The sequence below is a fragment of the Ornithinibacillus sp. 4-3 genome (assembly GCF_040958695.1).
Taxonomy (GTDB): Bacteria; Bacillota; Bacilli; order Bacillales; family Amphibacillaceae; genus CALAMD01.
Map to the genome: position 1 here is coordinate 3,575,626 of NZ_CP162599.1, position 57,671 is coordinate 3,633,296.

Annotated in this window: 43 protein-coding genes and 1 riboswitch (2 of these 44 only partly in view); of the genes, 17 read left to right on the top strand and 26 right to left on the bottom strand. The window is 36.5% G+C overall.

Translation table 11 applies throughout. From position 1 onward, the window contains the following. A protein-coding gene (locus AB4Y30_RS17170) for a YpmS family protein (protein WP_368653405.1) crosses the window boundary here: on the top strand, positions 1–143 show its 3' portion. 478 nt of this gene lie to the left of the window's left edge; only the last 143 of its 621 coding nucleotides appear in the window; its start codon lies beyond the left edge, outside the window; the stop codon is at positions 141–143. A gap of 120 nt (positions 144–263) precedes the next feature. On the opposite strand, the gene AB4Y30_RS17175 is transcribed toward AB4Y30_RS17170, so the two are convergent. Further along, a complete protein-coding gene (locus tag AB4Y30_RS17175) occupies positions 264–848 on the bottom strand; it encodes a hypothetical protein (protein WP_368653406.1) in 585 nt (194 codons plus the stop codon). A 294-nt stretch (positions 849–1,142) separates the two neighbouring features. Here AB4Y30_RS17175 and AB4Y30_RS17180 point away from each other — a divergent pair, with 294 nt between their 5' ends. Further along, complete coding sequence (locus tag AB4Y30_RS17180; RefSeq protein WP_368653407.1) at positions 1,143–2,765, top strand: ABC-F family ATP-binding cassette domain-containing protein; 1,623 nt, start codon at positions 1,143–1,145, stop codon at positions 2,763–2,765. A gap of 160 nt (positions 2,766–2,925) precedes the next feature. Here AB4Y30_RS17180 and AB4Y30_RS17185 read toward each other — a convergent pair whose 3' ends face one another. The 6 genes from AB4Y30_RS17185 to AB4Y30_RS17210 form a co-directional block, all read right to left on the bottom strand. Further along, positions 2,926–3,864, bottom strand: coding sequence for an NAD-dependent epimerase/dehydratase family protein (locus AB4Y30_RS17185; RefSeq protein WP_368653408.1), 939 nt, complete (start codon positions 3,862–3,864; stop codon positions 2,926–2,928). Between the two features lie 99 nt (positions 3,865–3,963). Further along, the gene (locus AB4Y30_RS17190; RefSeq protein ID WP_368653409.1) at positions 3,964–5,157 is read right to left on the bottom strand and encodes a glycine C-acetyltransferase; all 1,194 of its coding nucleotides are present in this window, start codon (positions 5,155–5,157) and stop codon (positions 3,964–3,966) included. Positions 5,158–5,382: 225 nt separating this feature from the next. Continuing rightward, the gene (locus AB4Y30_RS17195; protein WP_368653410.1) at positions 5,383–6,192 is read right to left on the bottom strand and encodes a LysM peptidoglycan-binding domain-containing protein; all 810 of its coding nucleotides are present in this window, start codon (positions 6,190–6,192) and stop codon (positions 5,383–5,385) included. Positions 6,193–6,306: 114 nt separating this feature from the next. Then, positions 6,307–7,845 carry an MFS transporter gene (locus AB4Y30_RS17200; RefSeq protein ID WP_368653411.1) on the bottom strand — a complete coding sequence of 513 codons (1,539 nt, stop codon included), beginning with the start codon at positions 7,843–7,845 and terminating at the stop codon, positions 6,307–6,309. 182 nt (positions 7,846–8,027) lie between these two features. Further along, the gene (locus AB4Y30_RS17205; protein WP_368653412.1) at positions 8,028–8,198 is read right to left on the bottom strand and encodes a hypothetical protein; all 171 of its coding nucleotides are present in this window, start codon (positions 8,196–8,198) and stop codon (positions 8,028–8,030) included. A gap of 140 nt (positions 8,199–8,338) precedes the next feature. After that, a complete protein-coding gene (locus AB4Y30_RS17210) occupies positions 8,339–9,250 on the bottom strand; it encodes a DUF1002 domain-containing protein (RefSeq protein WP_368653413.1) in 912 nt (303 codons plus the stop codon). A gap of 391 nt (positions 9,251–9,641) precedes the next feature. Here AB4Y30_RS17210 and AB4Y30_RS17215 point away from each other — a divergent pair, with 391 nt between their 5' ends. Beyond that, positions 9,642–10,844, top strand: coding sequence for an MFS transporter (locus AB4Y30_RS17215; protein WP_368655249.1), 1,203 nt, complete (start codon positions 9,642–9,644; stop codon positions 10,842–10,844). A gap of 46 nt (positions 10,845–10,890) precedes the next feature. Here AB4Y30_RS17215 and AB4Y30_RS17220 read toward each other — a convergent pair whose 3' ends face one another. Continuing rightward, a complete protein-coding gene (locus tag AB4Y30_RS17220; protein ID WP_368653414.1) occupies positions 10,891–11,772 on the bottom strand; it encodes a fumarylacetoacetate hydrolase family protein in 882 nt (293 codons plus the stop codon). Between the two features lie 184 nt (positions 11,773–11,956). On the opposite strand from AB4Y30_RS17220, the gene AB4Y30_RS17225 reads away from it, so the two are divergent. Further along, on the top strand, positions 11,957–12,199 hold the full coding sequence (locus tag AB4Y30_RS17225) for a DUF1450 domain-containing protein (protein ID WP_368653415.1): 243 nt from the start codon (positions 11,957–11,959) through the stop codon (positions 12,197–12,199). Positions 12,200–12,295: 96 nt separating this feature from the next. On the opposite strand, the gene AB4Y30_RS17230 is transcribed toward AB4Y30_RS17225, so the two are convergent. The 12 genes from AB4Y30_RS17230 to AB4Y30_RS17285 form a co-directional block, all read right to left on the bottom strand. Continuing rightward, positions 12,296–12,673, bottom strand: a complete 378-nt coding sequence (locus AB4Y30_RS17230; RefSeq protein ID WP_368653416.1) for a RidA family protein — start codon at positions 12,671–12,673, stop codon at positions 12,296–12,298. Then, positions 12,666–13,796, bottom strand: coding sequence for a glycerate kinase (locus AB4Y30_RS17235; RefSeq protein WP_368653417.1), 1,131 nt, complete (start codon positions 13,794–13,796; stop codon positions 12,666–12,668). Before AB4Y30_RS17235 ends, AB4Y30_RS17230 begins: the two co-directional genes overlap by 8 nt. After that, positions 13,793–14,233, bottom strand: a complete 441-nt coding sequence (locus tag AB4Y30_RS17240) for a hypothetical protein (RefSeq protein ID WP_368653418.1) — start codon at positions 14,231–14,233, stop codon at positions 13,793–13,795. Before AB4Y30_RS17240 ends, AB4Y30_RS17235 begins: the two co-directional genes overlap by 4 nt. Before the next feature lie 2 nt (positions 14,234–14,235). Continuing rightward, positions 14,236–15,585: an MATE family efflux transporter gene (locus AB4Y30_RS17245; protein ID WP_368653419.1), complete on the bottom strand. Its 1,350-nt coding sequence runs from the start codon at positions 15,583–15,585 to the stop codon at positions 14,236–14,238. A gap of 47 nt (positions 15,586–15,632) precedes the next feature. Further along, complete coding sequence (locus AB4Y30_RS17250) at positions 15,633–17,081, bottom strand: DASS family sodium-coupled anion symporter (protein WP_368653420.1); 1,449 nt, start codon at positions 17,079–17,081, stop codon at positions 15,633–15,635. Positions 17,082–17,144: 63 nt separating this feature from the next. Then, complete coding sequence (locus AB4Y30_RS17255) at positions 17,145–18,080, bottom strand: hydroxymethylglutaryl-CoA lyase (protein ID WP_368653421.1); 936 nt, start codon at positions 18,078–18,080, stop codon at positions 17,145–17,147. Between the two features lie 167 nt (positions 18,081–18,247). Beyond that, positions 18,248–19,312, bottom strand: a complete 1,065-nt coding sequence (locus AB4Y30_RS17260) for a tartrate dehydrogenase (protein WP_368653422.1) — start codon at positions 19,310–19,312, stop codon at positions 18,248–18,250. 193 nt (positions 19,313–19,505) lie between these two features. Continuing rightward, entirely contained in the window at positions 19,506–20,015 is a 510-nt protein-coding gene (locus tag AB4Y30_RS17265; RefSeq protein WP_368653423.1) for a hypothetical protein, read from the bottom strand. A gap of 71 nt (positions 20,016–20,086) precedes the next feature. Then, a complete protein-coding gene (locus AB4Y30_RS17270) occupies positions 20,087–23,236 on the bottom strand; it encodes an SNF2 helicase associated domain-containing protein (RefSeq protein WP_368655250.1) in 3,150 nt (1,049 codons plus the stop codon). Positions 23,237–23,448: 212 nt separating this feature from the next. Then, positions 23,449–24,747, bottom strand: coding sequence for an MFS transporter (locus AB4Y30_RS17275; protein ID WP_368653424.1), 1,299 nt, complete (start codon positions 24,745–24,747; stop codon positions 23,449–23,451). Positions 24,748–24,927: 180 nt separating this feature from the next. Next, positions 24,928–26,046, bottom strand: a complete 1,119-nt coding sequence (locus tag AB4Y30_RS17280) for a response regulator (RefSeq protein ID WP_368653425.1) — start codon at positions 26,044–26,046, stop codon at positions 24,928–24,930. A gap of 295 nt (positions 26,047–26,341) precedes the next feature. Then, entirely contained in the window at positions 26,342–27,415 is a 1,074-nt protein-coding gene (locus tag AB4Y30_RS17285) for a branched-chain amino acid aminotransferase (protein WP_368653426.1), read from the bottom strand. 245 nt (positions 27,416–27,660) lie between these two features. On the opposite strand from AB4Y30_RS17285, the gene AB4Y30_RS17290 reads away from it, so the two are divergent. The 8 genes from AB4Y30_RS17290 (at position 27,661) to AB4Y30_RS17325 (ending at position 34,888) form a co-directional block, all read left to right on the top strand. Next, on the top strand, positions 27,661–28,383 hold the full coding sequence (locus tag AB4Y30_RS17290) for a hypothetical protein (RefSeq protein WP_368653427.1): 723 nt from the start codon (positions 27,661–27,663) through the stop codon (positions 28,381–28,383). A 19-nt stretch (positions 28,384–28,402) separates the two neighbouring features. Beyond that, complete coding sequence (locus AB4Y30_RS17295; protein WP_368653428.1) at positions 28,403–28,795, top strand: GntR family transcriptional regulator; 393 nt, start codon at positions 28,403–28,405, stop codon at positions 28,793–28,795. A gap of 33 nt (positions 28,796–28,828) precedes the next feature. Beyond that, complete coding sequence (locus tag AB4Y30_RS17300; protein ID WP_368653429.1) at positions 28,829–29,689, top strand: ABC transporter ATP-binding protein; 861 nt, start codon at positions 28,829–28,831, stop codon at positions 29,687–29,689. A 21-nt stretch (positions 29,690–29,710) separates the two neighbouring features. Then, complete coding sequence (locus AB4Y30_RS17305; RefSeq protein ID WP_368653430.1) at positions 29,711–30,637, top strand: ABC transporter ATP-binding protein; 927 nt, start codon at positions 29,711–29,713, stop codon at positions 30,635–30,637. Then, positions 30,637–31,884 carry an ABC transporter permease gene (locus AB4Y30_RS17310; RefSeq protein ID WP_368653431.1) on the top strand — a complete coding sequence of 416 codons (1,248 nt, stop codon included), beginning with the start codon at positions 30,637–30,639 and terminating at the stop codon, positions 31,882–31,884. The genes AB4Y30_RS17305 and AB4Y30_RS17310 overlap by 1 nt, the downstream gene beginning before the upstream one ends. Before the next feature lie 142 nt (positions 31,885–32,026). Beyond that, complete coding sequence (locus tag AB4Y30_RS17315) at positions 32,027–32,746, top strand: (Fe-S)-binding protein (protein ID WP_368653432.1); 720 nt, start codon at positions 32,027–32,029, stop codon at positions 32,744–32,746. Between the two features lie 16 nt (positions 32,747–32,762). Further along, positions 32,763–34,184 carry a LutB/LldF family L-lactate oxidation iron-sulfur protein gene (locus AB4Y30_RS17320; RefSeq protein ID WP_368653433.1) on the top strand — a complete coding sequence of 474 codons (1,422 nt, stop codon included), beginning with the start codon at positions 32,763–32,765 and terminating at the stop codon, positions 34,182–34,184. Further along, on the top strand, positions 34,184–34,888 hold the full coding sequence (locus tag AB4Y30_RS17325) for a lactate utilization protein C (RefSeq protein WP_368653434.1): 705 nt from the start codon (positions 34,184–34,186) through the stop codon (positions 34,886–34,888). Before AB4Y30_RS17320 ends, AB4Y30_RS17325 begins: the two co-directional genes overlap by 1 nt. Positions 34,889–35,148: 260 nt before the next feature. Here AB4Y30_RS17325 and AB4Y30_RS17330 read toward each other — a convergent pair whose 3' ends face one another. The 5 genes from AB4Y30_RS17330 to AB4Y30_RS17350 form a co-directional block, all read right to left on the bottom strand. After that, a complete protein-coding gene (locus AB4Y30_RS17330) occupies positions 35,149–44,181 on the bottom strand; it encodes a Cna B-type domain-containing protein (RefSeq protein ID WP_368653435.1) in 9,033 nt (3,010 codons plus the stop codon). Between the two features lie 435 nt (positions 44,182–44,616). After that, entirely contained in the window at positions 44,617–45,660 is a 1,044-nt protein-coding gene (locus AB4Y30_RS17335; protein WP_368653436.1) for a ribonucleotide-diphosphate reductase subunit beta, read from the bottom strand. Continuing rightward, positions 45,641–46,087, bottom strand: coding sequence for a flavodoxin (locus tag AB4Y30_RS17340; protein WP_368653437.1), 447 nt, complete (start codon positions 46,085–46,087; stop codon positions 45,641–45,643). The genes AB4Y30_RS17335 and AB4Y30_RS17340 overlap by 20 nt, the downstream gene beginning before the upstream one ends. Continuing rightward, the gene (locus AB4Y30_RS17345; RefSeq protein WP_368653438.1) at positions 46,072–48,306 is read right to left on the bottom strand and encodes a ribonucleoside-diphosphate reductase subunit alpha; all 2,235 of its coding nucleotides are present in this window, start codon (positions 48,304–48,306) and stop codon (positions 46,072–46,074) included. The genes AB4Y30_RS17340 and AB4Y30_RS17345 overlap by 16 nt, the downstream gene beginning before the upstream one ends. A 159-nt stretch (positions 48,307–48,465) precedes the next feature. Beyond that, positions 48,466–48,651, bottom strand: a riboswitch (cobalamin riboswitch). 322 nt (positions 48,652–48,973) lie between these two features. Next, positions 48,974–49,873, bottom strand: a complete 900-nt coding sequence (locus AB4Y30_RS17350) for a LysR family transcriptional regulator (protein ID WP_368653439.1) — start codon at positions 49,871–49,873, stop codon at positions 48,974–48,976. Between the two features lie 418 nt (positions 49,874–50,291). On the opposite strand from AB4Y30_RS17350, the gene gdhA reads away from it, so the two are divergent. The 5 genes from gdhA to fdhD all read left to right on the top strand — a co-directional run bounded on the left by gdhA (position 50,292) and on the right by fdhD (position 56,477). Further along, the gene (gene gdhA, locus AB4Y30_RS17355) at positions 50,292–51,665 is read left to right on the top strand and encodes an NADP-specific glutamate dehydrogenase (protein ID WP_368653440.1); all 1,374 of its coding nucleotides are present in this window, start codon (positions 50,292–50,294) and stop codon (positions 51,663–51,665) included. An 89-nt stretch (positions 51,666–51,754) separates the two neighbouring features. Continuing rightward, a complete protein-coding gene (locus AB4Y30_RS17360) occupies positions 51,755–52,480 on the top strand; it encodes an NAD-dependent deacetylase (RefSeq protein WP_368653441.1) in 726 nt (241 codons plus the stop codon). Positions 52,481–52,504: 24 nt separating this feature from the next. After that, positions 52,505–53,122, top strand: a complete 618-nt coding sequence (locus AB4Y30_RS17365; RefSeq protein WP_368653442.1) for a YktB family protein — start codon at positions 52,505–52,507, stop codon at positions 53,120–53,122. A 201-nt stretch (positions 53,123–53,323) separates the two neighbouring features. Further along, positions 53,324–55,675, top strand: coding sequence for an FdhF/YdeP family oxidoreductase (locus AB4Y30_RS17370; RefSeq protein ID WP_368653443.1), 2,352 nt, complete (start codon positions 53,324–53,326; stop codon positions 55,673–55,675). A gap of 1 nt (position 55,676) precedes the next feature. Next, complete coding sequence (gene fdhD, locus AB4Y30_RS17375) at positions 55,677–56,477, top strand: formate dehydrogenase accessory sulfurtransferase FdhD (RefSeq protein ID WP_368653444.1); 801 nt, start codon at positions 55,677–55,679, stop codon at positions 56,475–56,477. Between the two features lie 45 nt (positions 56,478–56,522). Here the strand turns inward: fdhD and asnB are convergent, their stop codons facing one another. Then, positions 56,523–57,671 carry the 3' portion of an asparagine synthase (glutamine-hydrolyzing) gene (gene asnB / locus AB4Y30_RS17380; RefSeq protein WP_368653445.1) on the bottom strand. Its footprint extends 714 nt past the window's final position, so only the last 1,149 of its 1,863 coding nucleotides appear in the window; its start codon lies off the right edge, out of view; the stop codon is at positions 56,523–56,525.

Here is a 57,671-nt window from a genome sequence, read left to right on the forward strand (position 1 = left end):
CTAAGGAAGAAGAAATTTATGTAGCAGTCACAGAAATGGATATAAAAAGTAATTTTCAAGTTGCTATCGAACAATTCGATGTGGAAGCAAACCACTTTGCTTTCCGAATCCGAATTCCTTATAGCACACTTGGAATCGATTAAAAAATCTCTACAACCTTTTTCTATGAAGAAAGGGCTGTAGAGATTCTTTAAATATATGAATATATAAATGTATAATGGCTAAAATCAAATAACATTATAAATATACCTTACGCTTTTTCATTAGATGGTAATAACTTTCTTTTTTTCATCTATATGTGTTAAAGCTTCTGATTTATGCAAGCGACATGCAGCTGCATATTCTCCAAGTTTTCCTCGATAAATCAAATGCATCCCTTCACGATTGCGAATATCTGCTGGTGTTGCAAAGCATAATGGCTTTTCTATCGTCAATGATGCTATATCCCTAGTTACATATGCCACAAACTGCGAACAGAAAAAAGCATATTGTCGGTTAATTTCGATGTTAAATAACACACCAAGTAAACCAATAAAATTATATCGATACAATGATTTGCTTTCTTCAATTAGTTTGATGTTTTTACGAATTTCTTCATATTCTTCATTAGATACATTAAAAGCATAAACAGCACAGTTTGCATTCCTCATTAAATCACCCCGTATATTCTCACGTACAAATCCACCAAGAAATGGATTTTTAGGGCGGGTTCGACCAAAACTGTATACCTCATCTAAGCTTTCATCAAATGCAATCGAAGTATGATTCAATGATTCACTTACAAATAGTTTAATTGCACGAGATAACCATGTACCTGTATCGGAAAAAATAAAGTAAATTGTTTTCATTTCCTGTCTTCCCCCTTCGAAAGACAAATTTGGTTTGCTTCTATTTATTTCGTGATGATGACATGGATGCAATCGAACGTAGAATACTTCGATTACGAAAACACTTATTTAAAATAATACATAAGAAACTCTTTTTTTACAAGCTAATTTTCTAGCAGCCTTAGAAGAAAGCATCCATTCTATCGTGAATTTATTATATTCAAAAACAGCTATATTTAGCTCCATGATTGACGTAATCCAATTATTTTTGTAAGCTTAGCAATTAGAGCATGTAATATTGGAGGGTACCTAACAATGATAACAGTATCGAATGTTAGTTTACAATATGGAGACAAAAAGTTATTTGAAGATGTAAATTTAAAATTTACACAAGGAAATTGCTACGGTGTTATTGGAGCAAACGGAGCTGGAAAATCTACATTTTTAAAAGTATTATCTGGCGAAGTAGAATCTCAAGCTGGAAATATTCATATTGAAAAAGGAAAAAGATTAGCTGTATTAAAACAGGACCATTTCGCTTATGAAGAGCACGGTGTCATTGATACCGTATTAATGGGTCATGAGCATTTGGCTGCTGTAAAGAAAGAAAAAGATGAGATTTATATGAAAGCAGATTTTAGTGAAGAAGATGGAATGCGTGCGGCAGAGCTAGAAGGAGAATTTGCTGAACTTGGTGGTTGGGAAGCAGAATCTGATGCTGCTATCTTATTAAAAGGCCTTGGCATTCCTGAGAAGCTTCATTCTTATAAAATGGCTGAATTAACTGGAGATCAAAAGGTTAAAGTTTTACTTGCGCAAGCTTTATTTGGTAATCCAGATATTCTATTACTGGACGAGCCAACAAACGGCTTAGATGTACAAGCAATTCAATGGTTACAAGATTTCTTAATTAATTTTGAGAATACAGTTATCGTCGTTTCACATGACCGTCACTTCTTAAATACGGTATGTACACATATTGCCGATGTAGACTTTGGGAAAATCCAAATTTATGTTGGTAACTACGACTTCTGGTATGAGTCTAGCCAGCTGGCATTAAAAATGAGACAAGAAGATAATAAGAAAAAAGAAGAAAAAATTAAAGAACTACAGGCATTTATCGCACGCTTTAGTGCCAATGCTGCTCGTTCCCGTCAAGCAACATCTCGCCAAAAATTACTAGATAACATCACATTAGACGATATTAAGCCATCTTCTCGTCGTTACCCATATGTTGCTTTCACTCCTGAAAGAGAAATGGGAAATGATTTACTTCGTGTAGAGGGCATTAGTAAAACAATTGACGGGAAAAAGGTTTTAGATAATGTTAGCTTTTTGTTAAATCGCAATGATAAAGTCGCTTTTGTAGGTGCAAATGACATTGCTAAAACAACATTGTTCCAAATTTTAGCTGGAGAGCTTGAACCAGATGAAGGTAAATTCACTTGGGGTATTACAACAAGTCAAACTTACTTTCCAAAGGATAACTCTGCCTTCTTTGAAAATTCGGATTTAACATTAGTTGAATGGTTAAGACAATTCTCACCAGAAGATGAAACAGAAACATTTTTACGTGGGTTCCTTGGTAGAATGCTATTTTCCGGAGAAGAAGCGCTTAAGAAAGCGAGTGTATTATCTGGAGGAGAAAAGGTTCGTTGTATGCTATCAAAAATGATGCTAAGCAATGCGAATGTATTAATCTTAGATGAACCAACAAACCATTTAGATTTAGAGTCCATCACTGCATTAAACAATGGATTAATGAAATTTAAAGGATCTATTCTTTTTGCATCACATGACCATCAATTTATTAATAGTATTGCAAATCGACTTATTGATATTACGCCAAATGGTGTGATTGATAAGGAAATGAGCTATGATGAATATGTAAGAGATAAGAAGATCCAAAAACAAGTAGCTGAAATGTATAAAGGATAAATTAAATAAGAGTTATTGGATCATCATATTAATCCAATAACTCTTATTTTTTACTCCTTGAAAAAACATAAGATGCCAAAGCATAAAGCTGTAACCCATACCTGAGCACATAAAAAGCCAAAGATCTGCAATTAGATCTTTGGCTTTGAGTTATTTTCTATTATAATTTTATACGTAAATTATCTAACATATCCTTTGTCATCATATCTAAATTATAAGTAGGCTGGAACCCCCAATCCTCCATAGCAGCGGTATAATCCAGTGAATTTGGCCAGCTTTCAGCAATTTGCTGCCGAACTGGATCTACCTCATACTGAAGCGTAAATTCTGGAATATATGTCTGAATGGATTTTGCAAAGTCCTCTGGTGCAGCTGAGACGGCAGATATATTATAGGCATTACGATACTTTAATCTATTACCATCTGCCTCCATCATTTGAATAATTGCATCTAGAGCATCAGGCATATACATCATATCCATATGTGTATTTTCTCCAATAAAAGATGTATAGGTTTGCTTTTTAACAGCTTCATAATACATCTCTACTGCATAATCCGTCGTCCCTCCTCCTGGAGGTGCAGCATACGAAATTAATCCTGGTAAGCGAATACCACGTGTATCTAAACCATAACGCAAATGATAATAATCGCAAAGCAATTCTCCAGCAAGTTTATTAATTCCATACATAGTGGTTGGACGTTGCACCGTTATTTGTGGTGTTTGATCTAATGGTGTTGTCAAACCAAATGTGGCGATAGAGCTGGGTACAAATAATTTTACCTGCAATTCTTTCGCAGCCTCTAAAGCATTTAATAAACCATTCATATTCAAATTCCAAGCAAGCTGTGGCGATGCTTCAGCCCGTGCAGATAATAGTGCTGCTAAATGAATAATCGTATCTACTTGATATTTGTTTGCTACTTCATATATTTTCTTTTCGTTTGTAACGTCTATTGTTTCGTATAATCCATCTTGATTTTCATCATACTCATGTATATCTGAACTAATCACATTTGTATTTCCATATACCTGGCGTAATTTTGTTGTTAACTCGGTACCAATTTGGCCAAGTGCACCTGTGACGAGTATTTTTTTCATAGGAATCTCCTCCAAGTGATGTCCATCTGTCTAGTTTTGCTTCATAGGGTTATTGAAACAAAAGTATTTTAAGTTAGTTATTCAAGATTCGATCCTTCCCTATTTTAGCAAATTCATTTCCTTACCGACTTTCTCATAAACTAATAGTGCATGATCTAGCATTTCTTTCGTATGCGCTGCTGTAGGCATATTACGAATTCTCCCTGTTCCTTTAGGTACAGTAGGGAACACAATTGCCTTTGCATAAACTCCCTCTTCGTATAAACGCTTACTAAATGCTTGAGCTGTCTTTTCCTCCCCAATAATACAAGGAGTAATCGGTGTTTCACTTTGACCAATATCATAGCCTAGCTTACGTAAGCCCTCTTTTAAATATCTACCGTTTTCCCATAACTGCTCTACCAAATGTCCACTTTCAGATAAGAGCTCGATCGCTTTTAAACAAGCTGCAGTATCTGCTGGAGTTGTTGCTGTAGAGAATAAAAATGGGCGTGAACGTACTTTTAACCAATCAATTAGGTTCTGTCTTCCTGCAACATAACCACCAACTACGCCAATTGCTTTTGATAATGTGCCCATTTGAAAATCTACATCGTCCTGCAAGCCAAAATGTTTTACGGTACCTGCCCCATTACCTAATACACCTGAACCATGAGCATCATCTACATAAGTAATTAAATCATATGCTTTAGCAATTTCTACAATCTCTGGTAATTTTGCAATATCTCCATCCATTGAGAAAACACCATCTGTAATGACCATAATTTTCTTGTATGCTTTTGATTCTACTGCTTCTTTTGCTTTTTGACGTAAATCATCCATATTCGAATGTTCAAATGGAATAATTTTCGCACGGGATAAACGACAGCCATCAATGATAGAAGCATGATTTAATGCATCTGATAAAATAGCATCCCCACGGTCCATGACTGCAGAAATAGCTGCCATATTGCAATTGAAGCCAGACTGATACATCACAGCCGCTTCTGTACCCTTAAACGCTGCTAATTTTTTCTCTAAAGCAATGTGTACATCTAAGGTTCCATTAATGGTTCGAACTGCTCCAGCACCAACCCCATAATGATCAATTGCTTCTTTAGCTACTTGTTTTAAACGCTCATCTGTAGCTAGCCCTAAATAATTATTTGAGGATAGATTAATCATCGTTCTACCATCAATTTCAATCTCCGGACCATTAGCACCTGCAACAACATCAATTTCGTTATACAGTCCTTTTCCTTGCAAATCCATAATGTTTTCATTTAAAAATGCATTAAGGATTTTATTCGACATGATATTGCCTCCTTTTTTATTTTGTTAATACCGGAAAAACATTTGTCTTTTCTGAAAAGACATTTTTAACCTTTAAAACTCTAATTAATAGGATTTTAACATAAAATAAATATTTTGTTTACTATAAAAGTACATTTTTGCAAAATTATTTTATATTCATTATTTCAGAATATATTTAAGCGTACAAAAAAAGTATTGAGCAAATACTCAATACTTTTTGTTATATTAGTCTAAAATTGTGACATTAACGTTTCTAACGCCCCATTGGTATGCTTCTGATTTTGTTGGAACATGGATATCAATACGATCTCCTTTAATAGCGCCACCAATATCTCCAGCAATTGCTTCTCCATAACCTTCAACATGAACTTTTGTTCCTAATGGAATTACGTTTGGATCAACCGCAATTACTTTTGCATTACGATCTTTATTTAAATCAATACCTGTTTTAGTAATACCTGAACAACCATCACATTCTGCAGTGTAGGCTGTTGCTTTCATTGTAAATGTCTTAGCAGATTGTTTCTCCTCGTTTTTCGGAGCTTCTTCCTGTTTAGGCTCTACTTTTACTTGCTTAGGTGCTGGTTTCTCTTCTTTTTTAGCTTCCTGTTGTGCAGGTTTGCTTGGTTTCGCTGCTGGCTTAGCATCTGTACCATTTATACTCAAGTTTTGTCCTATTAAGATTAAATCAGAAGATAAGTTGTTCCAGTTTTTCAACTGCCCAACTGTCACACTATACTGTTGAGCAATTTCGCTCAATGTATCACCTTTTACTACTTTATGGTTCCGCTTATCTCCGTTATTTACCGGTTTCTGTTTACCTTGTCCTTCATCCACCTGTAAAAGTTGTTTTGGATGAATAAGCGACGATTGTAAATTATTTATTTTCTTTAATCGATCAACTGTAGTATTGTGCTTTTTAGCTATTTTCCACAAAGTATCACCTTTTTGAATTTCATACTCTGCTGCTGAAACAGTCGTAGCTGCACTGAAAACGATGGTGCTAGCAAAAAGTATTGCTACAAGTTTTCTCATATTTTTATTCTCCTCCATTTCTGACAATGCCTATACTATCATAGAGCTTCAGACGAAGTCAGTAACAACAGAGTTAAGAATAGATGACACAAATATCCTATTTCATTACAACCGTTACATTTTATCAGTCTTTTTTCGAAGAAGATAAAACCCTGATATAGCAACGATAAACGCCAAAATACTCGATGTAACGAACATTCGGTTATAACCGTTTTGTAACACTGCTGTAACATAACCCATAACTTGTACACGTAAATCCTCTGAAACAATTTGATCTACTTGCTCTGTTAACGTCAAATAATTCTCTGCATCCACCGCTTCAATGGTAATATCTTGCTCCATAAATTCATGTTTTACCATTGGTTCTACCTGAGCAAATGCTCCTGCTATAAAACCTGCAAAGATGGTTGGAAACAAAGTCATACCGATTTGTCTAGACAGAGAAAGGGTTCCAAGAGCAGATCCCTTCGCTTCCTTCCTAGCACTTTTACCAGCTAGGACATTCAATGGTGCACCAAGCATCATACCTAAGCCGATTCCAGATAAAATACTTGCAAGTAAAAAGGTAGGAAAATCACTAACAAAAACAGAAAATAGGGAAAAGCCGATAATTCCAACAAAGCCTGCTGTAATAATTGTCCTCATCGAACCAATTCGATCTGTAAAAAATCCACCTAAACCAGAGCCGATTCCAGAGGCTAATGCTAGAGGTGTTACCCAAAATCCTGCACTTTCTACTGGAACATGCAAGACTTGCTGGACATAAGAAGGAATAAAGATAATACCTGCTAAAAATCCACCCGATAACATTCCTAATAATAAAGTGACTTGAAATAATCGATTTGATATTAATGTAAAAGCAACAATTGGATCGCCGCCTTTATTTTCCAAATAACGCTCATATAAAATAAAACCAATCAGTAGAACAATACCTACAAATAAATAGGCAAATACATTCATCGTCAATAAGCTTTGGAAGAACTTTGTGCTATCTAAGTTCGTCATCCCATACATCAATGCTAAAATACCAGATGTCAATAAAGTAATTCCCCATATATCAAGTGGCTTCGCCTTAACAGTATTTGTTTTTCCTATCTTCAACCAACCAAAAATAAGCAAAAAGCATGCAATGGGAATATTGATGAAAAACATCCATTGCCATGAACCAGTTAGATGTAAAATAACTGCACCTAAGTTGGGCCCTAAAACAGCAGATAGACCATGCATACTACCTAATAGCCCGAGTGCTTTTCCTTGTTTTGCTTTTGGCAATGTGGCTAAAACATAGGAGCTCCCAATAATAAAGATTCCTCCACCGCCAATCGCCTGTATAAAACGGGCAATAAGTAGAAAGGTAAAGTTCGGACTGAGCGCCACCAATAGTGAACCAAGTCCAAATAAAAATATTTCTACTAAAAATAGCTTCCTTCTCCCAAAAATATCAGATAACTTACCGATAATCGGGACGCTAATCGCCATTCCTAATGTATATAAAGTAATGCTCCAAGCTCCCCAGCTCGCCGATACTTGATAGTAATCACCAATCGTTGATAATGCTGTACTGATAATCCCATTATCAAGCCCTGCCATAAAGACACCGATGGTAAATAAAGTAAGCGGCCATGCAGAAGAAGCTTGTTTTTGTTTCGACATTGCTTCACCACCGTCAAATTTTTTTACCCTATGTATTTCTGAATTCCTTCTAGACCTCTCGATACAAACCGTTTTATGTACTGTTTGAAGTATACAAAAGAGGTTACCTATTGGCAACCTCTTTCCTATGAATTAACTATTGATTTATATGAACAATGAATCATAATATCTATACTTTCAGCCTACCTATCCTTCTCCACCTCAAGATCATTAACCCTTTTTTCAAGATTTGCAACCTCTTCTTTTAATTGATTCGTTGGCTCGTTCACTCTTTTTTTAACTCCTCTAATCAACACAAAGATAGAGAAGATCAAGATGATTGGAATTGCTATAAAAATCAAGAGTACTTCCATAACTGTTCACTCCCTTCTACCTTGCCCATTTAGGTGTAGGTATCTTTTTTGTCTTCATGATTTCCATTAAGCCAAAATAAGTTAGAGAGATTTGCTTTATATTGCTCTTGATGTATAGGCTGTAATTCGTATTGATTCACCTAAAACCATGATGCAATTTTATTAAAGAGCTCCTTGAAGAAATTCATTACCTTTTCCCAGAATCCTTCATCTAAGCCTAATTCTTTTGCTTTGTCTTTAATTGTAGAAGTTAAGTCCTCCAATTGCCCCTTCACTTTGTCAAAGTCAATATTCAATTCACGCATTTTATCAAATAAATTAGCAAGCATTTGACGATCTGCTTCGTTTAAGGAAATTTCCAGCTTGCTTAATTGTTCTTGAATAATCTTCTCTATATCTTCTTTTGTTGCTGGATTTTGCTCTGCTATTGCCTTCTTAATTTCTGTTAGTAATTCACTGACCTTCTCTTGCGTCATGCCTTCTTTCTCGGCAAGATCTGTCGCAACCCCTAACTCTTCATTCGCAAGTTCCATTCTTTCTTTATCTAGAGTTTCGCCTTCTTCATCATACGCTTTATAAATACCTGATAATGCCGAATGACCTGTTACTGGAATTGGAGAAGCAACATCAACGGTTGCATCCTCTACACCTGCTGTTAACAATGCATTGGCATACATTTCACTAGTTACTTTTGTAATATTTTCTGGTGTAACGATACGGATCGTTAATCCATTTCCCTTTTCCTGACGAACAATTTTTGCGGAAGAAAACATTCTCGAATTAGGATCTCCATCAATATACTTGGAAATATCACTACCATCTACAGAAAATTCTCTTACTGTTTGTGTATCTGAAACCTTTAAAAGTTTTTTAACCTCTTCTTTTTGTTCAGCACTTAATGTTGCTCCATATACTACAATCGGATCTCCAAGTTTTTCATTTACAACCTCTTGATCTGTATCATTACTATCTGCTAGAACGGATGTTGTCACACTCATCACTAAAGCCATCATCAGCATCAACAATGTTGCTTTTTTCATCAAACGTTTCATGCTCTTTAGTCTCCTTTAAATGAATTACTGCTCCATACTTTTTATGGTGACAGGAAAACGTCTGTTTTCCTTACCAAACATTATAACTGTTTTTATGAACTGTGAATACAAAAATGGGAAAAAATAGCTCGCTTCTCATAGGACATCCTGTTGTTGAGCATATTTTTTCATTTTTATGTTTGAAGGGCGTATAATTAGGGTAACGAAATAGTTGAGGGCTTTTTTCCTCAGAATATATTGTGCTTAAAGTGCGTGTTCAAGAAGGGTAGTAAAGATATGTCATTTTTGCTGGACTTTTTGAACAGCCTCTTAAATGCGCATGTAAAAAACAGAAAGAAGTGTATTACCCATTCTTTATCAAAAACCGATTATGAAACGCAACTTGTCTATCATGTGGTTTGCGAACTTTTTTATTTCTGCAAGTATGACTATTATTCTTCCATTTATCTCTCTCTATATTGATTCCTTTGGTCAGTATTCTGAGAAATACGTACAAAGCTGGTCAGGGTGGATTTTCTCTATTACCTTTTTAACTGCACTCATTTTCGCTCCTATTTGGGGACGTATTGGTGACAAATATGGTCGCAAAAAAATATTAATTATGTCAGCATCTGGTTTAGCCGTGTCTGTATTATTAATGGGCTTTGCTACATCTGTATGGGAATTATTTATTTTGCGAATGTTTATGGGGTTATTTACAGGATTTATTCCAATGTCTCAAGCCTTTATTTCAATCCAAACACCTAAAGAGTATGCTGGACGTGTGCTTGGAACCTTACAAACAGGAAGTATTACAGGAATGCTGATTGGTCCATTAATCGGCGGAGGTATTGCAGACATATTTGGATATGCAGCAACATTTAAATGGATGTCGATTACCCTATTTCTATCTGCACTTATTGTTGCCTTTGGAATTAAAGAAATTCAATTAAAAGTTACTAATATAAAAGACACGAAAGCATATTCGAGCAAGGAAGTATTAAAGCACATTATTAATAAACCAGTACTACTTATCGTGATGTTAATTGCCGTATTTATACAAATTGCCCATTTCAGTATCCAGCCTATTCTTTCTTTGTATGTAGCTGAAATAAATGGACTGGAAAATATCGCGTTGATGTCAGGATTAACCTTCTCTGTAGCCGGATTAGGAAATTTATTTATGGCAAAGCGCTGGGGAGCTTTAGGAGATAAAATAGGGCATATTAAAATATTGATTTTTCTCCTATTTTTAGCTGGGATTAGTTATTTCCCTGGAGCCTTTGTAACAAATATTTGGCAGCTTATTACTTTACGTTTCTTACTAGGAATCGCAATTGGTGGAATGATTCCTGTACGAGTGGCATACATTCGTCAACAGGCACCACTTTCTATGCAGGGAGAAGTACTTGGATATAATTCAAGTTTACGATTCTTAGGAAATTTAATTGGTCCAGCTCTTGGTGGAGTTTTATCTGGATTTTTCGGATTTTCTTCTGTGTTCTTCTTTACAAGCGGTATATTAATTGTCTGCGGCTTCGCACTACTCGTCGCATGGTATAAGCTTGAATATGAAGGAAGAGATATTCCTAACGCAAAAGTAAGTAAATTATAGTAAAAAAGGGATTGCGGAATCTATGATTTCCAGCAATCCCTTTTTATTATTTATCAGCAATAAATGTATTAGTTAATGCACCTAATCCTTCAATGGTAATCGTCACTTCATCACCTGGTTTAATCCAGTTACGCTCTCCCTTTGGATAACCCATAATTACTCCCTCAGGTGTTCCAGTAACTATAATATCTCCTGCTTCTAATGTCATAAACTTCGATACATAACTAATAATTTCCTGACAATTAAAAACCATATCCTTTGTATTTGAATCTTGACGTCGCTCTCCATTTAAGTCACATGTCACATGTAAATAATTTGGATCTGCTATTTCATCCTTCGTTACAAGCTCTGGCCCAATTGGAAGTAGTCCATCACTTGTTTTTCCAAGCAACCATTGACCAGAACGCATTTGCAAGTCACGAGCAGATAAATCATTTGCTGTAAAATAACCAAATACATAATCTAATGCATCCGCTTCAGACACATCCTTAGCCGTTTTTCCGATTACTAATCCAAGCTCTGCTTCATAATCTAGCTTCTCCGTTTGTTTCGAAATAACAACATCCTCTAAATGTCCTGCTAATGCATTATTAAACTTACTGAATAAAATTGGATACTCAGGAATCGGCATATTGGATTCCTCTGCATGCTTACGATAATTTAACCCAATACAAATGATTTTTCCTGGATTATTTACACAGGCTGAATAAGATAGCTTATCCTCTTCTATATACACAAGCTGGTCTTGATTTGTCTGAAGTAGCTCAGCTATTCGCAATGTAGCCTTATCCCCTTGCACAATGACTTCCTTTGTAGATTGTGGTAAATCCGCTTCATTTGCAAAAGATGCTTGTACATCAACAATTCCTTGTTCTGTTTTTACACCAAGGCGCGTTTCATTATCTACTTGAAAATTAATAAATCTCATTTATCCTTACTCCCCTTCCCCATGCACTATTAAAATGTTCGATTCACTTACTACTTCTTATTCTAATGCTCCTAGACTATTTTGCCAAATATTCTAACAGATATTGAATAATTTCCTAGCTATTAGAGTTATGCTACGATAGGGGTAGAAAATTGCCTGAAATGGATAGAAAGTAAGTGATAATATGAAATTTGTTATCGTTGAAGTATGTGATGCAAATATATTAAATGAATTAGATATCGAAGAGATTATTGAAGAGGAATTTCCTGAGGTAGCAGTAATTATTAATCAGTGCCTTTCCCTATGCGGCCTCTGCCGCGCAGTTCCCTTCGCAATCGTAAATAATAAAAATGTCCATGGCAGAACACCTGAAGTATGCTTGGAGAACATCCGCATAGCTATTCGGGAAGAGCTGGGACAGTATTAGCATGCAATAAAGCTTTTATCTATTAAACCTGTTTCAAAAACACTTAAAAACATAATAGAAGCCCGCCGAACAATCTATTCGACGAGCATACTTTAATTATTCACCTAAATATACGATTGCTTCCATTTCTACTAAAAGGTTTTTAGGAAGGCAGCTAACTTCTACTGTAGAACGAGCTGGATATGGCTCTTGTAAATAGCTTCCGTAGATTTCGTTAACTGTAGCGAAATCATCCATGGAATCTAGGAAAATTGTAAATTTAACAACTTTAGAGAGATCAGCACCTGCTTCTTCAAGTACTGCTTGTAGGTTAGCGAAAATTTGCTTCGTTTGATTTTCGATACCTTCTTGTACTTCTCCATCTTTATCTAGACCAATTTGTCCTGATACATAAAGAAAGTCTCCTGCTTGAATTGCTTGTGAGTATGGCCCAAGTGCTGGTGGCGCATTATCTGTATGAACTTTTTTAATCATGTGCTTTTCCTCCTAATATTTGTTTCATCTTCTCTAATAATACCATATTTGTCTGTTTTAATGCTTGTTGTAAGCTAATTTTTCCATCAACTAATGAAAAAATTTCACTAAAATATTCCTGAAGTTTTCCGTCTTCATCCTCTACACTTCCGGATACAAGGTATACTTTCACCCCATGTTTTCGTGCTAATTCAGCAACATATCCTGGCGCTTTTCCAAACAAGGTTTGTTCATCGCTCTTTCCTTCCCCTGTAAACACAAGATCCGCATCTGCTATTTCTTTTTCTAATTCAATTGTCTTTGCCACAAGCTTAGCCCCAGAAATAATTTCTGCCTGTAATAATAAAAAGGCAAAGCCTAACCCTCCAGCAGCGCCTGCACCAGGAAAATTCACAAGTGCTTCTTTTAAATCTAAAGCATTCTCTGCTAATTGACTATATTTGTTCATGGCTGTATCAAGCTTAGCCATTTGCTCTGATGTTGCACCTTTTTGAGGACCGAAAATATATGTCGCTCCATTCGGGCCATATAGTGGATTATCTACATCACTTGCAATCTGGATTTCGCAATCCCATATCCGTGAATCAATCGTATGAAAATCAATGGTTTGAATGTCTAGCAAACCTTTTCCCTTCATAGATAAAGCTTTATTTTCTGATGCTTCTATCGTAACACCAAGTGCTGCTAGCATCCCGAAACCACCATCATTTGTTGCACTTCCACCTAAGCCAATTACAAACTTTCGAATTCCACGATCCAGTACAATACCAATTGCTTCTCCAATACCATAGGTAGTTGTTTCCATTGGATTACGTAAAGCTTCTGGAACAAAAGGTAAACCTGCTATTGCTGCCACTTCTATGACAGCTGTATCCTCATTTACAACACCAATACTCGTATCTATTTGTTCACCTAATGGGCCAGTTACCTGCACAGGAATACGTTCACCCTGATCTGCGGCATCTAATAATGCATCTAATGTTCCTTCTCCACCATCAGCCATTGGTTTTGTAATCACTTTACTATTTGGATATCTATTTAAAATTGCCTGCTTCATTACTTGAGAAACATCCATTTGCGATAATGTTCCTTTATATGAATCAGGAGCTAAAACAAACTTCATGATTCTTCCCCCGAACTTTTTCGATATTGTCTGATTCCAAAACCTACAAGCAGACCATAAATTACATGACCTAATAACCAATACATAAATGCCCAAGCATCAGTAATTTCTGGTGTACGCGAGGAGAAAGCAGTTGTACCATATAAAAAAATTGCAATTAATACGTTTAACCATACACAGGTCCATACAATTCGCCTAATTTGATAACGCTGCATTCCATAATATAAGCAATAAACAACCGCAAGAGACACCAGCAAATGCAAGAGAAATTCCTGGAATTCATTAAATGAAATATTTTTTATAATTGGAAAATAATCTATGTTTAATAGCAATACATACACTTCTTTTCCTGTGAAAGATTCTATTCCCTTCATGAATAAGCCAAATACGGTTCCGGCTAGTAGGGCTATGCTCCAAAGCATCATATGTTTTTTCATCTTTAGTGGCTCACCCGCTCTTTAAAAATATCCTTTTCACGCCATTTTCCAAAGAAATAATACAAGGATGCGAATAAACTACTCATCATGAAGCTTGCACCTATTCCCATTCCAATTCCTATCTCACCAAACAAATTAGAGAAAAGAGAAGTTAATGGGAAACGGAAGACCCAGAAAGAAATAATATTGAGAACAAGTACTTGGTACATGGCACCAGATGCTCTAACAACTCCGTTTAAAATAAAACTTAGACCGAGAAACGGAAAACAAAAAGCTACAGTGCGTAAATAGTTTGTTCCAAATTCTACAGCCGCTTCCTCCTGAATGAATAAACGGACAGCATGCTCTGCAAAAATGAAAATAAATAATCCAACAATTAGCATAAAGATTAAATTATAAAGCACACCATATTTAGTAATCTTTCGGACTCGAGCCCAATTACGAATCCCAATATTTTGCCCTGCCATACTACTGACTGCTACCCCTAATGCTTGTGCTGGTAGCATTAAAATACTATCTAAGCGATGTGCTGCTCCAAAGCCAGCAACAACACTTTCTCCAAAATTAGTAATTACACTCATAATAGCGGCAGAACCTGCAAAAATTACAGCCATTTGTAGCCCAGAAGGAATTCCTAAATTTAAAATTAAACGTACTTCCTCACTTTTTGGTAGAAATGGAAGTGAAAATGGCACAATTCGCTTGCGATACACAAGCACTAGTCCATAGGTAAATGCAATTCCTTGAGCCGTAATCGTTGCAATGGCCGCACCTTCCATACCCCAACCAAAAACAGAGATAAATAGCGGCGAAAGCACTGCTTTCAAAATAACTGCAATAATGACAAAGCGTAAGGGCGTTTTACTATCACCAACAGCTCGAAGCACTGTGCTAATAAAGTTATAGCCGAATAAAAAGATAATACCAAGATAATGAATTTGGAGATATACCTTCGCTGAATCTAACATTGACTCTGGCGTACCTAGTAATTTTAATAATGGGACTGCGGTAAAAAATCCAATAACACTTAATAAAATAGACATGGTTGTTAAGATAACAACAAATGCGTTTAAATAACGTTTTAATCCTTCATGGTCTTTACGCCCTTTTTGCTGAGATAAAATAGTCAATGCAGCATTATTAATCCCGATGACAAAAGATAACACGGTTAATAAAATCACACTGGCTACAGCCACTGCTCCAAGTGCATTTGCACCGAGAAGATTTCCAACCCACAAGCTATCAATTACATGAAAGGAAGCCTGTAATAAATCTGCTAACATGATTGGTCCTGAAAAAACGATCAACTGCTTTAAAATGGATCCTTGCGTAAAATCCTGTTTTTTCCGCAATCCCCCACCGCCTTGTTATATTCTATTTTCTTTTTGAACATCCTCTTTTAGTACAAACCAACCCACTGCCACCATGTTAATGCGATAATTACAGTAATAACACTTGAAATAATGGTTAAATAAAAACCTGGTAAAATGAAGTCCTTCTGTGTCACTGCTCCTGTACTATGTATTAATAAATTTGGCATGGATTCTACTGCCAGGATAAAGCCAAATAAGCAAGTGACTCCTACCACCATACTGATAAATAAAGGGTCAAAATTCGCTACAGTTGCTATGCTAAGCACAATTGGTAATAGTGTAATAACAGCTGTTGACACATTCGAAATCATTTTATGGAAAATTTGTGTAAGAAAAATAATAATAAATAATCCTAAAACAGGATGCTGTAATAATTTTAAGAAGCCTTCTGTACTTACATAATTACTAATTAAATCGGTTGCTCCAGAATCAACGAATACATAACCTACAGATAAGGTTACACTAAGTAATAAAATCGTATCGTAATTCATCTGCACCATCTTCTTCCAAGTTCCACAGCCAATCACTGGTAAAGCCATCAATGCTGCACCAATTAATGCAGAAATACTCGGATGCATACCATGAAGCGGCTCTGTTAACCAAAGTCCTACCGTTAATAAAAGAATAAAGGAGGCACGTTTTTCTGCGTTAGTTATTGGTCCAAGCTCTTCAATTTTTTGTTTCATTTCCTGTTTAATCTTCGGGTGATGCTGTTGTCCTGTTGGTACGGGATACATTTTAAGTAATAGAAAACCAACTGTAGGAATCATCAAAAACCAAATTGGAAAAGTATATAAGAACCATTCAAAATAAGTAACATTAATATTGGCATAACGATTTAAAATTTCTACTGTTAATACATTACTTACAGCCGCTGTCATAATTGCAACCCCACTTACCGTTCCGCCAAAAGCAAGTGTTAAAAATAAAATTCTTTGTAAATTACTCCCTGGTCTTGCACCAACTGTTTTCGCAATCATAGAAGTAATTGGAATCATTAATGTAGTTCGCACAGCTACTGCTGGAATAAAAATGGCTTGGATTTGTAAAATAATTAACAAGCTCCATACTAGCCCCTTTGAAGTGCTACCGAATTTCGCAAGCATATTATATGTCATCCGACGTATAAGCGGCGTTTCATTTGTTGCGATAACAATCATTGTTCCTCCTATAATTAAGAAAATAGCAGGAGAAGCAAAACCACTAAGTGTAACGCTTGTGTCCGCAACACGAAAAACTAACATAAGTACTAAAACAATTAATCCTGTTGCTCCTAAAGGAATTGGCTCAAAAGCCCATAAAACAATAGCAAAGCAAACAAGTGCAGTCATTACTCTAGGTGCATATGTAAAATCTTCAGGTAATCCAAAATATAGTGAAATAAATACGATAATAGCAGCTATAATACTAGCTAGCTGTTTCCAGCCTAGCTGCCCCGAATTCCCGTTATGAGCAGCTTCTGTTGATTGTGTCATCTTGTTCTTCCTTTCTCGCTTATGAGACTATACTCCGTCTCTTCTCTCTCTGGGAAAAGGGCATTAATTATTGCCTTCTTTATCAGGTATAGGATATTTACGATTATATTTCCCTGCTTGAAGAACGCTACTTGCTAATTCATGTCCAACATCTCTTTGTAAAATCTTCGCTGCATCCAGCAATTGATCTAAATCGATATTCGTTTGAAACCCCATACTTTCCAACATATGAACAACATCTTCTGTACTAATATTCCCTGTGGCTCCTGGTGCGAATGGACAACCACCTAATCCACCTAATGCTGCATCAAAGCTCGTAGCCCCTGCTTCTATTGCTGCAAGCACATTAGCAAGCCCCATGCCTCGTGTATTATGAAAGTGTAAATTAAGTTGCTCGCTAGATATGAGCTTCCGAATCCTCGTTACTAGTTCATATACTTGGCGTGGATTAGCCATCCCTGTTGTATCGGCTAAGGTGATACGATGCACTTGATTTTCCAACAGCTGCTCCGCAATCGACACTACACGCTCAACCGCTACCTCACCTTCAAATGGACAACCAAATGCAGTTGCAATAGAAACATCTAGCTTGATATCAGTCTCCTGACAATATTCCTTCATTGTCTTTAAGCTTGCTAGTGATTGTTCTGTTGTTTGACGCACATTTTGTAAATTATGTGTATTACTAGCTGATAATACAAAGTTTACTGCAGGTACTCCATAGCTCGCTGCAAGCTCTACTCCTTTTAAATTTGGCACTAAAGCAACAAAATAAATATCAGATGAATTAGGGAGATGCTGAAATAACTCTCCACTATTTGCCATTTGTGGAACAAGCTTCAGATGAACAAAGGAGCCAAATTCTATTTGCTTTATATTCGCTTGAATAAGCATACTTGCTAATTGTAGTTTTTGTTCTACAGAAAGAACTTTTTCTTCCATTTGTAAACCATCGCGTAGCATAACATCATTGACACGAATCATTTGTGAAAAATCCATATATTCACCTTCAGTAAAAAAGGATGAGGCTGTCACAAAAGGCAATGCTTACCTTTAGACAGCCTAGAACGAAAAGCGCAAGTCGCGCTCGGAGCTAGACAGCTATATCTCTAGTCCCAGATTGTATTTTCGAAAAAAGCTATACTTTCTTGGCCTATACAAAACTCTTATTTTGCAAGTAATTCTATTTGCTTACAGATCTCATCTGTTACTTCTTCCATCGTATAAGCACCACCTAAATCTGGTGTTTTAAAGCCTAGTTTAGTAGCTTCTTCAATCGCTTTAATTAGTAAATCTCCTGCTTCTGTTTCTCCAAAATGATCTAGCATCATTTTTGCTGTCCAAATTTGTCCAACTGGATTTGCAATACCTTTGCCAACAATATCAGGAGCAGAGCCATGCACTGGCTCAAACATAGATGGAAATTCTCCAGTTGTATTAATATTTGCAGATGGTGCAATCCCAATGCTTCCCATGATTGCTCCACCAATATCAGATAAAATATCACCAAATAAATTACTAGCTACAATAACATCGTATAAGTGTGGATGTGTAACCATTTGAGCTGCTAATGCATCAATATGCCATTTTTTCGTTTCCACATCTGCATATTCTTTCTCTATATCTTCAAATACTTCATCCCAAAACGGCATAGAATGGAAAATACCATTTGACTTAGTAGCACTTGTTACATGCTGACGACGTTGTTTAGCTACTTCAAACGCATAACGCATGACTCTTTCTGTCCCTTTACGAGTGAAGATAGCATTTTGAATAGCTAGCTGATCTGCACCTTGATGCATCCTTCCGCCAACTTCACTATACTCTCCCTCACTATTTTCACGCACAATTAATAAATCAAAATCATTTGGTTGTGCAAGCGGTGTTGCTAAACCAGCAAAGTAACGAGCTGGACGTATATTGATTGTCTGTTGGAACTCACGGCGAATTTTTAATAAAAGTCCCCATAAAGAAATATGGTCAGGAACTAAATTAGGATCGCCCACTGCCCCAAGAAATACCGCATCATGTGCTTTTAATGTTTCCATTCCGTCTTCTGGCATCATCTCACCATGTGCTACGTAATATTCACAGCTCCATGGATATTCTGTAAATTGCAATGCAATATCTCCACGCACTTCACAAACCTTCTCTAATACACGAATTGCTTCAGGTACTACTTCCTTTCCAATCCCATCTCCTGGAATCACTGCGATACTCCACTGCTTCATCTACTCTCCACTTCCTTCTATAACAATCTATATCATTTATTTGAATATTCGTGAACTACTTCAATCATACCAAAAATAATGAATAACTGCCTAGCATTGAAATTAGAAAAGTAGAGAAAAATAAAGTGACATGTATTAATTCACTTTTGAAATACACGTCACTTTATAAATTCTTTTTAATTCTATTAAACTCCTAACTGGATTGCTTATTCTCTTTTATTCTTTGTAATATTTGAAATTCCTCTGTTTTCTCTGTAGAAATATTGTGCACATTCGCAAATCTCATCATGTCTGCATACATCACAACAGGTTCGAAATTTTTTAATGAGATACGGAAGCCTTTTTTCATGCTTACGACTGCATTAATCATCATCCAATTCGACCGTTTGAAAGTTATTTTTGCAATTTGATGGGGCTTAACAGTTTTGCTATACAAAACAAGGTTAAAAAACTTAATAAAATAAATAAGTTGATTTTCCGTTATTTTCAATTGGTAAGTAACAAAGATAGAAAGTAGGAAAATAAGCAATACACCAAGCACGATATACCTAAGCACTACCTCAACATTTTCCCAAAATAAAGCATCTGTTCTTAAATTTTCTTCCTTACGATTAGAAAAAAACATCGGCCAGATGGTGAGCACAGCTAGGATTAAAAAATAAATGAATAACATCAATCTATTGATTTTAGCTTGGTAAAGCATGATAATCCCCCTAATTCGTGAAAAAAAGCAATACAAACAAAATTGCTGTCTGTACTGCTCTTCGTTGTCAATCACATATTTAACAATTCGCGAATATCTTCTTCAGTCATACTGGATAGCATGGTTTCTCCTGGTTGGATGATTTGATCAATTAATTTACGCTTTTTCTGCTGTAATTCATAAATCTTTTCCTCTATTGTTCCTTCTGTAATCAAGCGAATCACATGCACCACATTCTTCTGACCAAAGCGGTGTGCTCTTCCTGTTGCTTGATCTTCTACAGCCGGATTCCACCATAAATCGTATAAAATAACCGTGTCTGCACCAGTTAGGTTAAGTCCTGTTCCACCAGCACGTAATGAGATTAAAAAGACGTCCTTTTCCCCTTGATTAAATTGTTCACTCATATCTACACGGTTTTCTGCGGGCGTTTGTCCATGTAAGTAGAAATACGAAATTCCTTCTTGTTCAAACCTTTCCGCAATAAGCTCATGCATGCTTGTGAACTGTGAGAAAATTAACATCCGCTTCCCGTTTTCAATCGAAGCTTTCACCGTCTCCATTAATTGCTCTAGCTTACTTGATGTTCCCTCATAGTTTTCAATAAACAAGGACGGATGACAACATATCTGTCTTAACCTTGTTAAGCCTGCTAATATCTTCATACGGCTTTTCTGAAAACCATCCTCTTGAAGGGATTGTGCTGTCTCCTGCTGTAATTGGCGTAAATAGCCGACATATAACTCCTTCTGCTCCTTCGTCAATTCAGATATATGAGTGGATTCTATTTTTTCTGGTAGCTCTGTTAATACATCAGTCTTTAAGCGACGTAAAATAAAGGGTTTCGTTAACTGAGAAATTTTCTCTGGTTCTAGCTGGCGAAATTCCTTTAGAGCTGGCATTAACCCTGGTAGGACAACTTGGAAAATTGCCCATAACTCATCAATTGTATTTTCAATTGGTGTGCCACTTAATGCAAATTTTCGACTTGCAGTTAAGCTACGAATCGCTTTTGATGTTTTCGTTGCATAATTTTTAATATATTGCGCTTCATCTAGGATCAATGTTTGAAAGGATAAATCCTCATAACGCTCCATATCTTGTCGTAAGGTTGCGTAAGAAGTAATCCAAACATCCATATGCTGCAAATCTGCAATCATTTCCTCTCGTTCCATCGGAGTTCCCCGAATCACTGCAACTTTTAAGCTTGGTGCAAATTTTTCAAACTCTCTCTTCCAATTGTACAAAACGGATGATGGCGCAATGATTAAATGTGGACGTTCACTCGGCTCTGATAATAGATAGGTAATGCTTTGAATGGTTTTCCCTAGACCCATATCATCTGCCAAAATCCCGCCTAATTGATAGGCACTTAATGATTTAAACCATTGATATCCCGTCTTCTGATAGTGGCGTAAATTGGCAGCTAATTGCTCAGGAATCTCGTATACCTGTTCCTCCGGTGAGCGAAGCTGATGCAATAATTTACGGAAGGATGGATCATAATTTTTCCTTGTATCCATCAATTCATCAATTTGTAATCCACGATACACAGGAACAGTCATTTGTCCTGCATCAATATCTGATTTCTTCACATGTAAATCTGTAAACAACTGCTGTATTGATGCGAAATGGTCGTTTTCTAAAGAAAGTAATGCTCCACTTCTTAAACGGTAAAAACGTTTACGCTCAATAACTGCATGCAGGAGATGATTGATTTCTTCTTCATCAATCCCATCCATTTCAAAGCCAATTTCCAATAAATTAGAAGCACTCTCTACACGTACATTTGTGCTTGGCACTGGTTCATAATCAAGGATATAGTGACGCATTTCTGATGTTAGAAATAACTCAACATGCTTATCTAATAATGGAAGAATCTTATAGAAAAACTCATATAACTCTTCATCATCTGTCTCTAGATATAATTCCTTTCCATTATAATGAAAATTCGCATGCTCCATTAGACGCATAATTTGCTTTTCCTTCTCTGTGTCTCGAATGATAAGGATTTTTTCATCTGGCGATCCCTGAAATGGATTTAGATGAATATGGTCATAATGATATTCTAGCTTCCCAATAATCAACTCATCACGAAACTCTAAATATAATTTTGCTCGAAGCGGAACTTGAATAATTTCTGATTTCACTTCATCAGAAATTACCACTTCACCAACCTGTTTTAAAGATGGAAGCACTTCTGACAAGAATAAATCTGTCTGTTCTTGTTGAATAGGCAGTGTATCTGTCATTGTTCCAAAAGAAGCAATCTGTTCAACAATAGGAATTTGCTCCTTCGTCGGAAAATAAAATGTCCCATCAAAAAACAATAGCTGATATGCCCTCATATATACTGCATCTCTGACATCCTCCATTTGCAGAAGTAAATCAGATTGTTCATTTTTTGTTAACGCAAATTGAAAAGGTAATGTGTTTTCTATAATATCCACATGTGAATATTCTTTCTCAGCCACTTCTACTACTGTGTGCCTGTGGATTAAACGTTCCAATAGCTGCCTGAGGTTTAACACAGGTATAACTAATGCACGCTTATCATTACCATTATTTCTAGAAAAATAAAAATCAGTTGAACGGTAAATCTCCTCATTGCGAATCATCGCATGAAGCATTTCAAAAATCTCTAAATCCTGCGCGAGAAAATAATGTAAATCTGGTGAATATGTAAATGTCTTCGTAAATACATGCTCTCTCCCAGAGAATACATTTTCTAAAAACTCTTGAAGATTACGCACAACAAAACAGCGACCTTCACCTGTTTTTAGCTCAAGATACAAGTTTCGGTCATAGGAATATTTCACATAGTACTCTACATGCATTGGTGTTAATTCAGATAGAAACTCCTCGTCCTCTGTTTGCGACATCGTAATCGCCTGAAGAAAGCGATTTGTCATCTCGTAATCAACCATCTTCTGTTCTTTCTTCACCTTACGCTCTATACTTAACAGCACTGCTGCAATATGTTTGCATGTTCCATACGTATCGAATGCTGCGCAATCACAATAAGCACGAATCGAACCATTCTTTAAATTTTTCAAGTTCACTTCTACAAAGTAAGTCTCTGTTCCGTGAACATTTGCCGTCCAAAGAGAATGATTCCGATCATACAATAAATCAGTAACTTTATTTTGATTAAAATATGCTAAGCCACGTTCATATACATCTGACTTGAACAGACCTTGAATATCCTTATTCGTAATCATTTCCAAAATAGATGGAACCTACCTTCCAGAATCATACTTTTATTTAAAGTCAATATTTCCATTATATCGAGTTCAAAAAGGACCGAGAAGTTCGATGCGTCACTTTCACCGGACTTTTTGAATAACCTCCATTATATCGAACGTGAAAAAGACTGTCTATTTATCCATCTAGTATATCGTCTGTTAGAAACTCTTATACCTTTTTATTCCATTTATAACACTCGTCGATTAATTTCTTGTTTTGCACGGTAATAGAAGTAAAAATAAAATAAAATGGATATAAATATTGAAATTGATGATGCAAAATAAATCGATTGGTAGCCAAACCAATAAGCCAGTTGCCCAAATGTCATCGCACCAATTCCGATCCCTAGGTCAAAAGCAGAGAAAAAAGTGGCGTTTGCCATTCCTTTACGATGCATGGCTGCCTTACTTACAGCCCAAGCCTGTAATGCTGGCTGAACACTACCGAAACCAATTCCATAAATCATCGCAGCAAGTAGCATCATCCATGTATTTGGAAGCCATGTTAATAAAATCATTGCTAATAAAATAAGAAAGGCTCCTGGTGGAAAAACATAGAGATGGCCTTTGCGATCGTATAATTTACCGGAGAACGTTCGAGCTAGTAAAACCGAAACAGCATATACTAAAAAGTAAAATTCAATTCCATCAATTGATTTCTCTGCTGCATATAGAGGTAAAAAGGAAGCGATTCCTCCAAAACATGCTGTGATAAACATCAATAAAATAGATGGTTGTATTGCTGTTTTTTCAAAGAAATCGAATTTAATATTTGTTGATTGATGTGGTGATGCTTCCACTTTTTTATATCGAATTTTTGAAGATAGTAATAATGTCGTTAGACCACAAGCTGCACAAATTAAAAAAAGACTTGCAAATGATATTTTATCTACTAACGTCAGTCCTAATGCTGGACCAATAGCCATTGCTACGTTTCCTGACATTCCGTAGTAGCCCATACCTTCGCCACGACGACTTGGAGGAATTAAATCTGTCGCAATTGTTCCAGAAGCTGTTGTAGAAAATCCCCAGCCTGCCCCCTGAACAACTCGCAAAAGAAGCAATAAGACAATACTTGTTACAAAGGCGTATGTTCCAATCGATAAGATGAAAATTCCAATCCCAAACATATAAACGAAACGACGCCCCTTTGTATCCAATGCCTTTCCTGCATAAGGGCGTAATACTAAAGCGGAAAATGTGAAAACTCCTACAATAAGACCAATTAATTGATCACTACCTCCAAGCTCCTTTACAAATAATGGAAGTGTAGGTAATGTCATTTGAAATCCTAAAAAAATGAAAAAATTCGCTGCACAAATCAAGATGAAATCTCGTGTTAATATTTTCTCAGAAGTAGCTTCAGCCTGGGTATTTTTCTGTGTTTGCGTACTCATACTTATATTCCCTTCTTTCGATGCTCGAAATATATTATACCGTATTCTTATGATAAATGATATAAAGAAAATTCCGAATATATAATTCATTTATTTTTTGTATATAAATAGACCATCATGCTTCCATTGATATACGGGGAAATACCCTTTAAATGAAAGAATAATGGTCTCTTCATCACATTTAATTAATTTTATAGCAGTTTAATGGAATATACGATAAGGATGTAGGTTGAAAATAGAAGTTTTACTGGCTACCTGGAGAACAATAGTTTAGTTCACATAATACTCATATGCTCGAATAATCTGCTGTGGTACGCCTAATTCAAATTCGTGAAGCCAATAATAGCGTGATTTTTGATAACATTCGACAAGTTTATGCATATTGTTCATTTGGCCATAATGATGAAGTAATTGCTCTGTATAGTTGATATTAAATGGCTCTAGCTTAAGCATTCTTTCTAAGCATTGTTCCTTTATACGCTGTTGTTGAATATTTTGTTCCATGTCAGGTAAAAATTTCTCCATAAAATGTAAAAATTCTCTTCTAATATTAATTTTCCTTTCCCATGCCCAGTTATAAGCTTCATATTCTAAATATTCAGTCCCATATAATTCCTTTATTCTTACTACAGTAGTAGTGTCTGGCGAGGATTGACTCATTAATAGAAGAAGCTCATCTAAATCACTGCTTAATTGCAGCTGTAATATATACTGTGCATTCTGTAATATAACTGCGTTTGGGAAACCTACTTTTTTTAATACTTGCCGCAGTTGATACAATGTTGTGTGCATTAATGTCTGTGCCCGTTCTGGCTCCATATTTGGCCATAGTGATTCTAAAATGTTTTCTCGATATATTGGTTGATCTTGATGTTGATGTTGCCATAAAAAAGCAAGTAATTCTCTAGCCTTTTGTGTTCGCCATTTCACTTCGACATTATTTTTATCTAGCAAACGAAATCTGCCAAGTGTTTGTAGCCTTAGCCTTTCTTTTTTTCGCATCTTCTGTTCACTAGCTATGCTCTGCAACTCTTGGTATTCCTTCACTCGATTAATCGTCTTAGTTAATCTTTCTAGCTGTACAGGCTTTTTCAAATAATCTTTTACATTTATTTCAAATGCTTCTAGAGCAAACTCCGTATGTGCTGTGACAACTACAAGCTGAACATGAGGATATTTTTCCGTTAATTGTCTAGCAAAAGATAAGCCCTTCTGTCCTTCTATTGCCACATCTAAAAAAACAACATCTACTTCCTGTTGCTTTAACACTAACAATGCTTGATCAATCAAAGTAGATTTGCCTATTATTTTTATTCCACCTATATGATTTAATGCTTCTTCCAAAATATTTAATGCTAGCATCTCGTCATCGATCAAAAGTACATTCATCTTGTCCCACCCTCGCTAATCCAAAACATGCAAAAGCAAAGAAATCATCTAATTATTTTTTACCATTAAACATAAAAAAATACGAGTAATTAGACTTGATAAAGCAAGATGAAATGAGCCTGTAACATAAGGATTTATTCCCTAAATTTCCCAGGTGTATAATATATAAGCGAATCCTTCGTAGGATTTAGGACATCACGCACTAAACCATACTACCTATATACTTCGCTTTATTTGTACATTATCCACTTTAAAATTAAGGTCCTCCTTTTATTTCAGGCTCATCTTTGTCTATTTATTCAACTTCTACAATCCAACCAAATGGATCTTCTAATTTTCCTAACTGAATTCCTGTAATATTATCATAAACTTTCTTAGATATTTCTCCTGTTTTTCTATCATTGATGATAATATTTTCTTCTTCCCATTTCATTTCGCCCACAGGTGTAATTACTGCGGCAGTTCCCGCACCAAATACTTCTTCTAAAGTGCCATTATCTGATGCTTGTTTCAGCTCTTCCATAGAAATTCTACGTTCTGAAACAGGTACATCCCAATGTTTTAACAGTTTGAGAATGGAATCACGTGTAATCCCATGTAAAATACTTCCGTTTAACGCTGGAGTAACAATCTCTCCATTGATTTTGAAGAAGATGTTCATGCTTCCTACCTCTTCCACATATTTCTTCTCCACCCCGTCAAGCCATAACACTTGCGAGTAGCCTAGCTCTGATGCTTGCTCTTGTGCTTTTAAGCTTGCTGCATAGTTACCAGCAGTCTTTGCTGTACCTGTTCCACCAAATACGGCACGAACATATTGATTTTCAACTAGAATTTTTACTGGATCAATGCCTTCTTTATAATAGGATCCTACTGGAGATAAAATGATCATAAATTTATAAGATTTAGCTGCATCTACACTTAAAGTTGGCTCTGTAGCAATCATGAATGGACGAATATAAAGAGATGTCCCTTCTGCAGTAGGTACCCAGTCCTTTTCAATACGGAGTAATTCTTTTAAAGCTTCTAATGCAAATTCTTCATCGATTTGAGGCATGCACATACGCTCTGCCGAACGATTTAGCCTGGCCATATTTTGCTCTGGTCTAAATAAACGTACTTTGCCATTGTCTCCCGCATAAGCCTTTAACCCTTCAAAAATCGTCTGTCCATAATGGAATACAACTGCTGCCGGATCAATAGTAAACGGTTGGTAAGGAACAATACGGGCATCATGCCAACCATGCCCTTCCGTATAATCCATAACAAACATATGGTCTGTATACACTTTACCAAATGCTAATTGATCAGCTGGTGGCTTTTCTTTCCTTTCATTTGTTAAATCAATTTGAATACTCTGACTTTTCATGCCGTAGTCCCCCTATAATTGTTTAATTCCTAATTTAAATAACTAATAAATAAAATTGAAGTTCTTCTATTATACATGAAAATAGATAGAATCAGAATACAAATGCAACAAATTAACGAAAAGCTTTATTTACCTCCAAATTGCCTATCTAAACTAAATTTTATTAAATCATTTGACATATTTTTGCCCAGTCAGATATACTGTGTATAATGATATACACACATGATCACTATGGAGGTGGTTTGATGGAACACTGGAGTCAAGCACTTCGTTTTGCACTATTTGAACTAAAAGCATCTAAATGGAAATTTATTTTTGTTGTTATTTTTTCTATTTTTATGGGTTTTTCCTTTGTCTTTTCCATGCCAGAATATTTAAAACGCCCTTTTTTTGTTAGTGATGTACTATTCATCCTTTTATTCTCAGCAATGACTGTTTGGCTAAGGGCTTCTGCTTTCCAATTAAAAGGAAAGGGAGAAAATTTCTATTCACCTACTGTCGTTTTACTAAAGCAGCTTCCTATCACAAGCAGTGTTATTGCTAAAAGTAGGTTTATTGTCTATTTTGCATATGCTATTCCAATGCAGAGCATCATTTTAATCACTATGTATATTTTCACCCCAGCATTGCAAGACGTACTCCCAATGGAATCGTTTATTAACTTTTGTATTATTTGGTTTGCATTTAGCGTTTATGTTGGCGGTATCTTCGCTGCTAGTGATGCTGGTACAAACGAAGCTTCACCTATGAAAACATTTATATACATAACTAGTATGATTATTATTGGAGCCATCATTCTCTACTTAATTTATGCAATTTTTAATACGGGAATCATCATGCTGACTATTAGATTTGCGAATAATTGGCCTCTACTATCTATCATTATCTCTGTTCTATTAGCAGTCATTGGCTATTTCTATTGGTATAACGAAATGAAAAAAATGTTGCGGGGCACGGATTATTATTAAATAGTGGGGGTGAAATCGTATGAAACTGCCAATTCATTTGTCCAAAAGCTCACATGAGCCAATTTATCATCAAATTGAAAAACAAATTCAGGCATTGATTGCAGGTGGAACACTACCTGCAAACACTCCCTTGCCGTCCATACGCGTGCTCGCTAAAGACTTAGAAATAAGTGCAATTACCATAAGAAGAGCCTATCAAAACTTAGAAATAGGCGGTTTTATTCGCACATCGCAAGGGAAGGGAACTTTTGTGAAAGAAATTGACGCAAATTTAAAGAGCAAAGTAAAGACTGAAACAGTAAATCGAATTATCGTTGAAGCTGTTGAAACGGCTTTTCAATACGATTATACATTAGAAGAAATTGAGGATATTTTTCATAAAGTAATAAAAGCTTATAACCAGAAAAATTAGTTCAAGCTCATATAAAGAAAGGAGGAATTCACTATGACATGGATAGAAATCAAACATGTATCAAAACAAATGTCTAATTTTATACTAGGTCCTATCCATTTAGACATTGAACCAGGAACCATTGCTGCATTTGTTGGAAATAACGGTTCAGGAAAAAGCACCTTATTAAAGATGATTATGGATTTTGTTCATCCAACAGATGGAGAAATTCGTATTTTGGGAGTTCCTGTGCAAGGAGATGATGAAGGCTGGAAGAAATATGTTGCTTATCAAGCACAAACGCAGATCGGCTATGATCCCTTTACTGGAAAGGATTTAAAAAGCTTATTTGCTCAAACTTACATACGGTGGGATGATGAAATCTTTTACGAGCTCATCCATTTATTAGAAGTCAATATGGACGAGAAATATAGTAAATTATCCCCTGGTGAACAACAGAAGCTCCAGATTGCCTTAACCATAGCAACTAATGCAAGCATTCTTATTTTAGACGAACCAACCTCTTTTATGGATATGTCCTCCAAAAATATTTTTATTGATTACTTAATAGACTGGGTAGAAAAAGGAGAGAAAATTGTTATTATATCCAGCCATCAAGTAGATGAAGTTCGTAAGCTTGCAGATTATATTGCAGTTATGCACCAAGGAAATCTAATTGGTTACTTTGATAAAGAAGAACTAACAGAACGTTACCAGCAATTTTGGTTCTCAAGCCAACCTCCTGAAGCTCCTATTCCAGGCGAAGTCGCTCGAGGTGATTTGTATATTATCACCAATAATACACACATAACAGAAGCTTTCTTACATAGAGAGAGCATTCCTTACATGAAAAAGAACACACTCGAACTTGCGGAAATCATTGCTATTTTAATACCAAAAGAAAAGACGAATTAACAGAAAGGTAGGAACGAATTTATGACAAAAATTTTATCCGTTAATAATCTCGGTAAATCCTTCAAAGAAACCAAGGTGCTTCAAGACATTTCCTTTGATGTACATGCAGGCGAGATTATGGCTATCTTAGGTCCAAACGGTGCTGGAAAATCAACAACTATTCGCAATATCATGGGTATCCTATATCCAGATGAGGGATCTGTTACCTTTCATAATCATCATGAAGACGGAATCCCTCGCCATAAAATTGGATATTTACCAGAAGAACGTGGTTTATATAAAAATGTAAAAGTAATGGATATTTTACTTCATTTAGCTAATTTAAAGGATTATCCTATCCCAAAAGCTCGGGAAAGAGCACTTGCTTATCTAGAAAAATTTGATTTAAAAGGAAAAGATACTGCTTCTATTGAAGAACTCTCTAAAGGAATGGGACAGAAGGTACAGTTTATTGCCTCTATTATTCATGAACCTGAACTGCTAATTTTAGATGAACCATTCTCTGGACTTGACCCTGTGAGCCAGGAATTATTTAAAGCAGAAATTAAACAGCTAGCAGCTAACGGCACAGCTATTTTACTTTCTTCTCATCAAATGAATCTTGTCGAAGAAATGTGTGATCGTTTATTACTTATTTATAAAGGACAAAAGGTCATTGATGGATCCATGGATAAAATCAAAAGAGATTTTGCCAACTTCAAATGTACAATTCATGGAGCTCATGATGCAAAATACTTCGAACAGCTACCACAGGTTGAACGTGTAGAATCAGAAGGAAATGCTTGTACGATCTACTTAGAAAAAGATGCTCATATTGCTAGTTGGATTAAACATATTCCTGAAGATATTACGATTGAAGAACTATCTATTGATCGAATTTCCTTACATGAAATCTTCATTAATATTGCTTCTGGCAAACAACAAGTTATGCAGGCAGGTGAAAAATAATGCGTAATTCTATGAAAATCGCAAATTGGGAAGTAAAACGAAATTTAAAGAATAAGTCTTTTTTGATCGGACTATTTATTACTCCAGTTATTTTCTTATTCTTTATGATTGTTCCATCTTTATTTGGTGATTCGGATGAAGATTCAGCCGAGGTTACCGTCCTTGTTAAAGATGAATTAAATGTATTTGATCAGCTTCAAGAACAAGCAACACAAGAAACCTTTTCAGACTGGGATATACAACAAACTGACGATACAGATGAAGCCATTCAAGAACAGTTAAATGAAGCAGAAAACACAGCATATATTTCTATCACTGTAGAAGCTTTTGATTCAGGTGTTATTCCTGTCTACACTAGCGAGAACATGATAGATTATTTCGATGGTCAATTACAGGCGTTTATTGAGCCCTTACGTGTTCTACAATTGCAAAACCTTGATTTAACGAAAGAACAATTAGCTACTATTGAACAAGGACTTCAACTACAATTTGAAAATGTAGAAGGTAGTGAATCAGAGGGTGGATTTAGCATCGGATTTTCTACAGATGATGAATCAGATGTTCTAGAGCGTGTTGTACCAGGCATCTTTGCTGGTGTAATCCTCTTTTCTATTGTGATATCAGGAATGATGATTTTCCAAAGTGCTTCACAAGAGAAAAAGGATAAAATTGCAGAAATCGTTCTTTCTTCTGTTACACCAAATGAATTAATGCAAGGGAAAATTATCGGATACTTTATTTTAGGAATTGTGCAGGTATTTATATGGCTTGTGATGATTGTCCCTGTACTTATTTGGAGAACGGGATTACCTATCCTTGAATATATCTTCGTTCCTGAGTTAGCTATTTTATTATTAATTGCTTTACTCGGCTACTTAGTCTTTGCTTCTTTATTTGTTGGAGTTGGAGCTACAGTAGAGGATGCATCTACATCAGGGAATTTCCAGGGAATGCTGTTTATGCTACCATTTATACCGTTTTTCTTCATTGCACCAATTATTTCAAATCCGAGTGGAGTGGTTGCACAAATTCTGTCCTATATTCCATTTACCTCTCCAGCAATCTTGCTCGTTCGCTTGACAATGCTTGAGGAATGGCCTTGGGTGGAAATCATTATCGCCATTGTGATTCTTATCTTTAGTGCATGGTTATTAATGAAGCTAGCAGGGAAAATCTTCAAAACAGGTATTCTACTATATGGAAAAAACGCAACACCAAAAGAAATATGGAAATGGCTATGGATGTAATTTTACAGTCCTAAAGTTTGCTTCCAAGTGTCCTATTATAATATCATTTTTATAATAGGATGTTTTTTTATTTACTTAATATTGGAACATGGATGCAGCAAGCCGTGCTTAGCTGCTTATCATCACTCTAGGGGGTGGCATTTTGAAGGTTTCTCTTTTTATTACTTGTGTATGCGATATCTTTGCAAGTGATGTTGGTAAAGATACAGTGGAATTATTAGAACATCTAGGCTGTGAGGTAGACTTTCCAGTAAATCAAACATGTTGTGGACAGCCTGCTTACAATAGCGGTTACTTATTAGAATCAAAGCAAGCCATGCAAAGTATGATAGAAGCTTTTAAAGATTCTACATACGTCGTTGGGCCTTCTGGCTCTTGTATCGGGATGCTACGTGAATATCCAAAAATTTTCTCAGGAGATCCTATGTGGGAGAAAGCTGCACAAGATCTAGCAGCAAAATCATATGAACTAACACAATTTATTGTAGAAGTACTTGGTGTAACAGATGTAGGCTCAAGCTTTACTGGTAAAGTGACTTATCATCCATCTTGCCATATGACCAGGATTCTAGGCGTAAAACAAGCACCTCAGCAGTTGCTAAAACAAATACCTGGTGTAGAGTTTGTAGAGCTTCCGATTCGAGAGGACTGCTGTGGTTTCGGCGGAACATTTGCTGTTAAAAACGCTGAAATTTCAACAGAAATGGTAAAGGAAAAATCACAGCATATTAGTGAAACAAAAGCAGATTATTTAGTTGGCGGAGATGTCTCCTGCTTAATGAATATTGGTGGACGCATGCAACGCGAAGGAAAAAATGTGAAAGTAATGCATATCGCACAAATTTTAAATCATCGCATCTAGGAGGTGTGAAGGAAGCATGAGTATCCGAATTGGGAACGAACCTTATAAAGAACGGATTCATGAAGGAATTGAAAATGATTTTATGCGACAAGCTGTTTCTTCTGCACAAATTCGCTTTCGAACGAGAAAAGCTGACGCTGCAGAAGAACTTGGTGATTGGGAGCAATGGCGGTCCTTAGGAGAAGAAATTCGAAAGCACACATTAGAAAATCTCGACTACTACTTACAGCAATTAACAGATAATGTTGCGAAACGTGGTGGAAATGTCTTCTTTGCTCAAACAGCAGAAGAAGCAAATGAATATATTAAGAACGTCGTTAAAAGCAAAAATGGAAAAAAAGTAGCAAAATCAAAATCAATGGTAACAGAAGAAATTGGTTTGAATAAAGCATTAGAAGAGATAGGCACTGAAGTAATTGAAACAGACTTAGGAGAATGGATTTTGCAGCTAGATGAAGATCCGCCTTCACATATTGTTGCACCTGCCCTGCATATGGACAGTAAACAAATCCAAAAAACATTCACTGAAAAACGCGGTTATACGAAGTCAGCTGAACCAGAAGAATTAGGTTTATTTGCACGTGAACAATTGCGTAAGGATTTTCTTTCTGCAGATATTGGTATTACTGGCTGTAACTTCGCAGTTGCCGAATCTGGGACAACAACGCTTGTAACTAATGAAGGGAACGCACGCTTAGTTACCACTTTACCAGATACACAAATTACAGTAATGGGAATGGAACGTATTGTACCAAGCTGGGAAGAGCTTGATGTCTTAGTAAGTCTACTTACTCGCTCTGCTGTAGGGCAAAAGTTGACTAGCTATATTACTTCTCTTACGGGCCCTCGTCTTGATGGAGAAATAGATGGCCCAAGTGATTATCACTTAGTCATTGTAGATAATGGACGCTCCGATATTCTAGGAACGGAATTCCAATCCATTCTTCATTGTATTCGTTGTGGTGCATGTATTAATATTTGTCCAATCTATCGTCAGGTTGGTGGACATGCATATGGATCAATTTATCCAGGGCCAATTGGTGCGGTATTAACCCCATTATTAGATGGATATGAGGATCATGGAGAACTTCCGTATGCTTCTACCCTTTGCGGTGCATGTACAGAAGCATGCCCAGTGAAAATTCCACTTCACGAGCATTTAATTCGTCATCGACAGGTTATGGTGGAAAAAGGCATGTCAGATAAAGCAGAAGAATTTATGATGAAAGGCTTTGCGAAATGGGCATCCACTCCGGCGGCATATAAATTAAGCGCGAAAATGGCACGCACAGCATTAAAGCCTTGGTCCTCGAAGGAAACGATTAAAAATGGACCAGGACCATTAAAAGAATGGACAAACACGAGAGACTTCCCAGCACCAAGTAAAACATCCTTCCGCTCTTGGTTTAAAAATCGAGAAAAGGATGTGAAGCGATAATGACTATCCATCATCGAGAAGCATTTTTAGATAATATTGCACATAAATTACGTCGCCCTCGCCGAACAGAAGGTGTAGTTAAACCTGAATGGAGCTTACAGCCACAAAAGAAAGTACTTGCTGATGCTTCCACAGAAGAATTAATTAATGTACTAGAAGAGCAATGTAAGGTCATCCATACAGATTTTAAACGGACCACAAAAGAAGGTCTAGCAGCTGTCTTACAAGAAACGATTGCCAACTATCAAGGAAAGTCAATTATTCTAGCAAATGATCCACGTCATGAAGCATATGATTTACATTCCTTTTATGATGCCTTAGAAATGAATGGTACAAAAGTTCACATTTGGGATGAAGCAATTGGAAAGAAAAACCAAGTTATTGCAGAAAGAGCTAATGTTGGAATTAACTTTAGTGACATTACATTAGCTGAATCTGGAACCGTTGGCTTATACAATGATAAAAATAACGGAAGATCCATTAGCTTATTACCACAAACCTTTATTGCAATCATTCCAAAAGAAAGTATTGTGCCAAGGCTTACTCAAGCAACAAAACAGGTACATGAAGGACTGAAAACAGGAAAAGACGTACCATCCTGCTTAAGTCTTGTAACGGGGCCTAGTAACAGTGCTGATATTGAGATGAAGCTAATAGTAGGTGTGCACGGACCAATTAAAGCTACTTATATTGTAGTGGATTAAACTTAAAAACTAGCCTAGAGATAGATTTGCAAGTCTATTTCTAGGCTAGTTTTAATTGAATAGTAGTAATGCAAGCAAGATTACTAAAATTGTATAGGAGTTTTTGATCAATAAATCCTTCCCGGCATTTTTAGGAAATAAAATTTTATAAAAACCAATTACCATGATTTCTAAAATAAAGCATGCTCCTTATTGAAGGAACAGATTTTAAATATCATCTGTCTATCAAATAAGGAGCATGCCTTTGATAAATCTAGTTATTAATTATTCTTTCTTGCTCTTCTACTTGTCATATATAGAATCAAGCCAAGTAGTAAGATTCCTGCACCGATTAACATGATGTTAAATGTGTTTGTTGCTGTATCTGGTAAACTGCCAGATTTATCCTCATCTTTTGTTGAATCTCCATCTTCCTTCGAACCTTCTCCGCTTACTGGAGTATCATCTTTAGATGGATCAGAATCCCCTGGCTTACTTGGTTCTTCTGGTTTCTCAGGATCTGTTGGATCTGTTGGATCTGTTGGATCAGTCGGCTCCTCTGGTTTAGAAGGCTCTTCCGGATCTGTTGGATCTGTTGGATCAACTGGTTCAGTTGGAATGATGAATCCAAAGTCTAGCGTTGGATCATGCTCACCATCCTCTACTAAATGACGAGATACCGCAAACCATGTTGATGAATCAATAGAGTTGTCATCTCCAACTTCATGTAATGTTGGAATATACTTCTCTAAAACTTTTGCTGATGCTTCACGATCGATTCGTACAATATACGTTTTATCAGCTGGTAAGTTTTCGAAGATATAGTAGCCATTTTTATCTGTTGTTGTTGGACCTACTTTATTTCCATACACATCTGTTACTGGATTTCCTTCTTTGTCTTGAATTATTAATACAACACCTGGAATTCCCTCTTCAGATTCATCTTGAATTCCATCTTTATTGTCATCAAACCATACATAGTCTCCTACACTTACTTTTGCAGGACTGTTCACAATGACAACATTGCTCGAATCTTTTACATCGACAGAGCTCACATAGCCTGGAACTTCTTCTTCAACAACGGTGTAAGTAATTTCTTTACCGTTAGCAAAGATGTCTAATTCAGTAAAATCAGCCTGCCAATTGTTCGATTCGTTCAATTTTGCAGAATCTACTTTTTCTCCATCTGCTAATAAATTAACAGTAATAGAGTCTGGACGTACTTCTTTATAATTAGCATCGTTCCATTGCTTCACTACATTAATACTAGTTTGTTCTGGTGTATAACTGTTAGTGATATTCATGCCATCAATTGCAGTTGAATAACCTTCTACGTTTTCTTCTTGAACGGTGTAAATAATTTCTTCGCCATTCTCAAGTTTTGGCTGATTAGTAAATTCAAATGTCCAATCTGTATCTGCTGTTACTTCAACAGAATCCACTTCTTTTCCATTTGCTAACAGGTTAACAGTAATGGAGTCTGGACGTTTACCATCTTGATTATCGGCATCATCCCATGTTTTTGATCCTGATAGGTCAGTTACTACTCTAACAAAACCAAAATCTAGAGTTGGATCACGCTCTTCGTCTTCTGTTAAGTGACGAGACGTTGCTTCCCATGTAGATGAATCTACGGTATTGTCTTCCCCAGCTCCTTCAAGCGTTGGTTCGTAATCTTGTAGAGCCTCTACTGATTTTTCACGATCAATGCGAACCGTATACGTATGATCTGCTGGTAAATCATCAAATGTATACTTACCATTTTCGTCTGTTGTAGTTGGACCTACTGGCTCTCCATATACATTTGTTACTGGGTCACCATTTTCATCCACTAGTTCAAGAACAACACCTTCTAATGGAATGTCTGTATCATCTTGTAAACCATCTCTGTTTACGTCGATCCATACATAATCTCCTACACTTACTTTCTTAGACTTCACAAAACCGAAGTCAAGTGTTGGGTCACGCTCTTCATCTTCTGTTAAATGACGAGATGTTGCTTCCCATGTAGATGAATCTACGGTCTTGTCGTCTCCAATTTCATGTAACGTTGGCTCGTAACCTCTTAATACTTCTTTTGATGCCTCACGATCAATTTTCACTACATATGTGTTATCAATCGGTAGATTATCAAATGTATACCAACCATCTTCATCCGTTGTTGTTGGTCCTACTGGATTTCCGTATACATCTGTTACTGGGTTACCATTCTCGTCTTCAAGTGTTAAAACAACACCTTCAACTGGAATATCTGTATCATCTTGTAATCCATCTCTATTTTCGTCGAACCATACATAGTCTCCTACACTTACTTTTGCAGGACGGTTGGTGATGGTGAATCCATCTATTGCATTTCCGGTTACACTTTCTGTTACATAACCTTCTGTTGTTTCTTCTTGAATGGTATAAGTGATCTCTTCACCTGCTGCGAATTTTGGTACATCTGTAAATACAAATGTCCAGTCTGTTTCTGCTGTTACTTCAACAGAATCTACCTCTTCTCCATTTGCTAACAAGTTAACAGTGATGGAGTTTGGACGCTGATTATAGTGATTGTTACCGTCTTTCCAAACCTTTTCACCCTCAACATCAATGACTTCAGGCGTATAGCTATTTGTTATATCGTAACCTTCATACGTGACATCATATCCGTCTACAGCTTCTTCTTGAATCGTGTATTCAATCTCTTCACCAGCTTCGTTCTTAGGTAAATCAGTAAATCCAAAGTTCCAGTCATCTTCTGCTGTTACTTCAATGGAATCTACTTTTGTTCCGTTAGCCATTAGGTTTACAATAATAGACTCTGGGCGAATACCATCCTGATTATCAGCATCTTCCCATGTTTTGCTTCCTGCAATATCTACCTGCTCTGGAGCATGGTGGTTAGTTAATATAATATTCCCATGATCTTCATCATTAACAATGACTTCATAACCTTCAGGAACAGATACTTCTTTCACTGTGTAGTCAACTTCAACTCCGCCATCACGATACATATCTAGCTCTGTCCACGTATGCATCCAATCATTTTCTGCAGATAGAACAACAGCATCCTGGATGGGTTCATTATCAGCATACAATTGTACTTCAATCTGTTCTGGACGAATGCCATCTTGATTATCAGCATCGCTCCAACCTTTTGTCACTGTAACAGATGTCTCTTCAGGAGTGTATGCATTTGTAATAACTACATTCTCCACATCATTTCCTTCAATTGATGTTGAATATGCTGGAACTGATTTTTCTGTTACACGATAGCTAATTTCTTGACCTTCCGCACGGTTTCTTGGTAAATCTTCAAAAACATGCTGCCAATTATTTGCTTCATTCAATTCTTCTCTTGCAACAATCTCAGATCGATCATTAATAATCTGTACTGTTACACTTTCTGGACGGACACCATCTTGATTGTCTGCATCTTCCCAGATTTTTTCAACAGGAATGTCTATTGTATCTGGTGTTCGGTTATTCGTAATCAATATGTTGCCATTGTTTTCTGTTACAGTTGGTTCATCATAACCTTCAGGAATTGATTCTTCTTCAACAGTATACTCAATTACTTCGGCGTCAGCGTAAACGTCTAGCTCTGACCATGTATAGCTCCAGTCATTTTCTTCGGAAAGAAGAACAGGGTTACCTTTAGCTTCTCCATCAGCATATAACTGAACTGTTACATTATCCGGACGAATACCATCCTGGTTATTGCCATCATTCCAGCCTTTAATAACTGTTAGCGACGTTTGTTCTGGTGTGTAACTGTTTGTGATGACAAATCCATCTGCTTGCTTCGTAATTTCTGTTGAATAGTCTTCAACGTTAGCCTCCACTATGCGATATTCAATCGGATTGCCTTCACGATTTTCTGGTACATCCTCAAATACATGAGACCAGTTTCCATCTTCATCTGCAGCTATTTCTTGCGTTGCTACAACTTGATTCAAATCATTAATTAAATGAACAATAATACTATCTGGTCGGTTACCATCTTGATTATTTCCATCATCCCATGCTTTTTCTACTGGAATATCAATCGTATTTGTTTCACGGCTATTTGTAATTGTAATAGCTCCATGATTTTCATCATTTATAGTAGATTCATAGTCAGCTGGAACATCGACTTCCTCAACAGAATATACAATTGCTTCTCCACCATCACGGTTTGCATCTAGTTCAGTCCATGTATAAGACCAACCATCCGCAGCTGTGACAATTACTTCGCTACCTTCTGGCTCTCCATCCGCTAATAACTGAACTCTAATGAAATCGGGACGTAAGCCATCTTGATTATTTCCATCATCCCAGAACTTATTAACCGTTACTGATGTTTGTTCTGGCGTATGTTCATTCGTTACAGTAAATGTTCCATCACCATTGTTTGAAATAGAAGTGGAATAATCTTCTACCGTATCCTCTGCTACGCTGTACACAATTTCTACGCCATCACGATATTTTGGTAGATTCTCAAAAACATATGACCAATTACCATCTTGATCAGCTGTGATTTCTACAGTTTCTATCACATTTGATCGATCATCATAAAGATGAATAGTAATGCTATCTGGACGTACTCCATCTTGGTCGTTAGCGTCATCCCATACTTTTTCCACTATAATATCCGTTACTTCTGGTGTGTAGCTGTTTGTGATGGTATAACCATCCTCGATATTTCCAGCAATATCACTTTCGTATTCTACTGGAACATTAGATTCTTCAACTGTATAGTCAATCTTACTTCCGTCTTGATATTCATCTAAATCGGTAAACGAAGCTTCCCAACTATTTGATTCATTCAAGACTTTAGATTGCCCAGTCGGTTCACCATCTGCCAATAGATTTACAGTAATGGAGTTTGGACGTTTGCCATCTTGGTTGTTTGCGTCTTCCCATACTTTTTCTACTGGAATATCTATCTTGCTTGGAGTATAGCTATTTGTAATAACAAATCCTTCTTCTACATCCCCAGCAATATGACTCTCATAACCTTCTGGGGCATCGACTTCTTCAACTGTGTAGGTAATTTTACTTCCACTATTATCAAACTCTGGCAGATTAGTAAATTCACCTTGCCAATTACTTTCGTTATCTAAAATTATATTATCTACATCTGCTTCATTACTATTTGCAAATAGCGCAATTTCAATGGATGTAGGGCGGTTACCATCTTGATTATTCGCATCCTCCCAGATTTTTTCAACAGGGATATCAATGCGTGATGATGTAAATGTATTTGTTACTGTTAAACCATTCTCTGAAATAGATTTCTCAAAGTTCGTAGGAACTTCTACTTCATCAACAGTATATTCGTACGCATTGCCATCAATATCTGTTCTGTCTAAATCAGACCAAGTATATTCCGTTTCTCCATCTTCTAAAGTTACAGGATCTCCAATGGCTTCACCATCTCTATATAATTGAAGCTCGATAGAGTCAGGTCTTTGATTTTCTCCACCCTGCCATTCTTTTGTTCCTGTGACATCGATTTTTTCTTTCGTATTTTCGAATCCGACTTCTACAATATTTCCATCATTGTTACTATAAGCTTTATCTACTACGATTTCTATTTCGTCTTCAGATAAAACATAACCTTCTGGCGATGCTTCTTCTTTTAGATAATACGTTCTAAGTGGTAAGTTTCCAATTTCAAGAACACCATTTTCAGTTATAAAAGCTTCTTCTTGCGTATATTGAACTCTTTCACCATTTAGGTCATACCATAGAGTAAAGGTTGCTTCATTATTTTCGATTACTTCATCTTCTTCGGAATCGATTTTTGTAACTTTTAAAGCCCCTCTATTTGAAGCCCATTCTCCACCTGCACTAGAGAATTGTCTAGCACTTATTTCACTTGACTCTATAGATTCTTGATCAATAGCAGTTCCATCTAATGAGATGCGATTATTAATTTGACCTTCTGTTGTTGTTACAACAGTTGTATATTTTAAAACTAAGGTGTCTTGTAAATCTTCTGTCATACTAATAGTTAAAATATTTTCACCGTTGTCTGTTGTGCTTACATCAAGTGTATAATCCGTTTCTTCTAGAGCATTATCTAAGTCCTGTGCTTTATAAACTTCGAGACTACCTTCTAAATAAACATGGCCCTCACTGATAGTATCTGTAATCACAGCGTTTTTAATAATTGATAGACTTTCATTGACTGTAACTTCCCACTCAACTTCATCGCCGGTGAACACACGATTACCTTCTGCATTAACTGCTCGTTTAGCTAAGAAGTCATCATGCTCATTATAATCAACAGTTGCTGAATAACGATATTCTACACCTCCAGCTGTAACTATTGCGTTGTTCGTATAGCTTTCTGCTGAGATATCTGGTACAGAAGTTGTAAATTCAACCACATATCTTTCTGTTACCTCATTGTTAAAGATTATCGTGAACTCGTCACCATCAACGACTAATGAATAATTACTTGGATCCAATACTGGTCCAGTAATTTCAGTTGTACCATTAGGATTTACGTTATAAACTGATACCTGGATACTATCTTCATCGATATTTCCAGCATAAGCTAACGTATCTGTTATAGTTACATTTGGTCCCAGGTTTTGTTCTTGATAGTTTGTGTATAACTGCCAAGCAATTTTTCTTTCGCTACCGCTCACCCAACCATTTACTGCATTACCTTCATCATTAAAATGAACTAATCTTCCTTCCTTTTTACCACTGTTCCAAGAGTCTAATCGTACTCTTTGGTTATCATTATCTTCTGTATCAATTGTATGTCCATTCTCAGTTGTCCCATCAAATTCAGCTTTGTTTCTGTAAATCTCAGCTTCATTATCATTAGAATGTGGAATCAATACATTGTCATCAATTTCTAATTGTGGATCATAGGAGGTTGTATAATTGACTACTAGTTCTCCGTTAGCTATCTCCCGGTTAAAGGTAATAGTAAATCCATTTTGATATCCTTCTTCAATTGGAGAAAGAGTATAATCTACTCCCTTTTCAAGTTCCTCTTCACCAAGTTTAATATTAACGCTATCTGGTAACAGGATTAACCCATCATTCGTGAAAGTATCTGTGATAACAAATCCAGAATTGATGTCTTCCCTTATTGGATTGACATTCAAACGCCAGTTCATTGTCTTTTTACTGTAGTCAATGTCTCCAACTGAACTCTTAGTATAGGTATTGCCATTTGGGTTTATGGTAACTTCTCTATCTTCTCCACCTTCACCAACGCCATCACCAGACATTCCAACAGTATTTGTGAAAGCACTAGATGTGAAATTCTCAATACTTGTGGTATATCTAATAGTAATGGTTTCAGTACCTACATCTGTTAAGTTAATTGTCAATAAAGTTTTCCCATCTCCTGCATCTGTTATGCCAGGAGTTATACTAGAGAAGTCAGTGCCTTCATCACCTGTGATTTCAACATTTCCTGCCTCAAGGGATAGGCCAGCTGGTAACGTATCCGTTACAGTAACATTACCTAATGGATGTTTTGCTTTATTGACTGTGACTTCCCAAGTAACGGTTCTGTTTTCATAATCTACGTTGCCCGCTTCTACTTTTTCAAGAATAGGGTCTCTTTCAATATTAACCGTTGCGTCATCACTATTTAATTCATCTTCACCATCATAAAGTGTTGCATCATTTTCGAAGCCATTATTTTCTAAGTATTCACCGCTATTTACTGCTTTCCAATCAACATCTGTATTAAATTTAATACGATAAGCGTCATTTTGTCCTAATGCACCTAAGTTTATTGGGAATGTCGTAAATGTATTCTCGTGAGCAGTATCTTCTATCCAGTTACCTCCACTTTGTATAATTCTAACCACTTCGATACTGTCTGAATCTATTTCTAAGCCAGCAGGTAGAGTATCCTCTACAATAGCCTCGTTAATTAAACTTCCATTTTTATTCACATCAATTTGCCATTGAATAACATCGCTGTCCCCAACTTGCCAACCATTCTTTTCAATTGGATTACTTCTTGTCAATCCACCAACGGTAGCATCAGCAGGTAAGCTTGTGTCTCCATATTCAAAGGTTGCATCATTGTTAAAAGATTCTTGAGAGTAATTTTCAATAGTTGTCTTATATTGAATACGATAGCCATTAAAAGGTGCAATTACCCCCAAATCAATTGGAAATTCAGAAGGATTTAGCGTTGATGTTACATTAGAACCTTCTCTTATATCTCCATCATAGCCAACACTAAGCTCATGGATAACAAAATCTCTAGCTTCACCTAATCCAGCAGGAATATTATCCGCTAATGTTGCTTCCGTTATTTCTTCATCATTTGTATTAATAACATCAATCGTCCAGGTAATTTCTCTTGCATCATGTTGGCTATCTGGATTTCCTTCTTTATCAATACCACTATGATCTAGATTAGGGCGTGCAGTAACAGTAATGTTGTTTTCATCACCATCGCTGAACGGAATCTCTTGTTTAATATTTTCTCTGAATTTATCCAGATTGAACTCTAAACCAAGATTAACAAATCCGTTTTGAACATCAGATGTTTCAATACCCTCATTGAAGGCAAATTTTAAAACACCATTCTCAACATGGTAAGTACCTACATTTGTTCCTTCAACAATGAGATCTTGAGTTGGTGTTGTAACCATCTTAAATGCATCAGAAAGAGCAACCTCTGCTGTATCTCCAGCCTGTGCACCTCTTCCTTCTGTATTCCAGTTAAATCTAAGGTTTGCAATAGTGCCTTCATTTATGGAAATAACATCTCCGTCAGAGATAGTCTCCCCATCAATTGTAAGAGATTCAAATATAAAGATATTCCCCAAATCTCTTTGAGGTCCAACATTCTGAGCCTCAACTTCTACTTCTTCATCCTCTACATTCTCATCAGATGCTTCTACTGCATCCTCCTCTTCTACTGTAGTGTTCTCAGAATTAGATTTGTCTTCTTCCTCCGTTACAGCTTCATCTTCTGTAGCTGATTTTCCAGAGTCAGAACCCTCTTCCTCATCTACTTTCTCTTCTGTTGATCCTTTTCCAGTTTCCTTTCCTTCTTCTGGAGTTTCATCATCAACAGCTGGTTGGTCCTCTGCAGGAATTTCCTCTCCCTCAGTTCCATCCTCTTCACTTCCGTTATTCTCATCCTCTGCACCATTTTCCGATGCACTTCTTGCAGATGGATTTGTTTCAGAAGCGTCACTATCTCCCTGTTCTTTCACATTATCAAGCTCTTGGACTTGTTGATTTGTTTCATTCAGAGCTTGCGCTTGTGCAACAACCACACTAATTGGACTAAATATCGTTTGACTGAAAATCAGTATTACGATAAAAAAGGCGCTTAACTTCTTCAGCATTTCTCCTTTTCTCCCTTCCTATGTATCTATTTTGCATGATACTCATCCACTATTTTTTTAAATAAGTACCAGAGCTTACTACTTTTCAAAGTCCCATTTGCATTTGGTAGAATACCCATGTTTTTTGCCAGTTTCCTGTGCCGAATTTCTGTTGCTATGTATAGACTTAAAATAAATAGTAATTATTAAATTAGAATGGGTATCAAAAAATGAAGCACGCAAATAAATGTATCAATCAAAGTATAAAGCAAATTCATACAATATTAGTTACGGTTCATTTTTTGTATAGAAAAGTATATTTTTTGTATATTTCTATACATCTAGTCTATCTGATTTCTTTTTGGCGTGGTCTTAAATTAACCTTAATTTTCCACACACAAAAAAAGAACTTTCGAGTCAAATTGACTGAAAGTTCCTTTATCTATTTCTTTATTTTTATAGATCGTCAAATCCGTTTAAATCACTTGTTTTTGTATAGTTTCTTGCTTTTTGTTCAAAGAAGTCTGTTTTAGTTCCATCAAAATTATCTACATAAGCGCGAATCCATTTCATTGGATTCTCTGTATATTCTGGGTAAATCTCGCTTAAGCCTAGCATGCGGAGCATTTTATTCGCGCGATATTTCACATAACCTGCCATCTCTACTAAATCGATACCGTCTACATCCTTTAATACGTAAGCAGACCATTCGATTTCGTTTTCTACAGATGTTTTAAATGTATCGTATACCCACTCTGTAAATTCTGGTGTGTTATATTCTGGATTCTCTGCTAATGTTGCGCGGAATAATTCAGAAATAAATCTTCCGTGCTCCAGTTCATCACGGTTAATATAACTAACCATCGTAGATGTACCAACCATTTTATTATGGCGTGCTAGGTTATAGAAAAATGCAAATCCAGAATAGAAGAACATACCTTCTAGCAACGCTGTAAATACCATTGTTTTTAAAATATTTTCAAGTGTTGGTTCTTCAACAAAGGCATTGTATTGATTTGTCACATGCTCATTTCTTTTTTGTAACACAGGATCTTTTCTTCCTAGCTGGAAGGATTTATTTTGCTGATTTAGTGTTACAACAGAAGATAAAACATAAGAATAAGATTCATTATGCACAGCTTCTTGTTGAGCAATAACTGCCATAATCGATTGCACAGATGCATCTGTTGCATAAAGTGATAATAATAAAGCTGTTCTTGTTTGTGGTGCATCTAATGTAGATAGAAGACCAATAATCTTTAAATAAGCTTCTTTTTCTGCATCCGTAAGTGTTTCAAATTGCTTTACATCAGATTGCATATTAATTTCATCCGCTTGCCAGTAATTTCCGAGCAAGCGTTTATACATTTTATGCCAATGTGGATATGCAATATCATTCCAATTTAAAATCCCACTAGATTTACCACCAAAGAGACCTGTTGATTTATTAGGAAATAACGGCTCTAAAGTTTTCGCACGTTCAAGCAAAAGTTTTGACATCTTCTAAAACTCCTTCTAGCCAGCTTTCAATATATGATTCCTGGTACCCTCTTGGAGATTGTTCGATTTTCAAGCCTTCCCATTTACTATTGTAAAAGTGAACAAGCTTATCTACCGCTCTACAAAAATCTTGTTCTTCTCCAAATTGGGTATCTCCCGTTCCAAATACTGCTACATTTTCTGGTTTATAACCAATTTCTAAGATAAAATCCTTTACTTCTTCTGGAGTACATCCATAATCCCATGTGAATGTTCCTAGAAAGATATAATCGTATTTCGAAGCATCCACATAGTGATCAATGCCAATTCGGTGTGTATCAACATCCATACCATCTTCTCTTAATTGCTCGGTAATGATTTCTGCTACTTCCTGTGTATTGCCACTATAAGATAAATACGCTACGATAGCCCTCAACTTTGACACCACTCACATTCCTCAACATCATTTGAGGTTGATCTAACATAATAAGTTGTTTTTAATCCTTCATTCCAAGCTTGTAAGTGAAGATCTAAGAGAACAGATGCACGAATCGTATTTGGCACGTATAAATTAAAGGAAATACTTTGATCGATATGCTTCTGACGTGCTGCATTTTGTTTAACAGACCATCTTTGGTCTACGATATATGCAGAACGACGATAAATATCATACGTATTATGGTCTAAATCTGGTGCTGTTGTTGGGATACGGAAATCCTTCTTCTCTTCGCTGTAAAATGGCTTAAATACTGGGTCAATACTTGCTGTTGATCCAGCAATCATTGCTGTTGTAGAGTTCGGTGCAACTGCCATTAAATAAGCATTACGCATACCGTTCTCTGCTACGTCAGCTGCAAGCTCTTGCCATTCTGCTGAGTCATAATTTCTTTCTGTGAAGTAAGCTCCTGACTCCCATTTACTACCTGCATATGCTGGGTAGCTTCCTTTTTCCTTACTTAATTCCATGCTATTTTTAATCGTTAAATAAGCAATTTTTTCATATAGCTCATCTGCGTATGCGACAGCTTCATCTGATTCCCAGCTAATGCCTTTTAGAGCTAATAGGTGGTGCCAACCAAATGTACCAAGTCCAATCGCACGATATTTATGGTTTGTTAATGTCGCTTGCTTGATTGGTAATGTATTAATATCAATAACATTATCTAGCATGCGAACCTGGATTTTAATTAAACGATCAAGTACTTCTGCTGTTACTGCTTTACCTAAGTTAATAGAACTTAAGTTACATACAACATAATCACCTGATTTATATTTCTTCACAATCATATCTTCATTTTCAACATATTCTTCGATAAATTGGGATGGAGACTGATTTTGTGTAATTTCTGTACATAAGTTCGTGCAGTATATCATTCCTTTTTCAGGGTTACTGTTCTTACGATTTACTTCATCACGATAGAACATAAATGGTGTTCCTGACTCTAACTGTGAGCGTAAAATACGTTTCATGATATCGATTGCCGGAACAATTTTACGAGATAAAAATTCATTTGCGATACATGCTTCATATTTCTGACGCCAAGAACCTGTGCCTTTTTCTTCATCATAAAAGTCTTCTAAGTCAAAGCCCATCACTTGTCTTACTTCATGTGGATCAAATAAATGCCAATCACCACGAGCTTCCACTTGCTCCATGAAATAATCCGGTAAGCATACACCTGTGAAAATATCATGTGCACGCATACGTTCATCCCCATTATTAAGCTTCAAATCAAGGAATGCCTCAATATCACGATGCCAAATATCTAAGTAAACAGCGATAGCTCCTTTTCTCGTACCAAGCTGATCTACACTTACTGCAGTGTTATTTAACTGTTTGATCCAAGGTACAACCCCGCTTGACATGCCTTTAAACCCTTTAATCGAGCTTCCACGTCCACGGATTTTACCCATGTAAACACCGATACCTCCACCGTTTTTCGATAAGTTTGCGATATCTGTATTACTATCATAGATAGATTGTAAATTATCATCTACAGTATCGATGAAGCAGCTGGATAGTTGACCATGTGTTTTACCTGCATTTGTCATTGTTGGTGTTGCTACAGTCATATATAAGTTGCTCAATGCCCAGTAAGCTTCTTTTACAAGCTCACTACGCTTCTCTTTCTTTTCATCCTGCATCAAGTACATTGCAATAATCATCCAACGTTCCTGTGGCAGCTCATATGTGTTTTTATCATGATCAATTGCTATATAGCGAGTTGCAATTGTATAAAGTCCAAGGTAATCAAATAATAAATCACGTGCTGGATCAATTACAGTTTGAAGGTCACGAATTTCTTCTTCTGTGTATTTTTCTATAAATGCTGTTGTGTAAATGCCTTTTTTCGTTAATGTTGTAATTAATTCAAAAAAGTCTCCATATTTTTCGTCTGCATCATAACCGCGATGCTTTGCCGCTTCCTTATAAAGACGTAATAAATAAATACGACTTGCAAAATAAGTCCAATCCGGATTTGCCTCATCAATGTTTTCTAAAGCATTCTTCACTAACGTATCTGTTACTTGATCGTCAGTTACTGTATCTGTAACCACACGTAGTGCTTTTTCTATGTAATCTTTCGTATCTATACGTAATCCCTCTGCTGCTTGGTTAATAATAGATGTAATGTGTTCCTTGCTTAAAACAGTCGCTGTAGTCAACTGAGTCAACTCCCTCATTTAAAATAAATAGTATGAAACAATGATTTTTTTCCATGAAAAAAGCCGTTTATCAGCTTAAAATAAACAGCATAAAACGACAGAAATATTCTAGTTTGCACATACCTATCTCCATCGTCTCATGTTCTTACGCCCCGAAGAAATGAAACCAAAAGTTATGGCAGGTCTCCTGACTCATGCTTCTCTTTACTAAGGTCCTTCCCATATCTTGATTGATACAGTGGATTTTTCCTTTTCATCAGCACTTACAGTTGCGGGGACAGTTCCAGATTTAGCTGGATTCCCTTTTAAGATGGCTTAACCATCACCTTAACTCATAACACAATATATAGTATTTAATTTAGTCAACATTCACAATATGTTGTATATAAAGACTATCATAGACAGAATAGGATTGCAAGATTCTATTGTTAAAAAACTAATTTTCTAATAGCGGAAAATTAGTAAGTTTTCTCAAAACTTTTTCGTCTGAAATGAGGGTGTTTTGCTAAAGAAATCCACTTTATGCTCCAGTGCACTTGTCCTCAAGCGTTTTAAAAATTCTTTTTTCTTTATGCACTTAAAAGTTAAGATAGCTTTTCAAATCCCTACCAAGGAATTTTGGTTGTTTCACGTTCTTTTTTCGACTTTCAAATCATAACATAAATCACTAGAAATTTTCCAAATGAGCAAAATAATTTTGTAAAAAGTCATAAAATAATTTTTCTGTTGGAAGTAGCTGACGATTTGTTGGCACAACCATTCCTACAGTCCTTGTAAACTTTGGTTCTTTTATTGGAATCATAACTGTCTCCCGTGGCAGTGTGTCAACGAGTGTGATCTCTGGAATAATCGATACACCTAAGCCGGCTGAAACCAAGCCTTTAATAGTATCAATATCTTCTCCTTCAAAGGAGACTTTTGGTTCAAAGCCAATTTGCATACATGCTTTCACAACAAGCTCTCTCAAAATAAATCCTTCAGGAAACAACACAAAGGAATCTTCTTTTAATTCATATAAAGCAATAGATGATTTATTTGCTAAAGGATGATTTGCTGGAAGTAATGCAACCATATTTTCATTAAATAATACAGTACCTTCCATATCCTTTAAATTTGTTGGCACTGGACCAAGTAACGCAATATTTACATCTCCTGATGCCACCGCTTCTGTTAAACCTCGATAAGCATATTGACTTAAAGAGAACTGAACATCTGGGTACCTTTCACGAAATGCAGAAATAGCTGTTGGTAGAATATATGTTGTTAAACTACTTGGGAATCCTATATGAATTACTCCTTTTTCAGGATCTAGATATTCATTAACTACTTGTGTTGCATTATCGATAACATTCATCGCATGTATCATGCGTTCTAAAAACACCTTACCAACAGGGGTTAGCTTGACGGTTCTTCCTTTGCGAATAAAGAGATCTACGCCTAGCTCCTCTTCTAAATTAAAAATCTGCCGGCTGACTGCTGATTGCGCCACATGCAATGCATCTGCCGCTTCTGTGACGTGCTCTCGTTTCGCCACTTCAATAAAATATTTAATTTGTCTTAATTCCAAAGTGAACACCTCTCCTTTATTTACAGATTGAATAAATCTTATTGGGAGTAGAACAAGGATTAAACCAATAGTGCGTTGTTCAAAAAGTGCGATAAAAAGGACATGGCGAATTTCTGCATTGACGTCATTTTTGTTGGACTTTTTGAACATCCTCTAACAGGAAAATTCCCAATGACTTGAAAATTCATTTTATATCTCATTTTGGCATTAAATTTATCTATAATCAATATTGTTTAGATGAGGAAGAAACAGTAGAATAAATATATAGACAGATTCCTTTTTAAAATCGGCGAGGGGTTGTTCCTTTCTTTCCCCTCCGATTTTAAACCTTCCTCTCTAAATAATAAATACTCCATGATAAACACTTTTCTATTAAATTAAAAATTTCATAATGCACAAATTATAAGGAGGTCAGTGCATGGTCATAAAAAATCACTCTAATCTTCAAACGACAACAGCATCTTATCTACAATCTATATATACTGATGTATTACAGCGTAGTCCCCATGAGGTTGAATTTCATCAAGCAGTAAAATCTTTACTTGATTCCATCGCTCCTATGTTATCCCAACATCCTAATTATATAAAGACAGGTGTCTTAGAAAGGCTTGTAGAACCTGAACGAATGATTACTTTTCGTGTACCATGGTTAGATGACCAGGGTAACGTACATGTGAACCGAGGTTTTCGTGTGCAATTCAACAGTGCCATTGGCCCATATAAGGGTGGTTTACGTTTTCATCCATCTGTAAACAGTAGTATTATGAATTTCTTAGGCTTCACACAAACAATTAAAAATGCGTTAACTGGTCAAGCGATTGGTGGAGCAAAGGGTGGAGCAGATTTTGACCCTAAAGGAAAATCTGATTTAGAAATTATGCGTTTTTGCCAAAGCTATATGGCGGAGCTAGCCCACTATATTGGTGCAGATCTGGATATCCCTGCTGGAGATATTGGAGTTGGCGCACGTGAAATTGGTTATTTATTCGGTCAATATCGTCGTGTTCACCGTCAATTTGAAGCAGGTGTATTCACAGGTAAGGGTGTTGATTTCGGCGGTAGTCATGGTCGTACAGAAGCAACAGGATACGGCACAATTTATTTCGTAAGACAAATGTTAAAACAACTTGGTGATTCTTTAAATCATAAAACGGTTATCGTCTCTGGTTCAGGAAATGTATCTATTTTCGCTATCGAAAAAGCAATTGAGCTTGGTGCTAATGTGGTTGCTTGTAGCGATTCAGATGGTTATATTTATGATAAAAATGGTTTACATCTTCCCACGATTAAACGCCTGAAATTAGATGAAGATCAGCGTATTTGTGAATATTTAACTGATCATCCGGAGGCAATCTATGTTGAAGGCTGCGATCGTATTTGGGGAATTCCTTGTGATATAGCTCTTCCTTGTGCTACACAAAATGAACTTGATGAATACGCCGCAGAACAGTTAATCGATAATGGTGTGACCATTGTAGCTGAAGGAGCCAATATGCCTTGTACACAGGAAGCAATTAATCTTTTCTTAGATAAAGGCGTTTCATTTGGGCCTGCACAAGCCGCTAATGCTGGTGGGGTAGCTGTATCTGCATTAGAAATGGCTCAAAATAGTGCACGCGTTGCTTGGTCTTTTGAACAAGTTGATCAAATGCTACAAAAAATTATGAAAACCATCTATGAAAATAGCATGCGTGCTGCAAAAGATTATGATTTAGATGGAAATCTTGTAGCTGGTGCTAATATTGCTGGCTTTAAGCGTGTAGCAGACGCTATGGTTGCTCAAGGAATTTAACATGTTTTATGATAATCAATACCTCCTTTTACTATCAAATCCTTGCAAGTTTTTTTACATCATAGGATAGTAGAAGGGGGTGTTTTTTTATGGAGCAATTGGCAAGAGATATACTTACTGCAAAACATGTGGTGCTTTTTACAGGTGCTGGCATGTCAACAGAGAGTGGTTTACCTGACTTCCGCTCTAAATCACGCGGACTATGGGAGAAGTTTAACCCAGACGAATTGGCGAATGTTCAAGCATTAGAAAAGAACACAGAGGAATTCACCGCATTTTATCGTTATCGTCTCAGTGAAATAACCAAACACCAAGCCCATCAGGGACATCATATTTTAGCCAAATGGGAAGCAAACGGACTCATACAAGGAATTATCACACAAAATGTCGATGGCTTTCACCATGATGCAGGAAGTAAACATGTGATGGAATTACACGGTACATTCCGATCCTTTCACTGTCATTATTGTAAGAAAGAAAAAGCTCGTAAAGCCTATCTTGCAGGTGATACAACCTGTGACGCTTGTGGATCAATTACACGTCCTGGTATTGTTTTATTTGGAGAAATGTTGCCAGAAGACATCTTTGCAATGGCTGAACAAGAAAGTCTAAAAGCCGATTTGTTTATTGTTCTTGGTTCATCCTTATCTGTTTCTCCTGCTAATATGTTTCCAATGTTAGCGAAGCAGCAGGGTGCCAAGCTCGTTATTATTAATCGTGAGCCAACTGATTTAGATATGTATGCTGATTACTGTGTCCATCATCGTAATATTAAAGAAATTTTAACCGAGACAGATGGTTATCTTAATAAATAAACCTTATTAAAGGAGAGATAATAAATGACATTTACTGGCTTTACACAAGAGGATTTTGATACTTTTCTTATTTCTGGACTCGAGGAACGTATGGAAGCAATCGAAGAGAGAATTCGTCCTAAATTTCGAATCATTGGACAAGCTGTAACAGATGATTTATCTATGGAACTAAATCAAGAAATGTTCCTACATATTGCTAGACATGCACGACGTACCGTTAATCCACCACAGGATACATGGCTAGCTGTAGCTAATAATAAGCGAGGTTATAAAAAGCATCCACACTTTCAAATTGGCTTATTTGACGATCACTTGTTTATTTGGCTTGCTTTCATTTATGAATTACCAAATAAAGCTCAAATTGCTCAAAACTTTCTAGATCACATAGATACACTCGAAGAAAAAATTCCTGCTGATTATGTTATTTCTGGAGATCATATGAAGAAGCCTGCAACTTCCATGAAAGAGATTGATTTAGAAAAAGCACTTACTCGATTTCGTGATGTTAAAAAGGCTGAATTTCTGGTTGGCCGCCATATTGCAACAGATGATCCAATTTTACAAAATCCAGAAGCTTTTATGGAAACGGTTAAGGAAACATTCCATACATTAATTCCTTTATATCAACTAGCATATCAATAAAATTTTGTGACAACATCTGGATCCTTACGAGGGTTCGGATGTTATTTTTTTCACTCTGATGGAAGCCCCTTATCTAGAATTATTCACTATATTCTGCTATCATTTACATTGAGAACATTTATCAAAAAAGTATACAGTACCTATACTTTTGCATAGAAATAGAATAACTCATTGAAAATAAAATCCATGGAGGGATATACAATGGGGAAAACAAAGCATTCAGGTCCTATTAAATTGCCTAAAGCTCCTAAACCTAGCTTATGGGCAAGTAAGGTTCCTTTTGGTCTAGGCAAAGTGAAGCCACATCATATTCGCGACACGCTTAAAGTAGTCTGGGAGAATCGTGATAACCTGCCTTATGCAACTAGAATCATTACTCAAGGAGTATGTGATGGTTGTGCACTTGGTGTTCAAGGACTAAAAGATCAAACATTAACTGGACCACATTTATGTACAACCAGATTGAATGTATTAAGACTTAATACGATGCCAGCAATGAAGGAAGAGTATCTTCATGCGGATATAGATGAACTTCGCAAAATGAGTAGTGCTGAATTAAGAGAGCTTGGAAGAATTCCTTACCCACTTATTCGTCGCCCTGGAGAAAATAAATTTAGCCGGCTTCCTTGGGATGATGCGATGGATATGATTGCAGATAAAATGAAAACGCTTAATCCAAAGCAATATGCCTTTTATTTAACTGCACGAGGAATTACCAATGAAGCCTACTATGTAGCAGCTAAAGTAGCACGTTTTCTAGGTACAAATAATATCGATAACGCATCAAGAATTTGCCATTCACCATCCAAAACAGCGCTTCATCGTTCTGTAGGAATTGGTGCATCTAGCTGTAATTATAAAGATTGGATTGGAACAGATGTCCTGTTATTTTGGGGTTCTGTTGCAGCAAATAACCAACCTGTTTCTACAAAATATATGTATGCCGCTAAACGAAGAGGAACGAAAATCATTATTATTAACCCTTATTATGAGCCTGCTATGGAAAAATATTGGATTCCTTCTGTTGCAGAATCTGCGCTTTTTGGAACGAAAATTGCAGATGATGTATACCAGGTGAATATTGGCGGAGATATTGCTTTCATGCACGGTATTATGAAGCATTGGTTTGAAATGGAAGCGCAGGAATACGGATCTGCGATTGATCATGAATTTGTAAATAATCATGTAAATAATTTAGAAGCATTAAAAGAAAAGGTAACATCCTTTAGCTGGGAGCAATTAGAAAAGTCTTCTGGCATTAGTAAAGAGCGCATGTATGAATTAGCAGAGTTGCTTGCGAAATCTAAATCAGGTGTGTTCGTTTGGTCTATGGGCTTAACTATGCACCGTTTTGCGACAGACAATATCTCTCAAGTAGCTAACCTAGCTTTACTTCGTGGCTTCTTAGGTCGTGAGCATTGTGGACTTATGCCAATTCGAGGACACTCTGGGGTACAGGGATCTGGAGAAATGGGTGCAGATCCGTTTTCCTTACCTGGTGGACCAATGGATGAAGAAAATCGTGCTCGTTTAGAGCAAGTTTGGAACTTTGATATCCCTACATGGCAAGGGGATATCGTTGGGGTGACATTGGAAAATGCTTTATTACCAGAAGAACATGAACGGAAGCTAAAGCTATACTATATGTCTGGTGGGAACTTCTTAGAAACAATGCCTGACCCAACATTGATCAAGGAATCGCTAGAGAGCTTAGAAATTCGTGTCCATCAAGATATTATCTTCAATACTTCTACTCTAGTAGATGCGAAGGAAGCAGTTATTGTTTTACCAGTGATGACACGTTATGAGCAGCCTGGTGGAGGAACATCGACATCAACAGAGCGTATGGTGTACTTCTCTCCAGAAATTAAAGGGCCACGTATAGGAGAGGCTAGATCAGAATGGGAAATTTATTTAGATTTAGCTAAGCGCGTGAAGCCTGAAAGCTATGAGACCATACACATGGAGGATGCTTATGCTATTCGTGATGAAATTGCAAAAGCAGCTCCAAATTATGATGGTATTCAGCACCTGAAAGAAAAAGGTGATGTCTTTCAATGGGGTGGCGCATGGCTCTGTGAAGATGGTGAATGTCCAACACCAGATGGAAAAGGGAATTTAATCCCTGTTGAATTACCGGAGCTGCGTAAACCAGAAGGACATTTTTATGTGACGACCCGACGAGGTAAACAATTTAACTCGATGGTTTATAGTGATAAGGATCCCTTTAATAATGCAGATCGTTATGATGTCTTAATTAGTGAAGAAGACTGTAAAGAATTAAATATTGCTGAAGGGGAAGCAATTGTTGTTTACAATAAATATGGTACATTCCATGGACGTGCAAAATTCACACCAATAAAATCAGGGAATATTGAATTACATTTCCCTGAAGGTAATGCACTCATCCCAATGAGCGTTTATGAACAATATGCCGGAATCCCAGAATACCAGGCAGCAGTAATTGTAGAAAAAGCAGAAACATTCTATACGCAAAAAGATAAAAAATACTTGGAAAAACGTGTGGATGAGTTAGAAATGGAACCGAGCTAAAATGGATAACAAAGATCGTGTCATTGAAAATGGCTGGGAAACTGTACGATTCCATGGAGAGGATTTTTCAATAGAGGAAGAAACGATTGCGATTGAGTTTCCAATAACGGTGATGTTAAATGGGGAAGAATTTGCTACCATGGTTTGCTCACCAATAGATGTAAGAGAACTGATTATCGGGTTTCTTGCTTCTGAAGGTATTATTCGCACCTTTAAGGAAATAGATCAACTATCGATTGATCAGGATCGTGGATTTGCTTATATCGAAATTAGCAAGCCCTTAGACCATCTACAACATGATCATTCAAAACGCTTTATTGGTTCCTGCTGTGGTAAGAGCCGTCAGTTTTATTTTAAAAGCGATGTGCAAACTGCTAAAACCATTAGGAGTAAATTGTCCATGACCGCCCAACAATGCATGGCATTAATGCAGCAATTACAAAGTCAGTCAGAGCATTTCCAGCAAACAGGCGGTGTGCATAATGCAGCACTCTGTACAGTAGATGAGCTGCTGGCTATCCGCACAGATATTGGACGACATAATGCATTAGATAAAATATATGGATATATTTTAGAACAACGAATTCCCCTTGCAGATAAAGTGATTGCCTTTAGTGGACGAATTTCATCAGAAGTGCTATTGAAAATTTCCAAAATGGGAATTGGGATTATTATTTCTAAGTCTGCACCTACTGATTTAGCATTGAAACTAGCGGATGACTTAGGTATCACTGCCATTGGATTCGCTCGCCGTAATAAAATGAATGTATATACACATGCTTATCGAATTAAGAGTAATTAACAAAAATCCCGCTCCAGAATTACTCTAGAGCGGGATTAACTTTGATTATATTCTCACCACTTTATCCACCAAGCTAAAATCATACTTTTCTTCTACAAAGATTTGATACCATAACATAAACATTAGGACAGTCCAAATTTTTCGCGAATAGTCACCTTTACCTGATACATGGCGTTCTAAAAGCTTTTTAACATAGGATTTATGCAAAATATGCCCTGTATCACTTTCATCAATAAGTTGCACTGCCCAGTCGTATATCTCATTCTTCAGCCAGTGACGGATAGGAACTGGAAATCCTAGCTTCGCTCGATGCACTACATCTTTTGGAATATTCGCTGCAAAAGTTTCACGTAACAATGCTTTAGTTAATGCTCCATTTACTTTGTCTTCTACAGGAAGCATACGCGCAACATTATATACTTCTTTATCTAAGAAGGGCGAACGTAACTCAATCTGATTTGCTTGAGACATTCGTTTCGCTTTTAATAAGATATCTCCCCGTAACCAAGTATGTAAATCAATGTATTGCATCTGATGTACAGGATGTTCTTTTCGTACTTCATTATAGTACTGCCTTGTAACCATTTGATAGCATAAATCTTCATTATAATTTTTCAATATGCTGCGCTTTTCCTCTTCTTCAAACATCTTGGCATTCCCAATATATCGTTCTTCTAACGGTGTTGTTCCACGAAGCAGGAAGCTCTTGCCTTTTACACCCTCTGGTAAAATCATCGCTAATCGATGCAATAGCTTATTAATGGGTTTAGGAATACTTTCAAAAATCTTCAATGATTGTGGCTCGCAATAGATATTATACCCACCAAATAGCTCGTCTGCTCCTTCTCCAGACATTACAATATTCACTTCTTTTTTGGCTTCACGTAAAACAAAATAAAGAGGAACACAGGCTGGATCTGCTAATGGGTCTCCCATTTGCCACATGATTTTAGGGAGATTCTCTAAATACTCCTGGGCTGTGACTGTATAGGAAATATTTTCTAAGCCAAGTTCAGCCGCTGTCTGCTCGGCCAAAGAGATTTCTGAAAAATCTTGACGCTCAAATCCAACAGAAAATGTTTTGATATTCGGTTGAAATGTTTTAGCCAAGGAAGCAATAATCGTTGAATCTACACCACCTGACAAAAGTGTTCCTAACGGCTGATCACTTTGCATATGAACACGTACAGATTC

Excerpts from the sequence above, each read along its gene's own strand:
- AB4Y30_RS17325 (WP_368653434.1), top strand. The coding sequence starts at position 34,184 with ATGACTATCCATCATCGAGAAGCATTTTTAGATAATATTGCACATAAA.
- AB4Y30_RS17300 (WP_368653429.1), top strand. The coding sequence starts at position 28,829 with ATGACATGGATAGAAATCAAACATGTATCAAAACAAATGTCTAATTTT.
- AB4Y30_RS17185 (WP_368653408.1), bottom strand. The coding sequence starts at position 3,864 with ATGAAAAAAATACTCGTCACAGGTGCACTTGGCCAAATTGGTACCGAG.
- AB4Y30_RS17175 (WP_368653406.1), bottom strand. The coding sequence starts at position 848 with ATGAAAACAATTTACTTTATTTTTTCCGATACAGGTACATGGTTATCT.
- AB4Y30_RS17195 (WP_368653410.1), bottom strand. The coding sequence starts at position 6,192 with ATGAGAAAACTTGTAGCAATACTTTTTGCTAGCACCATCGTTTTCAGT.
- AB4Y30_RS17365 (WP_368653442.1), top strand. The coding sequence starts at position 52,505 with ATGACATTTACTGGCTTTACACAAGAGGATTTTGATACTTTTCTTATT.
- AB4Y30_RS17295 (WP_368653428.1), top strand. The coding sequence starts at position 28,403 with ATGAAACTGCCAATTCATTTGTCCAAAAGCTCACATGAGCCAATTTAT.
- AB4Y30_RS17330 (WP_368653435.1), bottom strand. The coding sequence starts at position 44,181 with ATGCTGAAGAAGTTAAGCGCCTTTTTTATCGTAATACTGATTTTCAGT.
- AB4Y30_RS17265 (WP_368653423.1), bottom strand. The coding sequence starts at position 20,015 with ATGCTTTACCAAGCTAAAATCAATAGATTGATGTTATTCATTTATTTT.
- AB4Y30_RS17370 (WP_368653443.1), top strand. The coding sequence starts at position 53,324 with ATGGGGAAAACAAAGCATTCAGGTCCTATTAAATTGCCTAAAGCTCCT.
- AB4Y30_RS17360 (WP_368653441.1), top strand. The coding sequence starts at position 51,755 with ATGGAGCAATTGGCAAGAGATATACTTACTGCAAAACATGTGGTGCTT.
- AB4Y30_RS17280 (WP_368653425.1), bottom strand. The coding sequence starts at position 26,046 with ATGAATGTACTTTTGATCGATGACGAGATGCTAGCATTAAATATTTTG.
- AB4Y30_RS17230 (WP_368653416.1), bottom strand. The coding sequence starts at position 12,673 with ATGATTAAAAAAGTTCATACAGATAATGCGCCACCAGCACTTGGGCCA.
- AB4Y30_RS17225 (WP_368653415.1), top strand. The coding sequence starts at position 11,957 with ATGAAATTTGTTATCGTTGAAGTATGTGATGCAAATATATTAAATGAA.
- AB4Y30_RS17200 (WP_368653411.1), bottom strand. The coding sequence starts at position 7,845 with ATGTCGAAACAAAAACAAGCTTCTTCTGCATGGCCGCTTACTTTATTT.
- AB4Y30_RS17275 (WP_368653424.1), bottom strand. The coding sequence starts at position 24,747 with ATGAATTATATATTCGGAATTTTCTTTATATCATTTATCATAAGAATA.
- AB4Y30_RS17220 (WP_368653414.1), bottom strand. The coding sequence starts at position 11,772 with ATGAGATTTATTAATTTTCAAGTAGATAATGAAACGCGCCTTGGTGTA.
- AB4Y30_RS17270 (WP_368655250.1), bottom strand. The coding sequence starts at position 23,236 with ATGATTACGAATAAGGATATTCAAGGTCTGTTCAAGTCAGATGTATAT.
- gdhA (WP_368653440.1), top strand. The coding sequence starts at position 50,292 with ATGGTCATAAAAAATCACTCTAATCTTCAAACGACAACAGCATCTTAT.
- AB4Y30_RS17250 (WP_368653420.1), bottom strand. The coding sequence starts at position 17,081 with ATGACACAATCAACAGAAGCTGCTCATAACGGGAATTCGGGGCAGCTA.
- AB4Y30_RS17190 (WP_368653409.1), bottom strand. The coding sequence starts at position 5,157 with ATGTCGAATAAAATCCTTAATGCATTTTTAAATGAAAACATTATGGAT.
- AB4Y30_RS17290 (WP_368653427.1), top strand. The coding sequence starts at position 27,661 with ATGGAACACTGGAGTCAAGCACTTCGTTTTGCACTATTTGAACTAAAA.
- AB4Y30_RS17235 (WP_368653417.1), bottom strand. The coding sequence starts at position 13,796 with ATGAAGTTTGTTTTAGCTCCTGATTCATATAAAGGAACATTATCGCAA.
- AB4Y30_RS17205 (WP_368653412.1), bottom strand. The coding sequence starts at position 8,198 with ATGGAAGTACTCTTGATTTTTATAGCAATTCCAATCATCTTGATCTTC.
- AB4Y30_RS17215 (WP_368655249.1), top strand. The coding sequence starts at position 9,642 with ATGTGGTTTGCGAACTTTTTTATTTCTGCAAGTATGACTATTATTCTT.
- AB4Y30_RS17335 (WP_368653436.1), bottom strand. The coding sequence starts at position 45,660 with ATGTCAAAACTTTTGCTTGAACGTGCGAAAACTTTAGAGCCGTTATTT.
- fdhD (WP_368653444.1), top strand. The coding sequence starts at position 55,677 with ATGGATAACAAAGATCGTGTCATTGAAAATGGCTGGGAAACTGTACGA.
- AB4Y30_RS17240 (WP_368653418.1), bottom strand. The coding sequence starts at position 14,233 with ATGAAAAAACATATGATGCTTTGGAGCATAGCCCTACTAGCCGGAACC.
- AB4Y30_RS17260 (WP_368653422.1), bottom strand. The coding sequence starts at position 19,312 with ATGAAGCAGTGGAGTATCGCAGTGATTCCAGGAGATGGGATTGGAAAG.
- AB4Y30_RS17320 (WP_368653433.1), top strand. The coding sequence starts at position 32,763 with ATGAGTATCCGAATTGGGAACGAACCTTATAAAGAACGGATTCATGAA.
- AB4Y30_RS17310 (WP_368653431.1), top strand. The coding sequence starts at position 30,637 with ATGCGTAATTCTATGAAAATCGCAAATTGGGAAGTAAAACGAAATTTA.
- AB4Y30_RS17180 (WP_368653407.1), top strand. The coding sequence starts at position 1,143 with ATGATAACAGTATCGAATGTTAGTTTACAATATGGAGACAAAAAGTTA.
- AB4Y30_RS17285 (WP_368653426.1), bottom strand. The coding sequence starts at position 27,415 with ATGAAAAGTCAGAGTATTCAAATTGATTTAACAAATGAAAGGAAAGAA.
- AB4Y30_RS17305 (WP_368653430.1), top strand. The coding sequence starts at position 29,711 with ATGACAAAAATTTTATCCGTTAATAATCTCGGTAAATCCTTCAAAGAA.
- AB4Y30_RS17210 (WP_368653413.1), bottom strand. The coding sequence starts at position 9,250 with ATGAAACGTTTGATGAAAAAAGCAACATTGTTGATGCTGATGATGGCT.
- AB4Y30_RS17255 (WP_368653421.1), bottom strand. The coding sequence starts at position 18,080 with ATGGATTTTTCACAAATGATTCGTGTCAATGATGTTATGCTACGCGAT.